General features: G+C 59.7%; 43 protein-coding genes, 5 tRNA genes and 1 pseudogene (2 of these 49 only partly in view). 34 read left to right on the forward strand and 15 right to left on the reverse strand.

Features of this window, described 5'->3' with window-relative positions; genetic code table 11:
• The 4 genes from copC to PSH65_RS10850 form a co-directional block, all read right to left on the reverse strand.
• Positions 1 to 228, reverse strand: the 5' portion of a protein-coding gene (gene copC / locus PSH65_RS10835; protein WP_305426200.1) for a copper homeostasis periplasmic binding protein CopC. Its footprint begins 156 nt before the window's first position; 228 of the gene's 384 nt are visible here — the first part of the coding sequence; it begins with the start codon at positions 226 to 228; its stop codon lies beyond the left edge, outside the window.
• 55 nt (positions 229 to 283) lie between these two features.
• Positions 284 to 1,171, reverse strand: coding sequence for a copper resistance protein B (locus tag PSH65_RS10840; protein ID WP_305426201.1), 888 nt, complete (start codon positions 1,169 to 1,171; stop codon positions 284 to 286).
• A gap of 10 nt (positions 1,172 to 1,181) precedes the next feature.
• Positions 1,182 to 2,975, reverse strand: a complete 1,794-nt coding sequence (locus PSH65_RS10845) for a copper resistance system multicopper oxidase (protein WP_305426202.1) — start codon at positions 2,973 to 2,975, stop codon at positions 1,182 to 1,184.
• Positions 2,976 to 3,120: 145 nt separating this feature from the next.
• Positions 3,121 to 3,825 (reverse strand): murein L,D-transpeptidase catalytic domain family protein, encoded by a 705-nt coding sequence (locus PSH65_RS10850; RefSeq protein ID WP_305426203.1) that lies wholly within the window; start codon positions 3,823 to 3,825, stop codon positions 3,121 to 3,123.
• An 81-nt stretch (positions 3,826 to 3,906) separates the two neighbouring features.
• Between PSH65_RS10850 and PSH65_RS10855 the strand changes: the two genes are divergently transcribed.
• A complete protein-coding gene (locus PSH65_RS10855; protein WP_305426204.1) occupies positions 3,907 to 5,658 on the forward strand; it encodes a murein L,D-transpeptidase in 1,752 nt (583 codons plus the stop codon).
• Positions 5,659 to 5,661: 3 nt separating this feature from the next.
• Here the strand turns inward: PSH65_RS10855 and PSH65_RS10860 are convergent, their stop codons facing one another.
• Positions 5,662 to 6,144: a hypothetical protein gene (locus PSH65_RS10860; RefSeq protein ID WP_305426205.1), complete on the reverse strand. Its 483-nt coding sequence runs from the start codon at positions 6,142 to 6,144 to the stop codon at positions 5,662 to 5,664.
• Positions 6,145 to 6,288: 144 nt separating this feature from the next.
• On the opposite strand from PSH65_RS10860, the gene PSH65_RS10865 reads away from it, so the two are divergent.
• A complete protein-coding gene (locus PSH65_RS10865) occupies positions 6,289 to 6,954 on the forward strand; it encodes a ribonuclease T2 (protein WP_305426206.1) in 666 nt (221 codons plus the stop codon).
• 157 nt (positions 6,955 to 7,111) lie between these two features.
• Here PSH65_RS10865 and PSH65_RS10870 read toward each other — a convergent pair whose 3' ends face one another.
• Entirely contained in the window at positions 7,112 to 7,756 is a 645-nt protein-coding gene (locus PSH65_RS10870) for an HAD family phosphatase (RefSeq protein ID WP_305426207.1), read from the reverse strand.
• 232 nt (positions 7,757 to 7,988) lie between these two features.
• On the opposite strand from PSH65_RS10870, the gene PSH65_RS10875 reads away from it, so the two are divergent.
• From PSH65_RS10875 to PSH65_RS10895, 4 genes are all read left to right on the forward strand, one after another.
• Positions 7,989 to 9,560, forward strand: coding sequence for a diguanylate cyclase (locus PSH65_RS10875; protein ID WP_305426208.1), 1,572 nt, complete (start codon positions 7,989 to 7,991; stop codon positions 9,558 to 9,560).
• Between the two features lie 304 nt (positions 9,561 to 9,864).
• On the forward strand, positions 9,865 to 12,435 hold the full coding sequence (locus tag PSH65_RS10885) for an EAL domain-containing protein (protein ID WP_305426209.1): 2,571 nt from the start codon (positions 9,865 to 9,867) through the stop codon (positions 12,433 to 12,435).
• Between the two features lie 100 nt (positions 12,436 to 12,535).
• Positions 12,536 to 13,330, forward strand: a complete 795-nt coding sequence (gene xth / locus PSH65_RS10890) for an exodeoxyribonuclease III (RefSeq protein ID WP_305426210.1) — start codon at positions 12,536 to 12,538, stop codon at positions 13,328 to 13,330.
• Between the two features lie 113 nt (positions 13,331 to 13,443).
• Positions 13,444 to 14,283, forward strand: coding sequence for an arylamine N-acetyltransferase (locus tag PSH65_RS10895; protein ID WP_305426211.1), 840 nt, complete (start codon positions 13,444 to 13,446; stop codon positions 14,281 to 14,283).
• Positions 14,284 to 14,364: 81 nt separating this feature from the next.
• Here PSH65_RS10895 and PSH65_RS10900 read toward each other — a convergent pair.
• Positions 14,365 to 14,634: pseudogene (locus PSH65_RS10900) on the reverse strand (hypothetical protein); the annotation flags it as partial.
• A gap of 231 nt (positions 14,635 to 14,865) precedes the next feature.
• Between PSH65_RS10900 and PSH65_RS10905 the strand changes: the two are divergent.
• The gene (locus PSH65_RS10905) at positions 14,866 to 16,383 is read left to right on the forward strand and encodes a nucleobase:cation symporter-2 family protein (protein WP_305426213.1); all 1,518 of its coding nucleotides are present in this window, start codon (positions 14,866 to 14,868) and stop codon (positions 16,381 to 16,383) included.
• A gap of 208 nt (positions 16,384 to 16,591) precedes the next feature.
• On the opposite strand, the gene PSH65_RS10910 is transcribed toward PSH65_RS10905, so the two are convergent.
• Positions 16,592 to 16,667: transfer RNA gene (locus PSH65_RS10910), tRNA-Asn, on the reverse strand.
• 225 nt (positions 16,668 to 16,892) lie between these two features.
• Between PSH65_RS10910 and PSH65_RS10915 the strand changes: the two genes are divergently transcribed.
• On the forward strand, positions 16,893 to 17,123 hold the full coding sequence (locus PSH65_RS10915) for a hypothetical protein (RefSeq protein WP_019649343.1): 231 nt from the start codon (positions 16,893 to 16,895) through the stop codon (positions 17,121 to 17,123).
• On the opposite strand, the gene PSH65_RS10920 is transcribed toward PSH65_RS10915, so the two are convergent.
• The gene (locus PSH65_RS10920; RefSeq protein ID WP_305426214.1) at positions 17,120 to 17,320 is read right to left on the reverse strand and encodes a hypothetical protein; all 201 of its coding nucleotides are present in this window, start codon (positions 17,318 to 17,320) and stop codon (positions 17,120 to 17,122) included. The genes PSH65_RS10915 and PSH65_RS10920 overlap by 4 nt on opposite strands.
• A 170-nt stretch (positions 17,321 to 17,490) precedes the next feature.
• Complete coding sequence (locus tag PSH65_RS10925; RefSeq protein WP_305426215.1) at positions 17,491 to 18,687, reverse strand: amino acid aminotransferase; 1,197 nt, start codon at positions 18,685 to 18,687, stop codon at positions 17,491 to 17,493.
• Positions 18,688 to 19,023: 336 nt separating this feature from the next.
• Between PSH65_RS10925 and uvrB the strand changes: the two genes are divergently transcribed.
• Entirely contained in the window at positions 19,024 to 21,039 is a 2,016-nt protein-coding gene (gene uvrB, locus PSH65_RS10930) for an excinuclease ABC subunit UvrB (RefSeq protein ID WP_008007189.1), read from the forward strand.
• A gap of 138 nt (positions 21,040 to 21,177) precedes the next feature.
• Here the strand turns inward: uvrB and PSH65_RS10935 are convergent, their stop codons facing one another.
• Complete coding sequence (locus PSH65_RS10935; RefSeq protein WP_305426216.1) at positions 21,178 to 21,330, reverse strand: hypothetical protein; 153 nt, start codon at positions 21,328 to 21,330, stop codon at positions 21,178 to 21,180.
• A 63-nt stretch (positions 21,331 to 21,393) separates the two neighbouring features.
• Entirely contained in the window at positions 21,394 to 22,476 is a 1,083-nt protein-coding gene (locus PSH65_RS10940) for a transposase (RefSeq protein WP_305426217.1), read from the reverse strand.
• Positions 22,477 to 22,728: 252 nt separating this feature from the next.
• Between PSH65_RS10940 and gltX the strand changes: the two genes are divergently transcribed.
• From gltX to PSH65_RS11000, 12 genes are all read left to right on the forward strand, one after another.
• Positions 22,729 to 24,210: a glutamate--tRNA ligase gene (gene gltX, locus PSH65_RS10945; RefSeq protein ID WP_305426218.1), complete on the forward strand. Its 1,482-nt coding sequence runs from the start codon at positions 22,729 to 22,731 to the stop codon at positions 24,208 to 24,210.
• Between the two features lie 189 nt (positions 24,211 to 24,399).
• Positions 24,400 to 24,475: transfer RNA gene (locus PSH65_RS10950), tRNA-Ala, on the forward strand.
• A gap of 79 nt (positions 24,476 to 24,554) precedes the next feature.
• Positions 24,555 to 24,630: transfer RNA gene (locus PSH65_RS10955), tRNA-Glu, on the forward strand.
• Positions 24,631 to 24,683: 53 nt separating this feature from the next.
• Positions 24,684 to 24,759 (forward strand) — tRNA-Ala (locus tag PSH65_RS10960).
• An 80-nt stretch (positions 24,760 to 24,839) separates the two neighbouring features.
• Positions 24,840 to 24,915 (forward strand) — tRNA-Glu (locus tag PSH65_RS10965).
• A 182-nt stretch (positions 24,916 to 25,097) separates the two neighbouring features.
• Positions 25,098 to 25,637 carry a TetR/AcrR family transcriptional regulator gene (locus PSH65_RS10970; RefSeq protein ID WP_038980068.1) on the forward strand — a complete coding sequence of 180 codons (540 nt, stop codon included), beginning with the start codon at positions 25,098 to 25,100 and terminating at the stop codon, positions 25,635 to 25,637.
• A gap of 30 nt (positions 25,638 to 25,667) precedes the next feature.
• Positions 25,668 to 26,501 carry an alpha/beta fold hydrolase gene (locus PSH65_RS10975; RefSeq protein WP_305426219.1) on the forward strand — a complete coding sequence of 278 codons (834 nt, stop codon included), beginning with the start codon at positions 25,668 to 25,670 and terminating at the stop codon, positions 26,499 to 26,501.
• Positions 26,502 to 26,549: 48 nt separating this feature from the next.
• Positions 26,550 to 26,999 (forward strand): thioesterase family protein, encoded by a 450-nt coding sequence (locus PSH65_RS10980; protein ID WP_030132386.1) that lies wholly within the window; start codon positions 26,550 to 26,552, stop codon positions 26,997 to 26,999.
• Positions 27,000 to 27,165: 166 nt separating this feature from the next.
• On the forward strand, positions 27,166 to 28,125 hold the full coding sequence (locus tag PSH65_RS10985) for a tRNA-dihydrouridine synthase (protein ID WP_305426220.1): 960 nt from the start codon (positions 27,166 to 27,168) through the stop codon (positions 28,123 to 28,125).
• A 120-nt stretch (positions 28,126 to 28,245) separates the two neighbouring features.
• Entirely contained in the window at positions 28,246 to 28,692 is a 447-nt protein-coding gene (locus tag PSH65_RS10990; RefSeq protein WP_095633298.1) for an Hsp20 family protein, read from the forward strand.
• 189 nt (positions 28,693 to 28,881) lie between these two features.
• On the forward strand, positions 28,882 to 29,580 hold the full coding sequence (locus PSH65_RS10995; RefSeq protein WP_305426221.1) for a DUF1266 domain-containing protein: 699 nt from the start codon (positions 28,882 to 28,884) through the stop codon (positions 29,578 to 29,580).
• Positions 29,577 to 32,258, forward strand: coding sequence for a DUF805 domain-containing protein (locus PSH65_RS11000; RefSeq protein WP_305426222.1), 2,682 nt, complete (start codon positions 29,577 to 29,579; stop codon positions 32,256 to 32,258). The genes PSH65_RS10995 and PSH65_RS11000 overlap by 4 nt, the downstream gene beginning before the upstream one ends.
• On the opposite strand, the gene PSH65_RS11005 is transcribed toward PSH65_RS11000, so the two are convergent.
• From PSH65_RS11005 to PSH65_RS11015, 3 genes are all read right to left on the reverse strand, one after another.
• Complete coding sequence (locus PSH65_RS11005; protein WP_305426223.1) at positions 32,255 to 33,946, reverse strand: molecular chaperone HscC; 1,692 nt, start codon at positions 33,944 to 33,946, stop codon at positions 32,255 to 32,257. The two genes, PSH65_RS11000 and PSH65_RS11005, sit on opposite strands and share 4 nt — an antisense overlap.
• 113 nt (positions 33,947 to 34,059) lie before the next feature.
• The gene (locus PSH65_RS11010) at positions 34,060 to 37,338 is read right to left on the reverse strand and encodes a PAS domain S-box protein (RefSeq protein ID WP_305426224.1); all 3,279 of its coding nucleotides are present in this window, start codon (positions 37,336 to 37,338) and stop codon (positions 34,060 to 34,062) included.
• 84 nt (positions 37,339 to 37,422) lie between these two features.
• Positions 37,423 to 38,313, reverse strand: coding sequence for a LysR family transcriptional regulator (locus PSH65_RS11015; protein ID WP_305426225.1), 891 nt, complete (start codon positions 38,311 to 38,313; stop codon positions 37,423 to 37,425).
• Positions 38,314 to 38,472: 159 nt separating this feature from the next.
• On the opposite strand from PSH65_RS11015, the gene leuC reads away from it, so the two are divergent.
• From leuC to PSH65_RS11080, 13 genes are all read left to right on the forward strand, one after another.
• Positions 38,473 to 39,891, forward strand: coding sequence for a 3-isopropylmalate dehydratase large subunit (leuC, locus tag PSH65_RS11020; protein ID WP_305426226.1), 1,419 nt, complete (start codon positions 38,473 to 38,475; stop codon positions 39,889 to 39,891).
• 11 nt (positions 39,892 to 39,902) lie between these two features.
• The gene (gene leuD, locus PSH65_RS11025; RefSeq protein WP_123356294.1) at positions 39,903 to 40,547 is read left to right on the forward strand and encodes a 3-isopropylmalate dehydratase small subunit; all 645 of its coding nucleotides are present in this window, start codon (positions 39,903 to 39,905) and stop codon (positions 40,545 to 40,547) included.
• Between the two features lie 146 nt (positions 40,548 to 40,693).
• Entirely contained in the window at positions 40,694 to 41,461 is a 768-nt protein-coding gene (locus tag PSH65_RS11030) for a class I SAM-dependent methyltransferase (protein WP_305426227.1), read from the forward strand.
• 51 nt (positions 41,462 to 41,512) lie between these two features.
• Entirely contained in the window at positions 41,513 to 42,595 is a 1,083-nt protein-coding gene (leuB, locus tag PSH65_RS11035) for a 3-isopropylmalate dehydrogenase (RefSeq protein WP_007935187.1), read from the forward strand.
• 67 nt (positions 42,596 to 42,662) lie between these two features.
• Complete coding sequence (gene asd / locus PSH65_RS11040) at positions 42,663 to 43,775, forward strand: aspartate-semialdehyde dehydrogenase (protein ID WP_038980075.1); 1,113 nt, start codon at positions 42,663 to 42,665, stop codon at positions 43,773 to 43,775.
• 159 nt (positions 43,776 to 43,934) lie between these two features.
• The gene (locus PSH65_RS11045; RefSeq protein WP_305424801.1) at positions 43,935 to 45,236 is read left to right on the forward strand and encodes a transposase; all 1,302 of its coding nucleotides are present in this window, start codon (positions 43,935 to 43,937) and stop codon (positions 45,234 to 45,236) included.
• Between the two features lie 182 nt (positions 45,237 to 45,418).
• Positions 45,419 to 46,429, forward strand: a complete 1,011-nt coding sequence (locus tag PSH65_RS11050; RefSeq protein WP_305426228.1) for an aspartate-semialdehyde dehydrogenase — start codon at positions 45,419 to 45,421, stop codon at positions 46,427 to 46,429.
• A 209-nt stretch (positions 46,430 to 46,638) separates the two neighbouring features.
• A complete protein-coding gene (locus tag PSH65_RS11055) occupies positions 46,639 to 49,284 on the forward strand; it encodes a FimV/HubP family polar landmark protein (protein WP_305426229.1) in 2,646 nt (881 codons plus the stop codon).
• Positions 49,285 to 49,570: 286 nt separating this feature from the next.
• Positions 49,571 to 50,221: an N-acetyltransferase gene (locus tag PSH65_RS11060; protein WP_123721999.1), complete on the forward strand. Its 651-nt coding sequence runs from the start codon at positions 49,571 to 49,573 to the stop codon at positions 50,219 to 50,221.
• A gap of 64 nt (positions 50,222 to 50,285) precedes the next feature.
• Positions 50,286 to 52,013 (forward strand): autotransporter assembly complex family protein, encoded by a 1,728-nt coding sequence (locus tag PSH65_RS11065; protein ID WP_305426230.1) that lies wholly within the window; start codon positions 50,286 to 50,288, stop codon positions 52,011 to 52,013.
• Complete coding sequence (locus tag PSH65_RS11070; protein ID WP_305426232.1) at positions 52,010 to 55,684, forward strand: translocation/assembly module TamB domain-containing protein; 3,675 nt, start codon at positions 52,010 to 52,012, stop codon at positions 55,682 to 55,684. Before PSH65_RS11065 ends, PSH65_RS11070 begins: the two co-directional genes overlap by 4 nt.
• Positions 55,685 to 55,913: 229 nt before the next feature.
• Entirely contained in the window at positions 55,914 to 56,393 is a 480-nt protein-coding gene (locus PSH65_RS11075) for a MarR family winged helix-turn-helix transcriptional regulator (protein WP_305426233.1), read from the forward strand.
• Positions 56,383 to 57,671, forward strand: partial view of an efflux transporter outer membrane subunit gene (locus PSH65_RS11080; RefSeq protein ID WP_305426234.1) — the 5' portion only. 181 nt of this gene lie beyond the right edge of the window; the window shows 1,289 of its 1,470 coding nt (coding positions 1–1,289); the start codon lies at positions 56,383 to 56,385; its stop codon lies off the right edge, out of view. Before PSH65_RS11075 ends, PSH65_RS11080 begins: the two co-directional genes overlap by 11 nt.

Here is a 57,671-nt window from a genome sequence, read left to right on the forward strand (position 1 = left end):
CATGGGGGAGTGGGCCATGCCGGGCATGGCAGTCATGACCAGTTTGGCGCCGGAGAATTGGGTCACGAGGTTTTCGGAGAAGTGCAGTTCGATGTTGCTCGGTGCTGCACCGTTCGCACCTTCGGCCGGGGTGGAGGAGAGCAGTTTCGGGTGGGCTTGAGCCAGTGCGCTCATGAGCAGCCCGGTGGAAAGTGCGATAGCGACAGCGGTGGTTTTGATGGTGCGCATGCAAGGCCTCTTACCGCTTTAAGCGGTTGATTTTTAGGTTTTTGAGTTGACGCGTTTAGAACCACAGCCGAACGCCGACGACCAGGCGGGCTTCGCTGCGGTCCTCGCCTTCGTCCCTGGCGTAATCGGCGGTTTTGCCGTAGGTGCGGTTCCAGGTCACGCCGATGTAGGGCGCGAATTCCCGGCGAATTTCATAGCGCAACCGCAGGCCGGCTTCGGTGTTCGACAACCCGGAGCCGATGCCCCGTTGCGGGTCGTTTTTGCCGTAGACGTTGAGCTCGGCAGTCGGTTGCAGAATCAGCCGGTTGGTGAGCAGGATGTCGTAGTCGCCCTCCAGCCGCGCAGCGGTCTGGCCACCTTCGCCGATGAAGGCGGTGGCCTCGGCTTCGAAGTTGTACAGCGCCATGCCTTGCACGCCGAACGCGGCCCAGGTTTGCGGATCGCCGGGTTTGAAATCCTGGCGCACGCCGGTCACTACGTCCCACCAGGGGGAGATGGCGTGGCCCCAGAGGGCCTGGACTTCGGCGTCTTCGGTTTTGCCATTGACGCGTTCGCCTTCGGAGCGCAGCCACAGGCGATCAATGTCGCCGCCGATCCAGCCGGACAGATCCCACGCCAATGCGCTGCCGTCGTCGGCGTCCTGCCACTCGAGTTTGTCGGCGAGGAAGTAATAGTTGAGCGCGGTGTCATGCACGTTGTGGCCGGCGGGGCTGACGAAAACGGCGGCGCGGTCGGCGTCGGTCAATGCCGGGATCGGCGTGCGGCTTTGGATCGGTGCGGCGGGCTGCATTTGCCCGTAATCCTCGCTTTGCATCTGGCTGTGATCCATGCCCGGCATCTGGCTATGGTCCATGCCCTGCATGTTATCGGTGGCGGCCATGGCCGAAGAAAGCGTCAGGCCCACGGTAACGAGGGCCAAAGAGATCGGAGTGAGTCTGGTCATGGGTAGCGCCTCATTCTTCCACGCGAACTTCACGGAACATGCCCATTTCCATGTGATACAGGAGATGGCAGTGGTAGGCCCAGCGGCCGAGCGCATCGGCGGTGACCCGATAGCTGCGCTTTGATCCCGGTGGCATGTCGATAGTGTGTTTGCGCACCATGAACTGGCCGTTCTCGTCTTCGAGGTCGCTCCACATACCGTGCAAATGAATGGGGTGAGTCATCATCGTGTCGTTGACCAGGACGACCCGGATTCGCTCACCGTACTTGAGTCGCAGCGGTTCGGCATCGGAGAATTTCACGCCGTTGAACGACCAGGCGAATTTCTCCATGTGGCCGGTGAGGTGCAACTCGATGGTGCGACCGGGCTCGCGGCCGTCCGGGTCTTCGAAGGTGCTGCGCAGGTCGGAGTAAGTCAGTACGCGACGGCCGTTGTCGCGCAAGCCAAGGCCCGGGTCGTCGAGTTTCGGCGAGGTGGTCATGGCTTGCATGTCCACCAGCGGGTTGTCTTTTTCCGTGTCGGGATGGGATTGCATACCGGCCATGGCGCCCATGGCCATGCTGCTGTGATCCATGCCGGCCATGGTGTCCATGCCCTGCATGTCACCGCCGTCCATGCCCGTCATGCCTTGCATTGCACTGTGATCCATCCCCGCCATGTCGCCACCCATGCTGCCGTGATCCATCCCGCCCATGCCCATGTCATCCATGGTCACCAGCGGTCGCGGATCCAGCGGAGGAACCGGTGCCGACAACCCGGCCTTCGCCGCCAGGGTGCCTCGCGCATAACCCGTTCGATCCATCGACTGGGCGAACAGGGTGTAGGCGTCCTGGGTCGGCTCGACGATTACATCGAACGTCTCCGCCACCGCGATGCGGAACTCGTCGACGCTCACCGGTTTGACGTGCAGGCCATCCGCCGCGACCACGGTCATTTTCAAACCCGGGATACGCACGTCGAAGTAGGTCATGGCGGAGCCGTTGATAAACCGCAGTCGCAGTTTTTCGCCGGGGCGGAATACGCCAGTCCAGTTCATGTTCGGCGCCTGGCCGTTCATCAAGTAGGTGTAAGTGGCACCGCTGACGTCGGCCAGATCGGTGGGGTTCATCTTCATCTCGGCCCACATCTTGCGATCTGCGACTGTCGAGCCCCAGCCTTTTTCGCTGACGTCGTGGATGAAGTCGCCCACGGTGCGCTTGTGGTAGTTGTAGTAATCGGACTGCTTTTTCAGCGTCTTCATCAGGCTGGCCGCGTTTTCGTCGGTCCAGTCGGTGAGCATCACCACGTAGTCGCGGTCGTACTGGAAAGGTTCCGGTTCCTTGGCGTCGATCACCAACGGGCCATACACCCCGGACTGTTCCTGAAGCCCCGAATGGCTGTGATACCAGTAAGTGCCGTTCTGCCGGACCTTGAACTGGTAAACGTACATCCCGTCCGGTTCGATGCCGTGAAAGCTCAGGCCCGGCACGCCGTCCATGTTGGCCGGCAGCAAAATGCCGTGCCAGTGAATGGAGGTGCTGTCCTTGAGTTTGTTCTTCACCCGCAGCGTGACGGTGTCGCCTTCACGCCAGCGCAGCAGAGGGCCGGGAATGCCGCCGTTGATGGTCATCGCCGTGCGAGGGTTGCCGGTGATGTTGACCGGAGTTTCGCCGATAAACAGATCGAAGTCGGTACCGGCCAGCACGTTCGGTTCACCGGGGCTGGTGACCGCCCAGACCGGCGTGCGCCACAGCCCGAGGCCAGCAAGAACCCCGCCAGCGGTGAGGCCCTTCACGAAAGTGCGTCTTGAGGTGTTGGAATGCATGCCGTTTTTCCCATCCGTCAGCCTGATGAAGCCCTCAAGTCCATCCTGAGCGGAAGGAGGAGAACTTAATGAGGTGGAGGCTAACGGTTTGCGCCTTTCAGCAGGCTGAGGCCAAGATTACAGTTTTGACAGTTTCACGCTGTATTTAGTGACTTCTATTCGGCTTGGACGAGTCCGCCACGGTCGCGTTACCGCAATTGATATACGAAGAAGACTTCAACCAACGCTGATCCGGATAGTAGGAAAACAACAACTGCCCATCCTTCATCGAGTCGATCAGCTGATGCGCAATCGCAGGCCTCACGGCCGGGCAACCCAGGCTTCTACCGATCCGGCCATTCGCTCGCGCCAGATCAGGACTGACATACGGCGCGCCATGAATAACGATCGCCCGCTCGAAAGCATTGTCGTTGAAACCCGGCTCCAGACCTTCCATGCGCAACGAATAACCGTTCTGCCCGACATAGCTGGACTGGGTTCGGTACAAACCCAGACTGGTGGCGAAGCTGGCATTGCGGTTGGAGAACTGGCGGGCCATGTTTTCGCCGCTGTTGCGACCGTGGGCGACCAGCTCATGGAACAACAATTTGCGTTGTTTAAGGTCGAATACCCAAAGACGTTGCGCGGTCGAGGGTAGGGAGTAATCGATGACTGCCAGTCTTTGCGCCGGGGCCGTGCCTTGGGTCCGGCTGCATTGAGAGGCGCGTACGGCCAGGGCAATCACCTTGGCATTGGCATTGGGGGCCGCTTTGATCAGCGCGGCTTCAAGCGAATCGGCGTAGGCTGCCGGTAAAGTACACGCGGTCAGCAACAGGGCCGTTATTAAAAAGCCGCAGCGGTCTAGGGCCATACGCAAGTCTCATCTGATTGTTTCGAGTCTAGCAGCGCGCACGACGCTAGCCGGTTGAAAACGGGAGATTAAGGATTATCCATGGGGCAATTAACAAGGTTATTCGTCATAAGCCGCATATTTTTTATGGGCTTTCTGATAAGCGGCATGGCAGTTGCGCAAACTTCGCCGATTGAGCCGCCATCTCCCGTTAGCGTGGTCGCGGATGCCGCGCCTGGCGATTACGTCGGTCAGGCGATTCAGGCGGCACTGGCGCCATTGAGTTCGGCATTTCCCCCGCTGCTCACCTCGCCGCGTCATCAACGGGTCGACGTTAACCGAGCAGTGCTGGATTTTTATAGCCATCGGGGCTATCGCGCTGCCTGGACGGACGATGACGATGTCGTCCAGTTATTGAAAAGCCTGAGTGACACCGGGGTTGATGGCCTGGACCCCGAGGATTTTCGAATTTCCGAACTGGTCACGGCCAGAAACTCGATGCAGACAACTGAGCCAACCCCCGGGCAACGAGCGGCTTTTGATATCTCGGCGACCCAGACGTTTATCACCGCGCTGCTGCAGTTGCGACGTGGCAAGGTCGATCCTTCGCGGCTGGACATCCATTGGAATTTCGACCCGGTCGGCATCGACCCCCGGGAGGACGTCAACCTTTTCTTCACCGCCCTCGACAGCCATGACGTCGCCCGCGCGTTCGCCCAGGCGCCGCCACAAGAAGCGATTTATGGCACGTTGCGGCAGGGCCTGGCGCAACTGCGCAGGGTTCGCGACAGTGGTGGCTGGCCAAAGATTCCAGCAGGGCAGACGCTCAGGCCCGGCATGGACGACGCCTCTGTTGCGCAGTTGCGAGCCCGTTTGGTGGCGGGGGGGTATCTCACCGCGAAAATGAACGCGCGCTCCGACTACGACGACACCGTCACGGCGGCGGTGAAGAAGTATCAGGCCGAGCAATACCTCGGGGCGGATGGTGTGGCGGGGCCGGCGACACTCGCGGCGCTGAATGTGCCGGTCGAGGCGCGAATCGACCAGGTCCGTGTGAACATGGAGCGGGCGCGGTGGCTGCTGTACAAACTTCAGGGCACCTTTGTCATCGTCGACATCGCCGGGTACAAGGTTTCGTTTTATCGCGATGGCAAGCTGATATGGCGCTCCCGGGTGCAGGTGGGTAAACCGTATCGCAGCACGCCGATTTTTCAATCGGAGATCACCTACGTCACGTTCAACCCGACCTGGACCGTGCCGCCGACCATTCTGGTCAAGGATATGCTGCCGAAGATTCGCAACAATCCTGGCTATCTCAATGCAAACCGGATTCGGGTGATCGATCGAGAAGGCAATGTGCTCGACCCGTTGACCGTCGATTGGGACAACCCGCGCGGCCTTACGCTGCGTCAGGATGCAGGGTCGGATAACTCGCTGGGACAGGTGGTCATTCGCTTTCCCAATGACTATGCGATTTATCTGCACGACACCCCCCATCGCGAGTTGTTTGCGCAATCCAATCGCGCGACCAGTTCCGGCTGTATTCGGGTCGAAAACCCGCTGCAATTGGTGGAGCTGTTGTTCAACGACCCGGTTCGCTGGAACAGCGAAGGGATTCAAAAGCAGTTAGCCAACGGCAAGACAGAGAACATCAGGCTCCCCGTGAAAGTGCCGGTGTTGTTGGCTTACTGGACGGTGGACCTGAGTCTTGATGGGCGAGTGACGTTCAAACCCGATGTGTATGGGTACGATAAGCCGGTGTTGCGGGCGCTGAACCTGCCTTCGGAACGGCCAACGCTGGACGGGAGGCGAGCAGCGCCTCCCTCAATGGCGGTGGGGCAGAACAAGCTCTAAAGCTTAAAGCCCCAGCCCTTCTTGCACCGCCAGGAGCAGGTTGTGTTCCGTCAGGGCGATCGCATCCGGTTGTTGTCCGGATTGCTCGATCGCCTGAAGCCACCACTGCGTCTGGCCGTGTTCGCTCACGGTGCGCAACAGGGCGAGCTCCTTGCCTGACGAGTGAATCTCGACTCGCCCGGCACCGTCGGCGGTGAAGCGAGCGACAGGGTCGAAGGTGATGCTGTGGTGGTTGCCTTCGATCAGCAGTTGGTCGATGGCGTAATCGTAACTCGCCCCGTCCGGTGCCCTCTCGAACACGTGAGTGGAATTGCGTCGCAGCTTCAGGCCCACTTCGATCAGTGGCTGCAGCCAGGCTTCGATCTGGTGATACAGCTCATAGACCTGGGCGGGCCAGCTGTCGATGGCCTGGTCGGCGATGGTCGCGTCGGCACTGGTTTGCCGGGATTGTTTCAGCTTCTCGGCGAGCTCGTCTGCTTTACTCATTTCGATTTCCTGTCGTGATGTCAGTTAATCGTAGCTCCTTCAAGATCATGCGGTTTTGCCTTGCGTCATGCGATTGAAACACCCGCGTGACAAAACCATTCTTCGGCCCTTTACGGCCAGATCAATCATCCCAAGGAGTGGGTAATGAAGAAATTTTACGCAATCGTCGCGTTGATCGCGCTGACCTTCGGCAACATCGGCCTGAGCGGCGCCCGCGAAACCCAGAGCAGCAAAGTCCAGGAGGAATCGGTCGCGGGGGTGTTCGATTACTACTTGCTGACGCTCTCCTGGTCGCCGACCTTCTGCCTGACCCACAAAGACGATGCGCAATGCTCCGGCAAAGGCTACGGCTTCGTGCTTCACGGTCTCTGGCCACAATACGCCAAGGGCGGCTGGCCGGAGTCCTGCCCGCCGAGGGTGACCTTGTCGCCGGCGGAAAACGCCAAGGGCCTGACCTTGTTCCCGACCCAGAAGCTGCTCGAACACGAATGGGCCAAGCACGGGACGTGCAGCGGCCTAGGCGCCATGGGTTACCTGAACGCGTCCGACACGGCGCTCGGTGCGGTCAAGATCCCGGAGAAGCTGCAACCGTTCAGCACTTCGTATTACTTCCAGGCCCAGGAAATCGCGCAGATGTTCCGCCAAAGCAACCCCGGGATTCCGGCCAATGGCATTGCCGTGATTTGCAATGGCCCGGAGTTGTCGGAAGTGCGGGTGTGCATGGGCAAGGACCTGGGGTTCGGCGCGTGCGGGAAGGGTGTGAAGACGCAATGCCGGGCCGGGGAAATTCGGGTTCCACCTTCGCGGTGATGGATTGGCTGTCGGAACGGCTTTGAAAAAAAACTGGCGCGAATCGGACAATGTAGGAGCCAGGCTTGCCGGCGAAGGCGTCCTTAAGAGCGCCTTCGCCGGCAAGCCTGGCTCCTACGAAAAGCCGATTTACGCAACGCAATGTAGCCGTTCAGTATCATCTCGCTGACTGTACGGGTAACCCAAGCGCCACCAGTTCTTCGCGCAATTGTTCCGGGCTGAAGAACTGAACCGCATGAAATCCCTCCCGGCGTGCACCTTCAATATTCGGCGCATGATCATCGATGAACACCGCGCGGCGGCTATCAACGTCGAACCGCGATAGCAGCAACTGAAAAATCTCCGGCGAAGGCTTGATTATGCCCTCGGCACCCGACACCAGGATGCCTTCGAATTTCTGTAAGAACTCAAAGCGCTCACGGGCAATCGGAAAGGTTTCGGCGGACCAGTTGGTCAGAGCCAACAACCGCATGCCTTTGGCGTGCAGTTCATCGAGGATGTGCACCGTCTCTTCGATGGCCCCATCGAGCATTTCTTCCCAGCGCTCGCGGTAGGCGCGAATCAATACCTCCTGGGAGGGATGTCGGGCGATGGCTTCCTCAATCGCCACCTGCCAGGTTCTGCCTTGGTCCTGTTGTTCGTTCCAGGCGGTGTGGCAGACCTCTGAGAGGAATGTTTCCATGGCCTCAAGGTCTTCACCGAACAACTTTCGGTAAAGGTTTCTGGGGTTCCAGCGGATAAGGACATTGCCAAGATCGAACACAACGGTGTCAATGGGGGCAGGGTGGTGCGCAGCGCTCATGTTTTTCCTCCTTGGGTAAACGGGCCGGGGCGGCGCGGCAGCCGATATCGAAGTGTTCGATAGGCTCCTGAGGTTTTTCATCCTAGCAGAGAGGGTTTTCGTATTTCACTCGCGGGGGTAAATCGGTCTCTGTAAACCTGGCGCAATTGCCCCACACAACCCCGTAGACTAAGCTCACAAAGAATAAGGGTTTTGGGCCTCTGCCCATGCCTTACCCTCTCAGGACTCGCTTTTGCCTATCCCCATTCCCGATCCGCACCCCGCGCCCGAGGGGGCCTTGAAGCGGCTGCCCCTGCTCAAAGCTGCGGCGCTGTTCATTGCTGCCGTGTGCCTGTGCCTTTGTGGTCTGCTTTATCTGCAACTGGAGCAGTCGCGTCGGCACGATCTGGCGTTGGCCGAGGTGTCTTCGTCGAACCTGACCCGGGCCATGGCGCAGCAGGCCGAAGACACGTTCATGAAGGCCGATCTGGTGCTGACCAGTCTGGTGGACTGGATTCAGGCTGAGGGTTTCGACGCTGTCCAGACGCCACGCTTGCAGAAAACCTTCGCGCGGCGGGTGCAGGCGCTGCATCAATTGCACGGGATATTTCTGTTTGACAAGCAGGGGCAATGGATCGTGACGTCGTCCGAAAATCTGCCCCGTGGCCCAGGTGTAGCGGACCGCGAATACTTCAGGTTTCACCAGCAGAACGTATCGTCCCTGGCACACATCGGACCGGCGATTCGCAGTCGGGAGAATGGCGAATGGATCATTCCGGTTTCCAGGCGAGTGAACGACCAGGACGGCAATTTCCAGGGTGTGTTGCTGGCCGGGATCAAGATGTCGTACTTCGATCAGTTCTTCAAAAGCTTCAGCATCGATGACAACGGCGCGATGTTTTTGGCATTGACCGATGGAACACTGCTGGCGCGACGGCCGTTTGTGGAATCGCAGATCGGCACATCATTGGCGCAGGGTGAGATCTTTAAAGCGCTCTTGCCCGGCGCGACATCGGGCAACGCCATGATCAGTTCGGTGGTGGATGGCATCGTCCGGTTGTATGGCTACCGTCAGCTCGATGCCTATCCTGTGTTGGTCGCGGCGGCATCTTCCGAAGACGCGATCTTCAAGGACTGGTACGACACGGCGATTCGATCCAGTGTGATCGTCGCCCTGGTTGTCCTCGGTGTGGGATTGTTCGGTTGGGTGTTCATTCATCAGGTGCGCGCGGGCGAGCGCATTGAGGCGGATTTACGCGAGGCGCAGAAAACCCTGGAATTGATCGCCACCCACGACAGCCTGACCGGGTTGGCCAACCGTCGATTGTTCGAGCGGGCGCTGGAGATCGAGTTCGGGCGCGGAGCCCGGCGGTCGAGTCCGCTGGGCCTGATCATGCTCGATATCGATTATTTCAAGCGCTATAACGACACCTACGGTCATGTGGCGGGGGACCATTGCCTGGCCGAAGTGGCGCGGGCACTGAAGAATTGCTGCCACCGCAGTGCCGATCTGGCGGTGCGCTACGGCGGTGAAGAGTTTGCGGTGTTGCTGCCCGACACCGACATCCAGGGTGCGCTGACGATCGCCGAGCAGATCCGCCGCAGCGTCATGGACAAGAACATCATCCACAGTGGCTCACCCACGGGCTACGTGACGGTCAGCCTTGGCTGTTATTCGTTTGTGCCGACAGGGCACGACAGTACCGAAATGTTGATCAAACGCGCGGATGCGGCGTTGTACCAGGCCAAGCATTCGGGGCGAAATCGTTCGGCGGTATTGTCCATGGAAGGAGGTGTCGAAGCGCTGATGCGCTCGGACCGCTAATGCTAGTCAGTTAAGTGCAATCCATGTGGGAGCGGGCTTGCTCGCGAAGCCGGCGGCACAGTCAACATCGATGTCGCCCGACACACCGCTTTCGCGAGCAAGCCCGCTCCCACAGGTTTTGCACGTTAACTGATCGATGGCATAGCCATGTGTTCGGTTTTTTAAGTGCGGCAATGACTTGCGTTATTCAGGGGCGGCGACCGAGCATGGCTGCTATGGTCAGTGGAGAGCCTGGCTGTCATGACGACAGACCAGACCCCGCCGGCCTCACCCGATAAGGCGATCGATTGACAGGAACAAGTGCATGGATTTGACTTCCATTACCACCGCTGCACCTGCGCGTCATACACCGATTACCCGCAACCTGATGTTCGTCATCGGCCTGCTGTTTGTCGTTGGGGTATTGATCGCGTTGGTGGCCCTGTTCAGCATTGCCGCACGGCTCGATGCTCAGGATCTGAACAAAACCACGTTCTACACGCAACGCGCACTTGAGAACCGCATCACCGCCTCGAAAAACTACATTGCCAGTTACGCCAACTGGACGACCGCCTACGACCATCTGAACGACAAGGTTGATGTGCAGTGGGCCTACGTCGAGCAGAACATGGGTAAAACCCTGTTCACCATCGATCACTACGACGGGGTTTTTGTGATTGATGGTCAGCGAACCAAATACGCCACGGTGCGCGGGCTGCTGGTTCAGGATCAAGCGACAACCTATCTGTCGACCTCGATGGCGACGCTGATAGACGAGGTTCAAAGCCAGGAGAGCCTCATCGAGGCGGTCAGCCGGTACACCTTGTTCGAAGGCAAACCGGCGCTGTTGACGGCAGCCGCGATCGTGCCCAATGACGAACGCCCGGCGGTCGATCCCAAGAGCACCTCAGTGCTGATATATGTCGATCAATTGAATTCTGAAAAGCTCAACGCCTTGAACACCGATTACGGTTTGCATGACTTGAGCCTGACGGCCGACGACGCCATTGTTCCCGGTCAGCCAGCCGTCGCTCTGACAGGCACGGGTTACAGCCTGGTCTCCCGGCTTGAGCAGCCGGGCCACCAATTGCTCTGGTCGCTGCTGCCGCCGCTGGGCGGAGCGCTGTTGATTCTGGCGTTGTTGACCGCTTACTTCTTTCGTTATGTCCTGCGCACGTCCGGGCATGTGGATGCCAGTTATACCAGCCTCGATTTGTCGAACCAGGCGCTGGAAGCCAGTGAAGAACGTTTTCGTGCGGTGGCCGAAGCCGCGTCCGACTGGATCTGGGAAATCGACGACCAGCACTGCATCACTTATCTGTCGGGGCGTTTCAGCACCGTCACCGGATTTTCCGATCAACAATGGCTGGGGCAGAACATCGAGCAACTGCTCAATTGCGATACCACGCCCTTGTCGCTGTGGCTGAATAAACTCGATGAAGAGCAAGCCGTCAGCCACTTGCGCTGCTCCTACCGCGATCAGTCGGGGCAGCAGCGGGTGTGCCGGGTGTCGGCGCGACCGATCCAGCGCAAGGGCGCGGTACTGGGGTTTCGCGGGACGGCCAGCGACATCACCGATGAAGTCGCCGCCCATGCGCAGATCCAGCATCTGTCGATGCACGACGCACTGACTGGCTTGCCAAACCGCAACAAACTGGCGCGCTACCTCGAAGACGCGTTGGCACTGAAAGAGCAATCGGTGGCGTTGACGTTGTTGATGATCGACCTGGATAACTTCAAGCCGATCAACGATTCCCTCGGCCATCCGGCCGGCGATGCGGTATTGCTGGAAGTGGCGATTCGTTTGCGCGAGTGCACGCGGGACATCGATCTGGTTGCCCGATTGGGTGGCGACGAGTTCGTGCTGGTACTCCACGGCATGGACAGCCATGCGGAAATCGACCGGTTTTGCGAGCGCTTGCTCGACAGCCTGCATCAACCGATCCATTACGATCACCACACGCTGCACATCGGTGCGAGCATCGGTATCGCCTTGAGTCGGCGCCAGGGGCATCTTCCGGATGAGCTGATTCGCTGTGCCGATATCGCGTTGTATCAGGCCAAGTCCAATGGCAAGAAGACGTGGTGCTACTTTGCGGCGCACATGAACGATCAGATCCAGCACCGCCGACAACTGGAAAGCGACCTGCGTCAGGCGATCAAGAACAACGAATTCGTGATGCATTACCAGCCGCGTTATCACGTCGATGGCAAGCAGATCGTCTCGGTCGAAGCGCTGCTGCGCTGGCAGCATCCGGTGCAAGGCTTGTTGAACCCCGACGCGTTTATTCCATTGGCCGAGCAGACCGATCTGATCGTGCCATTAGGGCGCTGGGTGTTGCGCGAGGCGTGCGCGACGGCCTTGACCTGGCCTGGTGCGATGATGGTGTCGGTCAACTTGTCGCCGGTGCAGTTTGCTCGTAGCGATGTGATCGAGGATGTCCGGGAGGCGTTGATCCAGAGCCGATTGCCCGCCAGTCGGCTGGAACTGGAGATCACTGAAAACGTGATGCTCATCGACGTCGACGGCGCCCTGGCGACCATGAATGCGCTCAAGGAGTTGGGCGTGCGGTTGAACATGGACGACTTCGGTACCGGTTATTCTTCGCTGGGTTACCTGCGCACGTATCCGTTCGACGGGATCAAGATCGACAAGCGCTTCATTGCGTCCATGAGCAACGGCAGCAACGACCGTGCCGTGGTGCAGGCGATCATCAACCTGGGCAAAGCCATGGGGCTGACCGTGACCGCGGAAGGTGTCGAGACGCTGGAGCAACTGGACTTCCTGATCTCGGACCAGTGCCATGAAGTGCAGGGGTTCTACCTCAGTCGCCCGGTGGACAGGTATGCACTGCTGCCGTTGCTCAAGGCATCATGGGACGATCATCCGCTGTAAGTCTCGCGCCTTTAGTCGCCTGTTTCGCTCGCCGCGGCAACTGCCGTGGCGCACCCCGGTCACAACTGGATACCACCCAATCCGTTGCGAGCGTCGGATCATGAAGAACCTGAAAATTGCCACCTTCAACGTCAACGGCATGCGCGCCCGCTTGCCGAATTTACTGGCTTGGCTTACGCGGGAGCAGCCAGACATCGCCTGCTTGCAAGAACTCAAGTCGGTCGACGGCGCATTCCCCGTCGCCGAACTGGAGGCGGCCGGGTATGGCGCCGTCTGGCACGGCCAGGTGTCGTGGAACGGGGTGGCGATTCTGGCGCGCGATGCGCAACCGCTGGAGAGCCGGCGCGGCTTGCCGGGTGATGACAGCGATACCCATAGCCGCTACGTGGAAGCTGCCGTGCACGGGGTTCTGGTGGGCTGTCTGTACCTGCCCAATGGCAATCCGCAGCCAGGGCCGAAGTTTGATTACAAACTGGCGTGGTTCGAGCGGCTGATCTCGCACGCCAAGGACCTGCAGAGCAGCGACCATCCGGTGGTGCTGGCCGGCGATTACAACGTGGTGCCCACCGATCTGGACATCTACAACCCGCGCTCCTGGCTCAAGGATGCGCTGCTGCAACCTGAGAGTCGCGCGTGTTATCAGCGGCTGCTGGACCAGGGATGGACCGATTCCCTGCGTTATCTGTATCCAGAGGAGCGGATCTACACCTTCTGGGATTATTTCCGGCAGCACTGGCAGAAAAACTCGGGGTTGCGCATCGATCATCTGCTGCTCAACCCGGCACTGAGTCCTTACCTGCAAGAGGCTGGCGTCGATGCCTGGGTTCGCAACGAACCTCATGCCAGCGATCATGCGCCGACATGGATTCGATTGGGTTCGCGCAAGCGGCGATAGTCTTGGCGCGTGCGGCGATTGGCTAAATCAATTGTCAGTCCGACCGTGTTATCCCTTATACATGGCGCCCATCGGCGGAGCGATCCGCGGACCTCTGCATAAAGGATTGAGCGATGAGCGAGACACGACTGACAAATCTTGCGCTGTACCTGCAACGCCTGGGCTTCGATGCGCCCCCGGCGCCGACCCTGGAAACCCTGCGCCAACTGCAACTGCGCCACACGGGTGTTTTCCCGTTCGAAAACCTCACCACGTTATTGGGCAAGCCGGTGCTCATCGATCTGCCGTCCATAGAACAGAAAGTCCTGCATGACGGTCGCGGTGGCTACTGCTACGAACTCAACAACCTGTTCCTGGCCTTGCTTCAGACATTGGGCTTCGACGCACGTGGCATCACCGGTCGCGTGGTCATGGGCCAGCCTGAAGGCGCATGGACCGCCCGAACGCACCGCTTGAGTCTGGTGACCCTCGACGGCGTGCGCTACATCACCGACGTCGGCTTCGGCGGCATGGTGCCCACCGCACCGCTGATGCTGGATACCGAAGCCGAGCAGTCCACCCCTCACGAACCCTATCGCATCGAACCGCACGCCGACGGCTATACCCTGCGTGCCAACGTCGGCGGTGAATGGCGGGCGATATACATCTTCGATCTGCAACGTCAGGAAGACATCGATTACACCCTCGGCAACTGGTACGTATCGACCCATCCCGAATCGTCCTTCGTGAAACAACTGATGGTGGCGCGGACGGGGGAGGGATGGCGACGCACATTGATGAACGGCAGCTTTGCCATTCATCGTATGGGCGGTGAGAGCGAACGGCGGGAGGTGACGGACGCTGAGGAATTGATCGGGTTACTGGAAAGTGAATTCGGGATTCGAGTGCCGGCGCAGGATGTGTTGAAGCGGGTGCTTGAGCGGTTGATTGAGCCTGTGTCGCAGGCAAATTGAGCACCACGCAAAGGGGCGGATTTGATCAGTTCGTCCCCTTTGCTTTTGGTCGATCCAGGCGTGGGTGTTTTGGTTTTGTGGCTAGGATCGAACTTCAAGCTCCATCACGTGATGGATTTCGCTGAGGGCCTCTGACAACTTTTTCTCCAGGCTTTTCAGCTCGGAGGCGGTGATGCCTTTTTTGAAATGCCCGACATTTGTAACAGCAGCGTTCTGATCGGGCTTCGCCACTTTGCCTTTATCGCTGAGCAATGCCTGGCGCAGGGTATTGTTGATCACCGTCTGGTAGCCATACCCCTCGCTTTCCGCCAGAGCGCGCGCGGTCTCTATGACGACATCATCAAGCATGAAGCGAGGGGCGTCCGTGCCGGCGGTCGCTTGGAAAGCAAAAGATTAGCGGTGGGGAGGGAAAGGGGAGGAAGGGTGTATTGCAAGCGTTTTAGGTTGGAGGTGCCGTGGGCAAAAGGGCGGCATGGACACATGTCCATAATTTGACTGTTTAGTTGTATACAACTCTATAGACATTTGTCCTGACTATTGCATACAGTGTGCGCACAACAAAAACCAGGGAACCCCCCAACCATGAAAACGCCCCATGTTTCACACCAACGGCCTGAGGATGAGAATCTCGGGATCGGCGCGAATATGGCTTACGGACTGCAACACGTTCTGACCATGTATGGCGGTATCGTCGCGGTGCCTTTGATCATCGGTCAGGCTGCCGGGCTTTCGCCGGCAGACATCGGTTTGTTGATTGCTGCTTCATTGTTTGCAGGGGGGCTGGCGACATTGCTGCAAACCCTGGGTTTACCGTTTTTCGGTTGTCAGTTGCCGCTGGTTCAGGGCGTGTCGTTCTCCGGCGTTGCGACCATGGTGGCGATTGTCAGCAGTGGTGGGGAGGGCGGCTTTCAGTCGATTCTCGGGGCGGTGATTGCCGCGTCGCTGATCGGTTTGCTGATCACGCCGGTGTTCTCGCGAATCACCAAGTTCTTTCCGCCGCTGGTGACCGGCATTGTGATCACCACTATCGGCCTGACGCTGATGCCGGTGGCCGCGCGCTGGGCCATGGGCGGCAACAGCCATGCCCCGGACTTCGGCAGCATGGCGAACATCGGTTTGGCGGCGGTGACGCTGGTGCTGGTACTGCTGCTGAGCAAGGTCGGCAGTGCGACCATCTCCCGTTTGTCGATCCTCTTGGCCATGGTCATCGGCACAGTCATTGCGGTGTTCCTCGGCATGGCGGACTTCTCATCCGTCACTCAAGGCCCGATGTTCGGCTTCCCGGCACCGTTCCATTTCGGCATGCCGACGTTCCACTTCGCCGCGATCCTGTCGATGTGCATCGTGGTCATGGTGACCTTGGTGGAAACCTCCGCCGATATTCTGGCCGTTGGTGAAATCATCGATACCAAAGTCGATTCCAAACGCCTGGGCAATGGCCTGCGCGCCGACATGCTGTCGAGCATGATCGCGCCGATCTTCGGCTCCTTCACCCAAAGCGCCTTCGCCCAGAACGTCGGGCTGGTGGCGGTAACCGGGATCAAGAGCCGTTTCGTGGTGGCCACCGGCGGTGTGTTCCTGGTGGTGCTCGGATTGCTGCCCTTCATGGGCCGGGTCATCGCGGCCGTGCCGACCTCCGTGCTCGGCGGTGCCGGCATCGTGCTGTTCGGCACCGTGGCGGCCAGTGGCATTCGGACGCTGTCCAAGGTCGACTACCGCAACAACGTCAACCTGATCATCGTTGCCACCTCCATTGGTTTTGGCATGATCCCCATCGCCGCACCGAACTTCTACGACCACTTCCCCAGCTGGTTCGCGACGATCTTCCACTCGGGCATCAGCTCCTCGGCGATCATGGCCATCGTGCTGAACCTGACCTTCAACCACCTCACCGCCGGCAACTCGGATCAACAATCGGTGTTTGCAGCCGGTACCGAACGCGTCTTGCGTTATCAGGACCTAGCGGCATTGCGGGAAGGGGATTACTTCAGCGAAGGTAAACTGCGTGACTGCGACGGGAATGAGATTCCGGTGGTGGAGGCGGAACATGGGCATGCCGAGCCGCGGGCGGTGCATGCGAAAAGCAGTGAACATGTCTGACGGCGGTACCCGATAAAAAGGCAGGTAGATCAAAAGATCGCAGCCTGCGGCAGCTCATGATCCGTTTCGTCGCGTATGAAACGGATCGCATACGGTCGAAATTAAACGCGACCGGCGAGCTGCCGCAGGCTGCGATCTTTTGACTTTAATGGCGAGCACAAAAAAGCCCCTGAACCTTTCGATTCAGGGGCTTTTCGATTTTGCTGTCTGGCTCCACGACCTGGACTCGAACCAGGGACCCAGTGATTAACAGTCACTTGCTCTACCAACTGAGCTATCGCGGAATGGCGTCTATGTTACTGATTCAAAAAGAGAAGTCAAGTCTCTGTTGGCAGTTTGATGTTTTCATCGGATCAGAGGGGGTTATCGGCCATTGGCGGTTACCAGAATCGCGGTAGAGGTCTACCATGGTCGCCCGGAAGTGGTGACACGCGCTGCCGGCCCTCAGCCGAAAAGGTATGCGCCATGAATCACCCAACCCTCACACCTCAAAACAGCGGGGTGTTCGCATGAGCATCGCTCAGATCAGCCTGCCCAAAGGCGTTGGCCCGCACGCCGAAAAACTGTTCGACGCCATCACTCAGGCCAGCACCGCTGACGAATTGAACCGCGCAGGCGGCAAGGCCGAAGGTTTTGTTCTGGGCCTGGAAAGCACCAAGGCAATCAAAAGCCAGGTGGCCGAGTCGCTGTATGTGGCCTATGACGATGCGGCCAGCCAGCGCGCGAGCGAACTGGCCTAACCGCCGAAGGTAATGGTGCCGAGCATCAGCTTGGCGTACAGCATCGTGGCGCTCAGTTGCACCAGCCACAACGCCAGGCCGCCAAGGAACACGCCCGCAGCCACTTGCAGCACCAGGTTATTACCGCGTTTGGTCGAGGAGCGGGGCACGAAGTGGTCCAGCTCGTCGCGGTCGGCGCGTAGGTCATCGTTTTTCATGTGGGTTCTCAAGAATTCTCGGGTGTACTCATAACCTGTGGGAGCAAGCCCGCTCCCACATTTTTGATCTGCGTGCAGTCTAGAGCGACCGGTCGCCGAACTGGGAATTATCAAAGACAAATAAAAAACGGGAAGCCCTATGGCTTCCCGTTTTCATCTCACGCAAAGACTCAGATCACCTGAACGATGGCCTTGGTCACCGCGTCGATGTTGCTCTGGTTCAGCGCGGCAACGCAGATGCGGCCGGTGTCCAGGGCGTAGATGCCGAACTCGTTGCGCAGACGGGTTACCTGCTCAACTGTCAGGCCGGAGTAAGAGAACATGCCGCGCTGGCGACCGACGAAGCTGAAATCGCGCTGTGGAGCGTTTTTCGCCAGCAGGTCGACCATCTGGGTGCGCATGCCGCGAATCCGCAGGCGCATTTCTGCCAGTTCCTCTTCCCACTGGGCGCGCAGTACCGGGCTGTTCAGCACGGCGGCGACGATGCTTGCACCGTGGGTCGGCGGGTTGGAGTAGTTGGTGCGGATCACGCGTTTGACTTGCGACAGCACGCGAGCGCCTTCTTCTTTCGATTCGCTGACGATCGACAGGGCGCCAACGCGCTCGCCGTACAACGAGAAGGATTTGGAGAACGAGCTGGAAACGAAGAAGGTCAGGTCCGATTCGGCGAACAGGCGCACGGCTGCGGCATCTTCATCGATACCGTCGCCAAAGCCCTGGTAGGCCATGTCGAGGAATGGCACGTGGCCTTTGGCCTTGACCACTTCCAGCACGTTTTTCCAGTCAGCAGGGCTCAGGTCCACGCCAGTCGGGTTGTGGCAGCAAGCGTGCAGCACAACGATGGAGCCGGACGGCAGAGCGTTCAGGTCTTCCAGCAGGCCGGCGCGGTTAACGTCGTGAGTCGCGGCGTCATAGTAGCGATAGTTCTGCACCGGGAAACCGGCGGTTTCGAACAGCGCGCGGTGGTTTTCCCAGCTTGGGTCGCTGATGGCAACGACAGCGTTCGGCAGCAGTTGCTTGAGGAAGTCGGCACCGATTTTCAGTGCGCCGGTACCGCCGACGGCTTGGGTGGTGATGACCCGGCCAGCGGCGATCAGCGGCGAATCGTTGCCGAACAGCAGTTTCTGCACCGCCTGGTCGTAAGCGGCGATGCCGTCGATCGGCAAGTAACCGCGGGAAACGTGTTGAGCGGCGCGAATCGTCTCGGCTTCGACAACGGCGCGCAGGAGTGGAATTCGCCCCTGCTCGTCGCAGTAAACACCGACCCCCAGGTTGACCTTGTTGGTACGGGTATCGGCATTAAATGCTTCGTTGAGGCCCAGGATTGGATCGCGTGGTGCCATTTCGACAGCGGAGAACAGGCTCATTATTGCGGCGGCTCTGAATGGAGTGTGGAGGGACGTGTCGCGCTCCAGCCGAATGCACTAGAGCGGTGCACAAACGGGGAGCTAGTATAGAGGCCATCAGCGATTGATGGCGACAGGCGATTCGGCTTTTACGGTAAGTTTTTCGAATTATTTTTCGATCGTTGGTCGAGTGATGTCGTCAAAGGTTCTACCCGATGTAGGACGTTTGCCTTGAAAGCGGTGGCAATCGGCTCCACATTGAGCACAATCCAGTTTTTTCCTCGGGCGACATCGGTCGTTTGCGGTCTTTCTCGTTCGTGCCCGGTCAGCCGTGCAGATGCGAACCCAGAGGTATTTATGTCTGAATTCCAGCTAGTCACTCGCTTCGAGCCCGCCGGCGATCAGCCGGAAGCCATCCGCCTGATGGTCGAGGGCATTGAGGCCGGGCTGGCGCACCAGACGTTGCTCGGTGTGACCGGCTCGGGCAAGACCTTCAGCATCGCCAACGTGATCGCCCAGATACAGCGCCCGACGCTGGTGCTGGCGCCCAACAAGACTCTGGCCGCGCAGCTGTATGGCGAATTCAAGGCGTTCTTCCCGAACAACGCCGTTGAATACTTCGTGTCCTATTACGACTATTACCAGCCCGAAGCCTATGTGCCGTCGTCCGACACCTTTATCGAGAAGGATGCCTCGATCAACGACCACATCGAGCAGATGCGGCTGTCTGCGACCAAGGCGCTGCTGGAGCGCAAGGACGCGATCATCGTCACCACGGTGTCGTGCATCTACGGTCTGGGCAGTCCGGAAACCTATTTGAAGATGGTGTTGCACGTCGATCGCGGCGACAAGCTCGACCAGCGCGCGCTGCTGCGTCGCCTGGCCGACCTGCAATACACCCGCAACGACATGGACTTCGCCCGGGCAACCTTCCGGGTGCGCGGCGATGTGATTGATATCCACCCGGCGGAATCCGATTTTGAAGCGATCCGCATCGAGCTGTTCGATGACGAAGTGGAGAGCCTGTCCGCCTTCGACCCGCTGACCGGTGAGGTCATCCGCAAACTGCCGCGTTTCACCTTCTATCCGAAGAGCCATTACGTGACGCCGCGCGAAACCCTGCTCGAAGCTACCGAAGGGATCAAGGTCGAATTGCAGGAGCGCCTGGAATACCTGCGCTCTAACAACAAACTGGTGGAAGCTCAGCGACTTGAGCAACGCACCCGTTTCGACCTGGAGATGATCCTCGAGCTGGGCTACTGCAACGGCATCGAAAACTACTCGCGCTACCTGTCGGGCCGTGAGTCCGGCCAGGCGCCGCCCACTTTGTTCGACTACCTGCCGGCGGACGCCTTGTTGGTGATCGACGAATCCCACGTCAGCGTGCCGCAAGTCGGCGCCATGTATAAGGGTGACCGTTCCCGGAAAGAAACGCTGGTGGAGTACGGTTTCCGTTTGCCCTCGGCCCTGGATAACCGGCCGATGCGTTTCGACGAGTTCGAAAGCATCAGTCCCCAAACGATTTTTGTCTCGGCCACGCCGGGCAATTACGAGGCGGAACACGCCGGCCGAGTGGTCGAGCAATTGGTGCGCCCAACCGGTCTGGTGGACCCGCAAATCGAAATCCGTCCGGCGTTGACTCAGGTCGATGACTTGCTTTCGGAAATCACCAAGCGCGTGGCCCTGGAAGAGCGAGTACTGGTCACCACGCTGACCAAGCGCATGTCCGAAGACTTGACCGATTACCTGGCCGACCATGGCGTGCGCGTGCGTTATTTGCATTCGGACATCGACACCGTGGAGCGGGTCGAAATTATCCGGGACTTGCGTCTCGGTGTCTTCGATGTGCTGGTGGGGATCAACCTGCTGCGTGAGGGCCTGGACATGCCGGAAGTCTCGCTGGTGGCGATTCTTGACGCGGACAAGGAAGGTTTCCTGCGTTCCGAGCGCTCGCTGATCCAGACCATCGGCCGGGCGGCGCGCAACCTCAATGGTCGGGCGATTTTGTATGCGGATCGCATCACCGGTTCCATGGAACGGGCGATTGGCGAAACCGAGCGTCGTCGCGACAAGCAGATCGCCTTCAACCTGGCCAATGGCATCACGCCGAAGGGGGTGTTCAAAGACGTCGCCGACATCATGGAAGGCGCGGTCGTACCGGGTTCGCGCAGCAAGAAGCGCAAAGGCATGGCCAAGGCCGCCGAGGAAAGTGCCAAGTACGAGGCGGAACTGCGCTCGCCGAGCGAGATCAGCAAACGCATTCGTCAGCTGGAAGAGAAAATGTACCAGCTTGCCCGCGATCTGGAGTTCGAAGCCGCGGCGCAGTTGCGCGACGAGATCGGCAAGTTGCGGGAGCGGTTGATCGCGGTTTGAGATATGCAATGAATGGGCGGGCCTCATCGCGGGCAAGCCCGCTCCCACAGGGTTTGTAGGTGGTCACCTATTGTGTGAATACCCTCAATTCTTGTGGGAGCGGGCTTGCCCGCGATGAGCATAGGTATTTACACATCTCTAAAGTCTTCGGCTGGCCACCCAGCCGATGGCCTCTTTAGCAAAACCCGCCAGTTCCTGGGGCGTGTATTGTTCCAATGTCTCGCACATGGCCAAAAGCATGTATAAACCGGCCAGCAGCGCGGAAGCCGTCACCGGCTGCGAGCGCTTCATCTGTCGACCAGACAGACGGACCAAAAAATCCCGTGTTTGCTCAGCGAACTCCCCCTTAGCCCATCAGACGCCAACTGACAGCACATGCCTGACTGCGATCAACAGCCGTTTGAACACCGCTTCACCGCTCTCTTGCTGCCAGTTTTCCAGCTGATGCCCACCCCCTTTAAGCAGTTTGAAGTAGGACTCGATACGCCAGCGCCAGTAATACCAGAGCGCCAATCGTTCATCTGCGACCTCTTGCTCAAGGTTGCTCAGCAAATACCATTCGGCCAGCAGGTGACCATCGGCTCCCAGTATTCGGCTCACGACGAGCCGGGCCGGCAACGGCTCACCAGACTTGCGCAGCGTCTTGCGGTCGGCCCTGTCTTTGGTGAAAGGCTGGGCTTGGCGAGTCAGCACGACGGCGGTTTCTCCCACCCATTGAATGGCCGGTTTTCCTTTGTAGTCCACCTTGCGAGTTTTGCGGTAGGTCATCTCGCGAGCAATTTGACTCAGGGCCCTCGATTGACCTGCATGACTGGCCGTGGAACCGGCCTTGACTCGCACCAGCCATTGCCGACCCTCGGCCTGCCATTGCCTCAGGTGAGCGACCGAATCAGCCTCTCGATCCACGATATGGACAAGCGGCTTGGCAAAATTCTGCTGTTCCAGCCAAGTGATACGTTGTGTCAGTTCATGCAGATGCTTCTCAGGGACCAGCACTTCTTCGGCTCGCGTGCTGAGCACGCCGTCCTTGGTCGCCAGATTTTGAGCGGGAGTACAGATCGGTGCACCGTCACGGTCGGTGACTAGCAGGCTGCTTTGCAGCTCGTAACCGATGTCGCCCCGGTGGGTCATTTGCAGGCGATCAGCCTTGCTGTGGTGGTGCATGTAATTGAGCCGAGACCAATCGTGCATGACCAGCGCGTAATCATCACAGTCATCCCGACAACCCTCGTGGGCCAGCGCCAGCAGCGGTTTAACCAGGTCAACGGGCCGAACCCGGTCATTGCTCAAAAATCGCCAAAGGGCTTGCGTCTGTGCAAAAGCCTTGTCGCTTCGCGGCAAGGCTTTCATCCCGGCGGCCAGCGCCGGTAGTCCATTACTGTGTCCCATGACTAACTCGTCGTATCGTTTTGTCAGTCGGGCATCTAGCCCGGTCATTTGATATCCATGCCGTCCCTTTATAGACCAGGATCGGGAGATGTGTAGATACCTATGCCGCGATGAGGCCCGCCGGAACACTACAAATATCCATTGCGCGCTTCCCAAGCCTTCAGCCCTGCCTGCAACCTCCTGGTAGATCCCCCAAGGCAATATTGGCTTATATGCCCTGCTGACTAGAGCCGGGCCGCTATCGCCTGTTACCATTCGCCTCTTGTTTGATCTTCGCTTTTATTCTTTTCGAGACATGCCATGACCACCGTCCGCACTCGCATCGCGCCATCGCCTACCGGGGACCCCCACGTAGGTACCGCTTACATCGCTTTGTTCAACTACTGCTTTGCCAAGCAGCATGGCGGTGAGTTCATCCTGCGGATCGAAGATACCGACCAACTGCGTTCGACCCGCGAGTCCGAACAGCAGATTTACGACGCCCTGCGCTGGTTGGGTATCGACTGGAGCGAAGGCCCGGACGTCGGCGGCCCGCACGGTCCTTATCGTCAGAGCGAGCGCGGCGACATCTATCAGAAGTACTGCCAGCAACTGGTCGACATGGGTCATGCCTTCCCGTGCTTCTGCACAGCCGAAGAATTGGACCAGATGCGCGCCGAGCAAATGGCGCGTGGAGAAACCCCGCGTTACGACGGCCGTGCGCTGTTGCTCTCTGCGGATGAAGTCGCGCGCCGCCTGGCCGCTGGCGAGCCACACGTCATCCGCATGAAAGTGCCGACCGAAGGCGTGTGCGTGGTGCCTGACATGCTGCGTGGCGACGTCGAGATCCCGTGGGACCGCATGGACATGCAAGTGCTGATGAAGACCGACGGCCTGCCGACGTACTTCCTGGCCAACGTGGTCGATGACCACTTGATGGGCATCACCCATGTCTTGCGCGGTGAAGAGTGGCTGCCATCGGCACCGAAGCTGATCCTCTTGTACGAATACTTCGGCTGGGAACAACCGCAGCTGTGCTACATGCCGCTGCTGCGTAACCCGGACAAGAGCAAGCTGTCCAAGCGCAAGAACCCGACCTCGGTAACGTTCTACGAGCGCATGGGCTTCATGCCGGAAGCGATGCTCAACTACCTGGGTCGCATGGGCTGGTCGATGCCGGACGAGCGTGAGAAGTTCTCGCTGCAGGAAATGGTCGACAACTTCGACCTGAGCCGTGTCTCACTGGGTGGTCCGATTTTCGACATCGAGAAGCTGTCGTGGCTCAACGGCCAGTGGCTGCGTGACTTGCCGGTGGAAGAGTTCGCCGCTCGTCTGCAAAAGTGGGCGCTGAACCCTGAATACATGATGAAGATCGCACCGCACGTGCAGGGCCGGGTTGAAACCTTCAGCCAGGTTGCACCGCTGGCCGGCTTCTTCTTCGCCGGTGGCGTGAACCCGGACGCCAAGTTGTTCGAATCCAAGAAACTCTCGGGTGATCAGGTTCGTCAGTTGATGCAGTTGATTTTGTGGAAGCTGGAGAGCCTGCGTCAGTGGGAGAAAGACAGCATTACTGCAACCATCCAGGCGGTGGTCGAGTCCCTCGAGTTGAAGCTGCGTGATGCCATGCCGCTGATGTTTGCCGCCATCACTGGGCAGGCCAGCTCGGTGTCGGTACTCGATGCGATGGAAATCCTCGGTCCGGACCTGACCCGTTTCCGTCTGCGCCAGGCTATCGACCTGCTGGGCGGCGTGTCGAAGAAAGAAAACAAGGAGTGGGAAAAGCTTCTGGGCGCGATTGCCTGACAGCGTTTGACTCTGTAGTAGCTGCCGAAGCCTGCGATCTTTTGATCCTGATCTTCGGCACTTCCCCCGAATTTACGGGGGGAGGGCGGTAAGTGATTGTTATGTGGGCAAAAAATTTTGGAAATTGTTAAAAATAAGTTTGACAGCCTTCCGATGCGCCATTAAGATTCGCCCCGTCCTCAGCGATGAGGGGCTATAGCTCAGCTGGGAGAGCGCTTGCATGGCATGCAAGAGGTCGACGGTTCGATCCCGTCTAGCTCCACCAATTTACACTTCAAGGTCTGGCCACACCGGCCTTGAAGCGATCAACACTCAGCGTTGATCAGTTGTATAGAAGGGTTTGCGTCCCCTTCGTCTAGTGGCCTAGGACACCGCCCTTTCACGGCGGTAACAGGGGTTCGAGTCCCCTAGGGGACGCCAGTTTTACAGAAGCGATGTTGCAAGATGTCGCTCCGCCGCGAGGCGAAAAATCCGGGGCTATAGCTCAGCTGGGAGAGCGCTTGCATGGCATGCAAGAGGTCGACGGTTCGATCCCGTCTAGCTCCACCAATTTTACAGTTCAAGGTCTGGCCACACCGGCCTTGAATCGATCAGCTCTCAGCACTGATCAGTTGTATAGAAGGGTTTGTGTCCCCTTCGTCTAGTGGCCTAGGACACCGCCCTTTCACGGCGGTAACAGGGGTTCGAGTCCCCTAGGGGACGCCACGATTACCCGCTCTGCGGGATTTTTAAGGGTCATTCAATTATTGAATGGCCCTTTTGTTTGTCTGGCGTTTGGCCAACTCTCCTTTTCCCTCTCACCTGTTCTTCAGACCAGCGGTCACATCCACGACTTGCGAAAAATTATTATGAGAATAATATTCTAGTCGTAATATTCGGAGGCAACGATGAACGATAAAAAAGCTCAAACCCGCGAACGCATCCTCAAGGCTGCCAGTGCAGCGCTGATCCAGCGCGGCCCGGCCGAGCCGAGCGTGGGCGAAGTGATGGGCGCGGCTGGCCTGACGGTCGGTGGCTTCTACGCGCACTTCGAAAGCAAGGACGCATTGATGCTGGAAGCGTTCAAGCAGCTGCTCAGCCATCGTCGTGGCTTGATCGCCGACATGGACGCCGAGTTGACCGGCGAAGAGCGTCGCGCGCTGGTCGCGGCGTTCTACCTGTCGCGTAAACACCGTGATTCCACCGAGCATGCGTGTCCGATTCCGGCGTCGGTCGGCGAGCTGGGCCGTCTGCCCGACGAATTTCGTGTGGCGTTGAATGAGCATGTTGAGTTGATGGTCGCGCAGTTGGCGGCCAGCCCGGAAGACACCGACAAGGTCTTGGCCGACATCGCCTTGATGGTCGGTGGTTTGGCTCTGGCGCGGGCGCTGGGGCCAGGAGAGTTGTCTGATCGTTTGCTGCGCGCCGCCAAATCGGCGGTGCTATGACCTAAAGGCGTCAGCCTGAGGAGATGGGCGATGAACACGTTGAGCTGGGTTCGTGGCGTTAATGGCACCTTGGGCTGGTTCGCGCCGAAGCTGATGGCGAGCAAGATGCGCCTGGCATTCATGACCCCGCGCGAATTACCGCCGCGTGACTGGGAATTGCCGCTGCTGGCGAAATCCGAACGAATCACCTTGCGCTTCGGTCTCTCGGCGCTGCGTTGGGGGCAAGGGCCGGCGGTGTTGTTGATGCACGGCTGGGAGGGCCGGCCGACACAGTTTGCCGCGCTGATCACGGCGCTGGTCGATGCCGGTTACACCGTGGTTGCCCTGGATGGCCCGGCTCACGGTCGTTCGCCTGGTCGCGAGGCGAATGTGGTGCTGTTCGCTCGGGCCATGCTCGAAGCGGCCGCTGAATTGCCGCCGCTGCAAGCGGTGATCGGTCACTCCATGGGCGGCGCCAGTGCCATGCTCGCCGTTCAGTTGGGCTTGCGCACCGAAACCCTGGTCTCGATCGCCGCCCCGGCGCGAATTCTCGGGGTGCTGCGCGGTTTTGCCCGCTATGTGCGCCTGCCGCCCAAAGCGCGTTCGGCGTTTATTCGCCAGGTGGAGAAAGACGTCGGCATGCGCGCCGCTGCGCTGGATGTTGCGCGCTATCAGCTCGACATGCCGGGGCTGATCGTCCATGCCGAGGACGACAACTTTGTTCCAGTCAAGGAATCCCAGTTGATCCACGAAGCCTGGTTCGACAGCCGTCTTTTGCGCCTGGAAGAGGGCGGTCATCAGCGGGTGCTCGCCGATCCGCGGGTGATCGATGGCGTTCTTTCTCTGCTGGCCGGTCGCAGCCTGCAATCGCGCCAATCGGCCTGAGCTTCCGTTACACTGCCCCGGTCGAAATAATCTGACCGGGAGTGGGGCATGGGCTGGGATCGGGCAACGCCGTTTATCATTGATCTGGAAGTGGGCGCCGAGGACATCGACGGGCTGGGCCACGCGAACAACGCGGTGTACGTGACCTGGCTCGAGCGCTGTGCCTGGCGCCACTCGCAACGGCTGGGCCTGGACCTGGTCGAGTACCGTCGGCTGGATCGGGCGATGGCGGTGGTACGGCACGAGATCGATTACCTGGCAGCAGCCTATGAGGGCGATGAGTTGCAGTTGGCGACCTGGATCGTCGATTGGGATCAGCGCCTGAAAATGACCCGACACTTCCAGTTGAAGCGTCCCAGCGACAACACGACGTTGCTACGGGCGCAGACCACTTTCGTGTGCATCGAACTGTCGACCGGCAAGCCCAAGCGCATGCCGGCGGAATTCATCGAGGGCTACGGCCCGGCGTTGCAGGAGTTGGATTCAGCGAAAATCTAATGTGGGAACGGGCTTGCTCGCGAAGACGGCTTAACATTCAACAGAGATGCTGAATGTCAGACCGCTTTCGCGAGCAAGCCCGCTCCCACAAGGAATCAGCGATGTTCTGCAGATTCCTCGCACAATCCAGTAAACTGCCGCACGTTTTTCGTTGAGTGTGTTTTTCATGCAAATTGCTTTGGCGCCCATGGAGGGGTTGGTCGACAACATCCTGCGGGACGTGCTGACCCGTGTGGGCGGTATTGATTGGTGCGTGACCGAATTCATTCGGATCAACGATCAGCTGCTCACGCCTGCCTATTACCACAAGTTCGGCCCGGAACTGCTGACCGGCGCCCGGACCGCCTCCGGCGTGCCGCTGCGGGTGCAACTGCTCGGCTCCGATCCGGTGTGCCTGGCGGAAAACGCCGCACTGGCCTGCGAGTTGGGTTCCGAGGTTATTGACCTGAACTTTGGCTGCCCGGCCAAGACCGTCAACAAATCCCGTGGTGGCGCGGTGCTGCTCAAAGAGCCTGAACTGCTCAACCAAATCGTCGAACACGTCCGTCGTGCCGTACCCGCGCACATTCCAGTGACCGCCAAGATGCGCCTCGGTTTCGACAGCCCGGACGGTGCGTTGGTTTGTGCTACCGCCCTGGCTGAAGGCGGCGCGGCGCACATCGTGGTCCATGCGCGGACCAAAACCGATGGCTACAAGCCGCCAGCTCACTGGGAATGGATCCCTCGGGTGCAGGACGTGGTGAAGGTGCCGGTGTTTGCCAACGGCGACATCTGGAGCGTCGAAGACTGGCGTCGTTGCCGCGAGATCAGCGGCGTCGAAGACATCATGCTCGGTCGTGGTCTGGTATCGCGCCCGGATCTGGCCCGGCAAATCGCCGCCGCCCGCGCCGGTGAAGACGTTGTCGAGATGACCTGGGTCGAGCTGCTGCCGCTGATTCAAGACTTCTGGCTGCAAGCCAAGGCACAGATGACACCACGTCAATCGCCGGGCCGCTTGAAGCAATGGCTGGCGATGCTGACCCGCAATTATCCTGAAGCGGTAGAGCTGTTCACCGTCCTGCGTCGTGAGACCGAACTGGATAATGTCTCGCGTTTACTGGGTCTGCGGGTGTCTGAAGCGGCCTGAAAAAATCTTAAAATAATCTCTTGAAAAGTAATCAGCGATCCTTATCTAAGGATTACGCGATGCCGAATTCGGGTCGCGGAGACAAAAAAACTTGCTGATTATGTTCAGGAGATTTGAATCATGAGTACTGCATTTTCCCTGGCTCCACTGTTCCGTTCCTCGGTAGGTTTCGACCGTTTCAACGACCTGTTCGAAACCGCCCTGCGCAATGAGCCAGGCAGCACCTATCCACCCTACAACGTTGAAAAATACGGTGATGACCAATACCGCATTGTCGTAGCGGCCGCCGGTTTCCAGGAAGAAGACCTGGACCTGCAAGTGGAGAAAGGTGTGCTGACCATCAGTGGCGGCAAACGTGACACGGACGAAAACGTCACTTATCTGTACCAAGGCATCGCTCAGCGCGCCTTCAAACTGTCGTTCCGTCTGGCGGACCATATTGAAATCAAGGCCGCCGAACTGCGCAACGGTTTGTTGAGTATCGACCTGCTGCGCGTGATTCCGGAAGAAGCGAAAGCCAAACGCATCCCGATCAACGGGACGGAAAAACCGGCTCTGCAGCATTGAGTCATTCGAAGACATACATTCGTTTGAACAGGCTGTAACCCGCTGAATGAAGGCCCCGACTTGTCGGGGCCTTTTTGTTTCCAGGCGAAAAACAGCACTGCAAACTTTGCCGCCTTGCGACGGTTTCTCTACAATCCGCGCCAGTTTTGCCGACTCCCATCCTGTCTGGTCGGCCCGGAGTTTTTTTTCATGGAAGAGATACAACAGCGTTGGCTGTGCGGTCTTTCTGCGCCGATGGTGGCCCTCAATCCTCGCGCCCATTATGACGAGCCTGCTTTCTACTCCGATCCGCAATTCATCGACCTGCAATGCAGCTGGGGCATCAGCGACCGGCCGCAGTTATTAAGCATGCTCGAAGGGATGGCGGACGACGGTCATGCCTCTCATCTCGATGGGGCATATCGGTCGTGGCAGCGTTGCTTGCCGAGCGAATGGCAGGCACTGCTTGAAACGCTGTCACCCCGCGAGCGCGACTTGCACGAGTTCGCCGGGCGTACCTTCGGTGGATGTGGGCCGGGTGGTATCAGGGCTTGGGATCTCGGGCGCATGGGGTTTCTCTTGCGCTGTGGCTTGCGCAATGAGTGGATCGATTTAACTGAAAGTCTTTGGCTGCATGGCCGACTCGCCGTGAGAGCGCAATACCATTACGGCAGTTGGTTCTCCTATTTCAATGGTTTCCTGGCCGGTCATGCGTTCTGGAGCTGTCTGGGCAACAGTGACGAACAGATGGCTCACGAGCTTGATCGGCAAGGGGAGTTTTCGCGGAGCGCTTTCATAGTGCGTGGTCTTGCGCGCGACATCCCTTCTTTCCTGATAGACCTGCCCTGGCACATGGACCTCAACCCACCGCCACGCCCGGCGTCCCTTGAGGAGTTCGACTGGTCATGAGTTGCTGGATACGCCTGGGTATAGAACCTACCAAAGATCAGACAGTTATTCGAAATGCCTATCGCGCGCGTCTACCGGAACATCATCCGGAGAGTGATCCTGAGGGCTTTCAGGCACTGCGTGAGGCCTATGAAAGTGCCACCCGCTTCGCTCGTCATGAAGAGGACGAAATCGAAGATGAAGGTACTGGTGCCCCTGAGGTTCCGCAGACCTTGGTGGATTTTTACGCGTTGCTCGAAGATCCGGCTCGGCGCTTCAATCCAGATGCCTGGCAAGCGTTCGTTAAAGCGTTGGATCAGTTGCCTCTGGACGCTCTTGATGACCTCGGTTGGGGGTTGTTCCATGCATTGGCCAATGCCGGGTCGCTGTCTTACCGCTGCGCGAATCTGCTGGCGCAACGGATGGGTTGGGAGCACCAGCTGCTGGATCTGGGGTTCGAGCAGGCGAATAAAGTCGAACAGTTCCTGCAACGCATCAAGACGCCAGACCCGTTCGACACGACACTGATGAGCGGGTGGTCCGAGCCTGTGCAGATGGAAACCCTGTGGTATGCCCGCAGCCTCGACTACCTCTTCGAGCATCGTCCGCTCCATGAATTCGAAGACTTCGCCAGCCATCACACCTGCTTGCCGCTGCCGGCGGACGAAGTATTCATCAAGCGTTTGCTGGTGCGGTTTACTCAGGCGGGTATCGGTGGTGCAGGTCTGCTGCAGCTGTGTGTCGAACAACAGAGCCAGGCGCCAGACGATATCGATTGGCTTTATTTGTTGGCTTGTCAAAACAGTTTGTTGGGGCTTGAGGATCAGGCGCTGCCCTGCTGGATTCGGCTCTGGCTGGAGTATCGTCAACCGAAGGCTGAAAGTTGCTTGCTGGAGCTTTGCGCCAAACGTCAACCAGACTTTCTCGCGCTGCTGATTCAGGCATTTGACCGTCTGGAAAATTTCCGTGACTGGTCCCATGACCTCGACGATGTCACTCAAGAATATGGCAGCCCTTCGCAGCGCCCCGAAACGCTGGCTCGCTGGCTTGGGGTCGGGCAACTCAATCTGCAAGGTTTGGCAGCCGCATTTGTCGACTGGCGGATGACGGGGGATGAACTGCCTCTGCTGGCGTTGCTGCTAGGGGAGCATGCGGATTCCCGCTTGCAGCGTCTGTACCGGCATGCATGGGCCTTGCATCGTGGTGATGTGTGGTTGTTGCAACAGATACTGGACGAGCCGCACCCGTTCGATGCCCTTGAGGGGCTGGTGCTGAGCGGGTTCAAGTATCAGGCAGAGCAGCAACTCTGTTGGTTGAATCAGGCGCCGATTCCATTGGCAATGAAGGCCTTTCTCAACAGTCGTTCAGTTGAGCCGCAACTGGCCGAGGAACTGACAAAAGGAGAGCCGCACAAGATTTGCCGCCTGTGGCTGCGCAGGCTGCGGGTTTACGACCAGTCTGCCCTGGTGCGGATCGATCAGGCATTTGACTTGCTGGACGCAGAAGCGGACACGAACTTGCGGAGCTTGAGCCTGCTGGTTCAACTGGGGCAGCGAGGCGCAGTCCTGCCGGACATTGCGCAAGGCGAGGCAGCGTGGCAATGGCACGCTCAAACGGTATTCCTGCTGGCATTGCTCGAACAGCCTGAGCGTTGGCTGACGTTGATCGATACGCAATGCCTGGAGCGACTGGAGGTCAACCCGGCTCATCCCCTGAGTCGGCTCCAGCCGTTATTGCGGCGTTTGCAGCATGAGCAAGGTAACTGCACCGGTTTGCTGGGGTGGCTGCAAGGTACCGATCCGGTCCATGGTTTGCTCGTGCAGCAGCTGTTCAATGTGCAACAGGCCCTCGACAGCGCAGCGCTGCCCGGTAATGCGCAGCTCTATACCTGCATTGAAAGTGATCCTGATGCGTGCGGCGAGGATTTGCTGGGGCTGATGCTGCTCTGGGGGGTGCTGTATCACGATCCGAGCCTTGACGCCGAGCAGCATCGCGCACTGTTGCAATCCATCGCTGCTATCAGTTGTGAAGATGACTGGTTCGAAGCGTTTCGTGATGGTTTGCTCAAAGGGGATCCTGTTTGGCCGCCGCGCAAAGTGCTGACGGATTTCGACGTCGACAAGCTGCTGGTCTATGAAGTCCTCGATACGCTGAGAAGTCTGATTCGTTATGGTGCGGCAGGAGTGCCGAGGACCAAGGTGCTGCAACAGTTGCAGCGTGGCAAGGATGAAGCCGCGAACAGTGTGGGTCTGCGTCTGGCATTGACTGCCTTGCTGTCCTGGAGCGAACGCCTGCTCCTGGCCAAAAGCGACACTCGCCCGGTGCCGTCGGTTGCGGTCTGGCGCTTGGGCACGCGATTGGGGCGCAAGGCGTTTATCGGGCAAGTGCTGGGGTGTGTGCTGATCACCCCGATCGTGGCGCTGCTAAGCGGCACCGCCGTCTCGGGGATTGTCATGCTGCTGCTGAGCATCGCGTTGTTGCTCAGTGCGATTCTGCGTCGGCTGCATGACATTGGCCGCGGGATTCCCACACTGCTTATTATTGCCTGTCTGACGCCGGTATTGCCGTTTCTGCCTCTGGTGTTGTTCGGTTTTCCTGGCGACAGGCTGCCTAACCGCTATGGTGTGCCGCCGGACAGCGCCGGTGAGGACACGCTGTCCGGGGGGTTGCAGGTGACCCTGCCGCGGCTTAACGGCTAAAGACGCAGTTGATCCAGCGCTTTATTGAGTTGTGACCGATGGCTGGCAATCTCCACCGATTGCTGGCCACCGAGCACGGCGGTAAAGGCATCCAGCCAACCGGCAATTTGTTCGCGCTCATCACCCAGGCTCTGCGTCCACGCTCGCTCCAGTCGTGCCAGCAGGGTGCGATTGGGCAGCGCGTCCCGTGGATGGATTTTCAGGGCGCTGAGCCGTTCATGGCTGTTTTGCCGTGATTGCGGGTCGAGCCCGGTGGGGCTGCGATCAATGCTGTGGCTGTGGCGTTCGCCGCTGGCCAGCAGGGTCACGTCAACTTCAAGCAAGCCGTTGATGTCGTAGCTGAAGCGCACATCCAGGGCCTGTGTCTGGTCGCTGGGTGTCATCGCGACATCGAAGGCATCGATGAAAATATTGTCCCGCACCCACGGCCGTTCACCCTGATAGACCGCGATACGGATTTGGTTTTGCTGCGGATGGGTGGTGTAAAAGCGTTGCACCCGAGAGGTGGGGATCACGGTATTGCGTTCGATGATCGGTGAGAAGGCGCCGCTGACGTCTGCACCGCGATTGGTCGAGATGCCCAGAGTGTATGGGCAGACGTCGGTCAGGATCAGCTCCTCGATTGCACTGTCGCGGGCTTTGCACGCCGCCTGGGTGGCGGCGCCCAGTGCGACAATCGTGTCCGGGTCGAGGTGGCGATAGGGCAGGCGCCCGAACAGTGTGGCGACCATCTGCTGCACGGCTGGCATCCGCGTAGCACCTCCGACCAGCACCAGGCTGTCGAGGTCCCGGGGTTTGAGCCGTGCATCGCGCAGGGCTTGTTCAATGGGAGCGCGCAACCGGGTCAGCAGCGGCTCCCAGATTTTCAGCGCTGCAGCCTCATCCAGCGACCACTCGCGCAAGACGCCGGCGCCATTCCAGTTCAGATGCTGGGTGCCTTCACTGAGTTTGCATTTGAGTTGCTCCAGAGTATCGCCCAGGCTGGCCAACCCCTGGCCGTCGATCAGATGCGGGGTGAGTTGCCAGTCTTTCAGGCAGGCCTGTAGCAACGCTGCAGTGAAGTCTTCACCGCCGAGGAAGTTGTCGCCGGTGGAGGCGTGCACTTCAATCAGCGGCAGTGCGTATTCAAGTACCGTGACGTCGAAGGTGCCGCCGCCCAGATCGAAAATCAGCGTGCGCTCGAACTTCTGTTCGTGCAGCCCGTATGCCATGGCGGCGGCGGTCGGCTCGTTGATCAACCGCGACACCGTCAAGCCTGCCAGCTCGGCGGCAAACAGCGTGCGTTTGCGTTGCTCGTCACTGAAGTAGGCCGGCACCGAAATCACCGCCTCATGCACCGGATGGCCCAGCCAGGCTTCGGCATCCTGTTTGAGAGAGCCGATTACCAGTGCTGACAGTTCTTCCGGGCTGAATTGCCGCCCGCCCAGATCGAACTGTTTGTCGCTGCCCATAAAACGCTTGAACGCCGCCACTGTGCGTTCCGGATGGGTGGTTAGACGGGCGCGAGCCACATTGCCAACCAGAATGCTGTCGTCCTCATCGAGGCTGACCACTGAAGGGGTGAGGAAATCGCCAAGGGCGTTGGGAATCAACTGTGCTCGACCTTCCTGCCAAACGGCGATCAGGCTATTGGTGGTGCCAAGGTCGATACCCAGCAAGGCCGGGCGGGGGAGGGTTGCATCCTGCATGGTTGATCTCTTTGAGGCGGTGCAAAAAACGCGACCCTACAGGTTGAGAGAAAAACTGGCAATTGGAGCGCCTGTTACGGAACGTCTCCTGTGCGATGCAACAGTGACCCCGATTATTTGAGCAGTTTCTGAAACTCCTCCACCGGCAGCGGCCGACTGTGCAGATACCCCTGATACAAATGGCAGCCCAGCCCCTGCAAAAACGCCAGTTGCTCCAGGTTTTCCACCCCTTCGGCGATGACTTCCAGCTCCAGGCTGCGGGCCATGGCGACGATGGCGCGAATGATTTCGGCATCGTTGGGGTCGGTGGTGGCGTCGCGGATGAACGACTGGTCGATTTTCAGGGTGTCTACCGGCAGGCGCTTGAGGTAGGTCAGGGAGGAATAACCGGTACCGAAATCGTCCATGGCAAAGCTCACGCCGAGTTTTTTCAGGCGCCGCATTTTGCTGATGGTGTCGTCCAGGTTCTGGATGACGATGCCTTCGGTGATTTCCAGTTTCAGCAGCGAGCAGGGCAGGCCATGGCTGCCGAGGCTGTGTTCGATGCGTTCGACGAAATCGTTCTGACGGAATTGCCGGGGGCTGATATTCACGCACAGGCTGAAATCGAGCGGGTCGATCAGGCCCTTGGCGATCAGGTGTTTGAAGGCCGCGCAGGCTTCGTCGAGGATCCATGTGCCGACTTCCAGAATCAGCCCGCTGTCTTCCAGCACCTTGATGAACTCGGTGGGCGATTGCGCACCCAGTTGCGGATGGTGCCAGCGCACCAAGGCTTCGGCGCCGGTAATGCGATTGTTGCGGGCGTCCACTTGAGGTTGGTATTGCACGCTGAATTCACCCCGAGACAGGGCCAGGCGCAGGTCGGTTTCCATGCGCAGGCGCTCGCTGGCGGCCTTTTGCATGGTGTTGTGATACATCTGCGTGGTGTTGCGGCCTGAGTCCTTGGCGCGGTAAAGGGCGATATCGGCGCGTTTGAGCAGATCGGTCGGGGTCGAGCCGTGGTCGGGGATCAACGCGATGCCGATGCTCGGCGTCACTTGCAGGCGCTGTCCGTCGAGGAACATCGGTTCGGACAGCAGTTCGCGCAAGGTGTCCGCCAACTCCCGGACCTGAGCGCTGACATCGCTGCGCGAGCCTTCCAGACCGCTGAGCAGCACCACAAACTCATCACCGCCCAGGCGCGCGACGGTGTCCTCCATGCGCACGCTGGCTTCAAGGCGCGCGGTGATGATTTTCAGCACCGTATCGCCCACCGGATGACCGAGGGAGTCGTTGATGTGCTTGAAGTGGTCGAGATCCAGGAACATCAGCGCGCCGCGCAGGTTATGGCGTTTGAGCAGGGCGATCTGCTGGCTCAGGCGATCCATCAACAGGGCGCGGTTGGGCAGATTGGTCAGCGGGTCGTGGTAGGCCAGGTGACGGATCTGCGCTTCAGCGTTTTTCAGCAAACTGACGTCCCGAGCGGTCAGCAGCAGGCACGCCGTTTCGTTGAGGGTGATCGGCTCCACCGAGACTTCAACGGTCAGCAACTCGCCGCGTTTGTTGCGCCCGAGCATTTCCTGATGGTGAACACGGCCCTTGATCTGCAGCTCCGCCAGCAGCGCCGAGCGTTGTTTCTCTTCGGCCCAGATACCGACTTGATACACCGTGCGGCCGATCACTTCATCGGCGCGGTAGCCAGTCAGGCGACAGAAGCCGTCGTTAACTTCCAGGTAGCGTCCGGTGTCGCGCTCGGTAATGGTGATGGCGTCGGGGCTTGAGTGGAAGGCCTTGGCGAACTTCTCCTCGCTGGCCTTGAGCGCCGCTTCCGAACGTTGCTGCTGGGTGATGTCGCGCAGGGTGGTGACGATGCACGGTTGGTCGCCGACGCTGATCTGCCGGCTCGATATCACGCAGGTCAGGGATTGCCCGTCCTTGTGTTGAACGATGATCGCCACATTGTTCAGGCCCTGTTCGCGGATGACCCGCTCGATCCTTTGCAGGCTTTTTGCCGAGGCGTCCCACAGGCCGATTTCGTCGGCGCTGCGGCCAATCACGTCGGCGGTGCTCCAGCCGAACGTCTGGGTGAAGCTGGAGTTGATCTCGATGAAATGGCCGGTGTCCTGGCGCGTGACGCAGATCGGGTCCGGGCTGACTTGGAACAACGTGGCGAATTTCTCTTCCGACGCTATCAGTTGCTGTTCGCGCTCCACTTGATCGGTGATGTCCAGCAATGTGCCGGCCATGCGCAGCGGGTTACCGCTGTCATCGCGGTAGAGTCTGGCGCGGCTTTCCAGATAGCGCGAAGTGCCATCCGGCAGCTGCACACGGTATGTCACCTGATAATTGCCGGCCGGGCCTTCGCGCAAGCTGCGGTAGGCGTCACGCATGGTGTCGCGTTCTTCGCCGGGCACGCCTTCGAAAAACGCGTCGAAGGATTCATGGAAGGGTTTGGGGTCCAGCCCATGCAGCTGGGCGGCCCGCGCCGAGCCGTAAAGCATGCCGCTGGGAATGTGCCAGTCCCAAGTGCCGAGTTGCGCCGAATCCAGGGCCAGGTCGAGGCGTTCCTGGCTGTCTTTGAGGGCGTGCTCGGCAATTTTGCGTTCGGTGGTGTCGAGGAACGTGCTCAGCAGATAAGGCTGGCCTTCGAGTTCGACCTTTTGCGCACTGAGGATGCCGTCGTGAACCTGCCCATTGCTGGCGCGAAATTGCACCTCCATGTTGATCAGCTCGCCTTTGGCCTTGGTGGCCTTGACCAGTTGCACCCGTTGCTCCGGGTTGACCCACAGGCCCAGTTCCAGCGTGGTTCGGCCGATGGCGTCTTGCACCGGCCAGCCGAACAGGCTTTCGAAATACTGATTGGCTTCGCTGATCAGGCCGTCTTCCTGACGGGTCAGCAGGACCATGTTAGGGCACAGGTGAAACAGCGTGGCGAAGCGTTTTTCCGAGCTGCTCAGCGCCTGTTCGCGCTGGCGCTGATGGGTGATTTCACGAATGACCCCAATCATTCGCGGCCGGCCGTTTTTGTCCGGCAGCAGGCTGCCGTTGATTTCCAGCCAGTGCAGGCTGCCGTCGGGCCAGCGGATGCGGTGGTGCATGGCCTGTTCCAGCGGGGCGCCGGCGATCACCGCATTGAAGGCGCGGATGGCTTTCGCCCGATCCTCCTGAGGCAGCAGGTCGAGGTACTCCAGGTCTTCTGGCAACGGCTGGCGGGGATCGAAGCCGAATAGCGCTTGAGTGCCCCGGGACCAACTGATTTGCCCCCGCTCGATGTCCCAATACCAGGCGCCCAACCGTGCGCCGTTGAGGGCCGCCAGCAACTGCGGGGCACTTTCCCAGCTCTGCTCGGACCGTTTGGGGTCAAGTGCCTGAATTCGCGGCATCGGCGGCATACGTTCAACAGATTTGGGCATGGATAACAGGCCTTGGGCTGAATTGGGCGTTAGGCACAGGGTTTTGGGGCTCTATAGGCGTAGCACAAAAAGAAGAAGCACAGCTTAGCCGCGAGTCCCTGGCTGATCGATTTGTGCATCCAGCAGAGCCATGAAGGCCCGTGCCGCGTTCGACAGCGTCCGTTCGGTGTGCAGGATATAGCCTAGCTGGCGAGTGAGTTGTATGCCCGGCAAAGGTATGCGCGCCACTTGATCGTCCAGCATGGTGCGCGGCAAAACGCTCCAGGCCAGGCCGATCGAGACCATCATCTTTATGGTTTCCAGATAATTCGTGCTCATGGCGATGTTCGGCGTCAGGCCTTGGGCCTCGAACAGGCGTTGCACGATGTGATGGGTAAAGGTGTTGCCGCCGGGGAAAACCGCGGGGTGCAAGGCAATATCCGCCAGGGTGACCGCGCCGTTGCTGATCAGCGGATGCTCCGGGGCGGCCACGAAATCCAGCGGGTCGTCCCACACGGGCGTGGCCTTGACCAATGTGTGAGGTTCCGGTGCAAGGGTGATGACTGCCAGTTCGGCGCGGCCATGGAGGATTTCTTCGTAGGCCACTTCCGAATCGAGGAACTGAATATCCAGCGCCACTTGTGGGTAGCGTCGGGTGAACTCCCTTAATAAGGGCGGCAAGCGATGCAGGCCGATGTGATGGCTGGTGGCCAATGTCAGACGGCCGGTCACTTCGCCAGTCAGGTTGGTCAGGGCGCGGCGGGTGTCATCCAGCACATTGAGGATCTGATAGGCCCGCGGCAGCAGGGCGCGTCCGGCTTCGGTCAAGCTGACTTCCCGACCCAGTCGATCGAACAGCCGCACCTTCAATTGCTGCTCTAGCCCGGCGATGCGTTTGCTGATGGCGGGTTGCGTCAGGTGCAGCCGTTCGCCGGCACCGGAGAAGCTTCCAGTCTCGGCAATCGCGATAAAAGCATTGAGGTTGGCGAGGTCCATGATGATGTCTCAGTTGTATTCCAGGTGGTTATGCAAAGCATGAAAAATATGAATTTGAGTTATTTAATGTAACCCCCTAGGATCGACCTCACAAGCCAAAGGGTTATTGGAATTTTCAAGATCCGGGGCATAGAAACAAGCTGATGAGGAAACCGTCTGATGGCCGGCAAAACGCTCTACGACAAGCTCTGGGATTCGCATTTGGTCAAGCAGCGCGACGATGGCTCTGCGCTGATCTACATCGATCGTCACATCATCCACGAAGTGACCTCGCCGCAAGCTTTCGAAGGCCTGCGTCTGGCCGGGCGCAAGCCTTGGCGCATCGATGCCAACATCGCGACCCCGGACCACAACGTACCGACCACCCCAGAGCGCAAGGGCGGCATCGAAGCGATTGTCGATCAGGTCTCGCGTTTGCAGGTTCAGACCCTCGACGATAACTGTGACGAATACGGCATCGTCGAATTCAAGATGAATGATGTCCGCCAAGGCATCGTCCACGTCATCGGCCCGGAGCAGGGCGCCACCTTGCCGGGCATGACCGTGGTCTGCGGCGACTCCCATACCTCGACCCACGGCGCATTCGGTGCCTTGGCTCACGGTATCGGCACTTCCGAGGTCGAGCACGTGCTCGCTACTCAGTGCCTGGTCGCCAAGAAAATGAAGAACATGTTGGTGGCGGTCGAGGGCCAATTGCCGTTTGGCGTGACCGCCAAGGACATCGTTCTCGCAGTAATTGGCAAAATCGGCACCGCCGGCGGTAACGGCCACGCCATCGAATTCGCCGGTAGCGCGATTCGTGACTTGTCCGTTGAAGGCCGCATGACCATTTGCAACATGGCGATCGAGGCTGGCGCTCGCGTAGGGCTGGTGGCCGCCGACGAAAAAACCGTGGCTTACGTGAAAGGCCGTCCATTTGCTCCGAAAGGCGCGGAATGGGACTTGGCTGTCGAGGCCTGGAAAGACCTGGTTTCCGATGCGGATGCCAAATTCGACACCATCGTCGAACTCGATGCCACTCAGATCAAGCCGCAAGTCAGCTGGGGCACCTCGCCCGAGATGGTCTTGGCCGTCGATCAGAACGTTCCCGATCCTGCGAAGGAAATGGACCTGGTCAAGCGTGGCTCCATCGAGCGCGCGTTGAAATACATGGGTTTGACCGCCAATCAGGCGATCACCGACATTCAGCTGGACCGCGTATTCATTGGCTCCTGCACCAACTCGCGGATCGAAGACCTGCGCGCCGCCGCCGTGATCGCCAAGGGTCGCAAAGTGGCTTCGACCATCAAGCAGGCCATCGTGGTGCCGGGTTCGGGGCTGGTGAAGGCCCAGGCCGAATCCGAAGGTCTGGACAAGATTTTCCTCGAGGCCGGTTTCGAATGGCGTGAGCCGGGTTGCTCGATGTGCCTGGCGATGAACCCGGACCGATTGGAGTCGGGTGAGCATTGCGCGTCGACCTCCAACCGTAACTTCGAAGGCCGTCAGGGCGCCGGTGGCCGTACCCACCTCGTCAGCCCGGCCATGGCCGCCGCCGCCGCTGTGAACGGTCGTTTCGTCGACGTCCGTGAATTGATCTAAAGGAGCGCAGCATGAAAGCTTTTACCCAGCACACTGGTCTTGTCGCGCCTTTGGATCGAGCCAACGTCGACACCGATCAGATCATTCCGAAGCAGTTCTTGAAGTCGATCAAGCGCACCGGTTTCGGTCCGAACCTGTTCGATGAATGGCGTTACCTGGATGTCGGGCAGCCGTATCAGGACAACTCCAAGCGCCCGTTGAACAAGGACTTCGTCCTCAACGCCGAGCGTTATCAGGGCGCCAGCGTACTGCTGGCCCGTGAGAACTTCGGTTGCGGCTCCAGCCGCGAACACGCGCCGTGGGCGCTGGAAGAGTACGGTTTCCGCAGCATCATCGCGCCGAGCTACGCCGACATCTTCTTCAACAACAGCTTCAAGAACGGCTTGCTGCCGATCATCCTGAGCGACGCTGAAGTCGATGAGCTGTTCCAGCAGGTTGAGGCGACTCCGGGTTATCAGTTGCAGGTTGATCTGCAAGCCCAGACCGTGACCCGTCCGGATGGCAAGGTGTTGAATTTTGAAATCGATGCCTTTCGCAAACACTGCCTGCTCAATGGCCTGGACGATATCGGCCTGACCCTGCAGGACCACGAAGCGATTGCCGCGTTTGAAGCCAAGCACCGCGCGAGCCAGCCGTGGTTGTTTCGCGACGCGTGATTGATCCGAAATTTATGTAGGCAGGGCTGGCCTATCGCGGGCAAGCCCGGCTCCCACAGGTTTTGTGAACACCAAAAATCCCTGTGGGAGCGGGCTTGCCCGCGATGAGGCCGGTACAGGCACCACAAGATCAAAAGGATGTCCCCATGACCAGCACCGCCCAGCACAGTCAGGTAGTACAAAAGCAATTCGGTGAACAGGCCTCGGCCTATCTGAGCAGCGCCGTACACGCTCAAGGCACTGAATTCGCGCTGCTACAGGCTGAACTGGCGGGGCAGGGCGATGCCCGCGTGCTCGACCTCGGTTGCGGCGCCGGTCACGTGAGTTTTCACGTGGCTTCGCTGGTCAAGGAAGTGGTCGCTTACGATCTGTCTCAACAGATGCTCGACGTGGTGGCCGCTGCTGCCGTCGATCGGGGCTTGGGCAACGTGTCCACGGTACTGGGTGCCGCCGAGCGCCTGCCATTCGCCGATGGCGAGTTCGATTTCGTCTTCAGCCGTTACTCGGCGCACCATTGGAGCGACCTCGGACTGGCCCTGCGCGAAGTTCGCCGGGTGCTGAAGCCGGGCGGGGTGGCGGCGTTCATCGATGTGTTGTCGCCGGGCAGCCCGTTGTTCGACACTTACTTGCAAAGCGTCGAAGTGCTGCGCGACACCAGCCACGTGCGCGATTATTCTGCGGGCGAGTGGTTGCGTCAGGTCAGCGAAGCGGGGTTGCATACCCGCAGTACCACGCGCCAACGGCTGCGTCTGGAGTACACGTCGTGGGTCGAGCGCATGCGCACGCCGCAGGTGATGCGCGCGGCGATCCTCGAGTTGCAGCAATCGATGGGCAATGAAGTTCGCGAATATTTTGAGATTGAGGCCGATGGTTCGTTCAGTACCGATGTGCTGGTGCTGATGGCTGAACGATAGGAATTTTCCGGGCGCGCCCCAGGGCGCGCCGACTGATGACATGAGGAAAGCATGAGCAAGCAGATTCTGATTCTCCCAGGCGACGGTATTGGCCCGGAAATCATGGCCGAAGCGGTCAAGGTGCTGGAGCTGGCGAACGACAAGTACAGCCTGGGCTTCGAACTGAGCCATGACGTGATCGGTGGCGCCGCCATCGACAAGCACGGCGTGCCGCTGGCCGACGAAACCCTGGCCCGTGCCCGTGCCGCCGACGCGGTGTTGCTGGGTGCCGTGGGCGGTCCGAAATGGGACACCATCGAACGTGACATCCGCCCTGAGCGCGGTCTGCTGAAAATCCGTGCGCAACTGGGCCTGTTCGGTAACCTGCGTCCGGCAATCCTGTACCCGCAACTGGCCGAGGCTTCCAGCCTGAAGGCAGAAATCGTGGCGGGTCTGGACATCCTGATCGTCCGTGAACTGACCGGCGGCATCTACTTCGGCGCGCCACGTGGCGTGCGTGAACTGGAAAATGGCGAGCGTCAGGCCTATGACACGCTGCCATACAGCGAAACCGAAATCCGCCGTATCGCCCGTGTCGGTTTCGACATGGCCCGCGTGCGTGGCAAGAAGCTGTGCTCGGTGGACAAGGCCAACGTGCTGGCCTCCAGCCAACTGTGGCGTGAAATCGTCGAGCAAGTGGCCAAGGACTACCCGGACGTCGAACTGAGCCACATGTACGTCGACAACGCCGCCATGCAACTGGTGCGCGCACCGAAGCAATTCGATGTGATCGTCACCGACAACCTGTTCGGCGACATTCTTTCCGACGAAGCGTCGATGCTCACCGGCTCCATCGGCATGCTGCCGTCGGCATCGCTGGATGCGAACAACAAAGGCATGTACGAGCCGTGCCACGGTTCGGCACCGGACATCGCTGGCAAGGGCATTGCCAACCCGTTGGCGACCATTCTGTCGGTGTCGATGATGCTGCGTTACAGCTTCAATCTGCAGGATGCGGCCGATGCTATCGAGAAGGCCGTGAGCCTGGTATTGGATCAGGGTCTGCGCACAGGCGACATCTGGTCGGCCGGTTGTACCAAGGTCGGTACGCAGGAAATGGGCGATGCAGTAGTCGCCGCGCTGCGGAATCTGTAATCTCTTTGGCCCGCTGCAACTTTCAACCATGAAAGCAGCGGCCCACTTTTAAGAAGGTGTAGTTGCGATGAAACGTGTAGGTCTGATCGGTTGGCGCGGTATGGTCGGTTCCGTGCTCATGCAGCGGATGCTGGAAGAGCAGGATTTCGATCTTATTGAGCCGGTGTTTTTCACCACTTCCAATGTCGGTGGCCAAGGCCCGTCCGTGGGCAAGGACATTGCTCCGCTCAAGGACGCTTACAGCATTGAAGAGCTGAAAACCCTCGACGTGATTCTGACCTGCCAGGGTGGCGACTACACCAGCGAAGTCTTCCCGAAGCTGCGCGAAGCCGGCTGGCAGGGTTACTGGATCGACGCCGCTTCCAGCCTGCGGATGCAGGATGACGCGGTGATCGTGCTGGACCCGGTGAACCGCAAGGTCATCGACCAGCAGCTCGATGCGGGCACCAAGAACTACATCGGCGGCAACTGCACCGTCAGCCTGATGCTGATGGGCCTGGGCGGCCTGTTCGAAGCCGGTCTGGTCGAGTGGATGAGCGCCATGACCTATCAGGCGGCCTCCGGTGGCGGCGCGCAGCACATGCGTGAACTGATCAAGCAAATGGGTGTGACCCATGGCGCTGTCGCCGATCAACTGGCCGACCCGGCCAGCGCCATCCTCGACATCGACCGTCGTGTCGCCGAAGCCATGCGCAGCGACGCGTACCCGACCGAAAACTTCGGCGTACCGCTGGCTGGCAGCCTGATCCCGTGGATCGACAAGGAACTGCCGAACGGTCAGAGCCGCGAAGAGTGGAAGGCCCAGGCCGAGACCAACAAGATCCTCGGTCGCTTCAAGAGCCCGATCCCGGTGGATGGCATCTGCGTGCGCGTCGGCGCCATGCGCTGCCACAGCCAGGCGCTGACCATCAAACTGAACAAAGACGTGCCGATCGCCGACATCGAAGGGCTGATCAGCCAGCACAACCCTTGGGTCAAGCTGGTGCCGAACAATCGTGAGATCAGCATGCAGGAGCTGAGCCCTACAAAGGTTACCGGTACCCTGAACGTGCCGGTTGGCCGTCTGCGCAAGCTGAACATGGGTTCGCAGTTCGTCGGTGCCTTCACCGTCGGCGACCAACTGCTGTGGGGCGCTGCCGAACCGCTGCGTCGCATGCTGCGGATCCTGCTCGAGCGTTGATCTGTTGAAGTAACGAAAGAGCCCGTGCCTTGAAAGAGGTGCGGGTTTTTTTATGCGCGGCAGTCTGAAGGTGCTCGGTTGTCTGCTCTTCCGTCATCGCGGCATAGGTATCTACACATCTCCCGATCCTGGTCTATAAAGGGACGGCATGGATATCAAATGACCGGGCTAGATGCCCGACTGACAAAACGATACGACGAGTTAGTCATGGGACACAGTAATGGACTACCGGCGCTGGCCGCCGGGATGAAAGCCTTGCCGCGAAGCGACAAGGCTTTTGCACAGACGCAAGCCCTTTGGCGATTTTTGAGCAATGACCGGGTTCGGCCCGTTGACCTGGTTAAACCGCTGCTGGCGCTGGCCCACGAGGGTTGTCGGGATGACTGTGATGATTACGCGCTGGTCATGCACGATTGGTCTCGGCTCAATTACATGCACCACCACAGCAAGGCTGATCGCCTGCAAATGACCCACCGGGGCGACATCGGTTACGAGCTGCAAAGCAGCCTGCTAGTCACCGACCGTGACGGTGCACCGATCTGTACTCCCGCTCAAAATCTGGCGACCAAGGACGGCGTGCTCAGCACGCGAGCCGAAGAAGTGCTGGCCCCTGAGAAGCATCTGCATGAACTGACACAACGTATCACTTGGCTGGAACAGCAGAATTTTGCCAAGCCGCTTGTCCATATCGTGGATCGAGAGGCTGATTCGGTCGCTCACCTGAGGCAATGGCAGGCCGAGGGTCGGCAATGGCTGGTGCGAGTCAAGGCCGGTTCCACGGCCAGTCATGCAGGTCAATCGAGGGCCCTGAGTCAAATTGCTCGCGAGATGACCTACCGCAAAACTCGCAAGGTGGACTACAAAGGAAAACCGGCCATTCAATGGGTGGGAGAAACCGCCGTCGTGCTGACTCGCCAAGCCCAGCCTTTCACCAAAGACAGGGCCGACCGCAAGACGCTGCGCAAGTCTGGTGAGCCGTTGCCGGCCCGGCTCGTCGTGAGCCGAATACTGGGAGCCGATGGTCACCTGCTGGCCGAATGGTATTTGCTGAGCAACCTTGAGCAAGAGGTCGCAGATGAACGATTGGCGCTCTGGTATTACTGGCGCTGGCGTATCGAGTCCTACTTCAAACTGCTTAAAGGGGGTGGGCATCAGCTGGAAAACTGGCAGCAAGAGAGCGGTGAAGCGGTGTTCAAACGGCTGTTGATCGCCAGTCAGGCATGTGCTGTCAGTTGGCGTCTGATGCGGGCTAAGGGGGAGTTCGCTGAGCAAACACGGGATTTTTTGGTCCGTCTGTCTGGTCGACAGATGAAGCGCTCGCAGCCGGTGACGGCTTCCGCGCTGCTGGCCGGTTTATACATGCTTTTGGCCATGTGCGAGACATTGGAACAATACACGCCCCAGGAACTGGCGGGTTTTGCTAAAGAGGCCATCGGCTGGGTGGCCAGCCGAAGACTTTAGAGATGTGTAGATACCTATGCCCATCGCGGGCAAGCCCGCTCCCACAAGGATTGCGCTGAACCCTGTGGGAGCGGGCTTGCCCGCGATGAGGTCGGAACTGGCGCCGCAGGTCTCCGCCGAATTGCCTCACTGCCAACCACCCGGTAAAGTGCCGCTCCCCCCGTTTCGCCAGAGGTAGAACCATGAGCCAGTCCTTTGATATTGCCGTGATCGGCGCCACCGGTACTGTCGGCGAAACACTCGTCCAGATTCTCGAAGAGCGGGATTTTCCGGTCGCTAACCTGCACCTGCTGGCGAGCAGTGAATCGGCCGGGCATTCGGTACCGTTTCGCGGCAAGAACGTGCGGGTGCGCGAAGTCGATGAGTTCGACTTCAGCAAAGTCCAGTTGGTGTTCTTCGCCGCCGGGCCGGCGGTAACCCTCAGTTTCGCCCCGCGCGCCACCGCCGCCGGTTGCTCGCTGATCGACCTGTCCGGCGCCTTGCCGGCCGATCAGGCGCCGCAAGTGGTGCCTGAGGCCAACGCTGAAATTCTGGTCGGCCTGAAAAAGCCCTTCCAGGTCAGCAGCCCAAGCCCTTCGGCCGCGACACTGGCGGTGGTGCTGGCGCCGTTGCTCGGTTTGCTCGACCTGCAACGCATCAGCCTGACGGCGTGTCTGGCGGTCTCCGCCCAAGGCCGCGAAGCCGTTACTGAGCTGGCCCGTCAAACCGCCGAGCTGCTCAATGTGCGCCCGCTGGAACCAGCATTCTTCGATCGGCAGATGGCCTTCAACCTGCTGGCCCAAGTCGGCACGCCTGATGCTCAAGGTCATACGCTGCTGGAAAAGCGCCTGGTGCGCGAGCTGCGTCAGGTCATGGCGCTGCCTTCATTGAAGATTTCCGTCACTTGCATTCAAGCTCCGGTGTTTTTTGGCGATAGCTTTAGCATGACCTTGCAGTCATCGAGCGCTGTCGATCTGGCGAAAATCAACGCAGCTCTGGAAGCGGCGCCCGGTATCGAACTGGTCGAGGCGGGCGATTACCCGACCCCGGTAGGCGATGCGGTAGGGCAGGACGTGGTTTACGTTGGTCGGGTTCGCAGCGGGATCGACGATCCGGCGGAACTTAATGTGTGGCTGACGTCAGATAACGTACGCAAAGGCGCCGCGCTCAATGCTGTGCAGGTGGCTGAATTGTTGATAAAAGACCTGCTGTAAAAGATACTTGGCAACAATTTTATCGAATGATTCCCGTCGAGCGTCGTGCTTGGCCGGAATGCTTAAGGTGAGCCACCCCGCAGGGCTTCCCATTGCATGAATGAAATGATCGCGCGCGACGACCCTTCGTCGCCGCGCGCAATGCCTTACGGCAGCGGCAATCAACACCTTCTCGCTGGCCGAGGAATGTTCAAACAAAGGAAGAGGTTATGGTTCAAGTTCGCAAACTGGTGTTAGCAATAGCGGCCGCCTCGGCGCTGTCCTCCGGTATGGCGCATGCCCTCGGGCTCGGGGAATTGACCCTGAAGTCGACGCTGAACCAGCCTCTGGTGGCAGAAATCGAGTTGCTCGACGTCAAGGACCTCTCGGCTGCCGAAGTGGTGCCGAGCCTGGCCTCGCCCGAAGATTTCGCCAAGGCCGGTGTCGATCGCCAGGCGTTTCTCAATGACCTGACCTTCACCCCAGTGCTTAACGCCAGCGGCAAAAGCATCCTGCGCGTCACGTCCAGCAAACCGCTGTCCGAACCGATGGTGAAATTCCTGGTTCAGGTGATGTGGCCCAACGGTCGCCTGCTACGCGATTACAGCGTGCTGCTCGATCCGTCCAAATTCTCGCCGCAGACCGCCGATGCCGCCGCGCAACCGGCGCCAGCCCAAACGGTGACCGCGCCGGTCACCGGCGCGACCAAATCGTCGCCATACACCACCACAGCGCGCGATACCCTGTGGGAAATCGCCGCGAAGGCGCGTAATGGCGGTTCGATCCAGCAGACCATGCTGGCCATCCAGGCGCTGAACCCGGATGCGTTCATCGACGGCAACATCAACCGACTGAAAACCGGTCAGGTGCTGCGCCTGCCTGATCAGGTGCAGAGCACCAACCTGCCGCAACCCAAGGCCATCGCCGAGGTCGCCGCGCAGAACACCGCGTGGCGTCAGGGTCGTCGCTACGTGGCGAAACCGGGAACCGGTCAGCAGCAACTTGACGCCACCAAGCGCGCTCGCGGTGAAGGTGCTTCGTCGCAAGCCGCCACAGACAAACTGAGCCTGGTCTCTGCCGACACCGGCAAGGGCGGCAAAGGTGCCGCCGGTGATGCGAAAGCGTTGAGCAACAAGCTGGCCGTGACTCAGGAAAGCCTCGACACGACCCGTCGTGACAACGCTGAACTGAAAAGCCGCATGAGCGATCTGCAAAGTCAGCTGGACAAGCTGCAACGCCTGATCGAACTGAAGAACAACCAATTGGCCAAGTTGCAGGCCGAAGGTGGCGCGGACACACCGGCGGCTACGACCGCTCCGGCGATGTCAGCCGAACTGGCGGCCAACCCTGCGGCAACGCCTGCGGACGCAGCCCCGGCACCTGCGCCAGAGACAGCTGCACCAGAAGCTGTTCCGGCACCAGCCGTCGAGCCAGCGCCTGCGACATCCGATGATCAGAAATTCAACGAGCTGCTGACCAACCCGATCCTGCTGGGGCTGGTGGGTGGCGGTGCGGTGGTTCTGCTGCTCTTGCTGCTGTTGCTGGCCCGTCGCCGCAAAGCCCAGCAAGAGGCCGAGAAGCATCTGCGCATGGCCCGTGCCTTGGAAGAGGAACAAGCGTTCTCCGTCGACCAAGACCTGCCGGAAAGCAGCTTCGAAGGCCTGGAAGTTCCGCCGCCGAGCGTGAAACTTGCGACCGCACCAACGCTAGCGCCGGCCCCGGCCCCGGTGATTTCTCCAGTTGTGGTGACGCCGCCGATCGCTGCGCCACTGGTATCGCCTGCCGCCGAGCGTTCCGAGCGTTCCGACGACGTACTGGCTCAGGCGCAGTCGCACATTGCAGGCGGTCGTCTGAATCAGGCCGCTGCATTGCTGGAAGATGCGATCAAGCAAGCGCCGCAACGCAGTGACCTGCGCCTGAAGCTGATGGAAGTCTACGGTCAGCAGGGCGACCGCGATGCGTTCGTCGCTCAGGAGCGTCAGCTGGTAGCCAATGGCGATAACTTCGCCCGGGTTGAAGAATTGAAAAGCCGCTTTCCGGCGATGGCAGTCGCAGTTGCGGGTGGTCTGGCTGCCGCGGCAATCGCCGCCGAGCTGGATGCGCAATACGTCAAGGACCTGCTGCTGGACGAACCGCAAGCCCCGGAACCGGCATTGTCCGACTTCGACAGCGCCTTCGATCTGAGCCTGGACGATCTGGACGCGGCTACTCCAATCGCGCCTGCCGTTGCGGCGGAACCAGAGCCAGCACCAGAGCCGGAGCCGGAGCCAACACCAGAAGCTCTGGCTGAGCTGGACGAATTCCCGCTGGATGACGACCTGAGCTTTGAGTCGGTGTTGCAGCAACAGACTGAAATCAAGGAAAACCTCGACGATCTGTCGGACTTTGACCTGGACATGGATCTGGGCGGCGATGCTTCGCCAGCCATCCTGGCCGAAGACGACTTCTTGATGAGTCTGGATGAAAATCTCAAGGATGCGCCAGCCGCCGAAGCACCGACCGTGGCTGAGACACCGCTCGATGACCTGGAGTTGCCGTTGGACTTCGATCTGTCGCTGGCCGATGAAATGGACGCCAGCCCGGATCAGCCTGACGCCTTCGAAAATGAACTCAACGACGTCAACGCTGAGCTGGAACGTCTGTCCCAGAGCCTTGGTGAGCCGAGTTTTACCGAGGAAGACGCTTTGGCCTCCGCGGACGATGAGCTCGATTTCCTCTCCGGTGCTGACGAAGTCGCCACCAAACTCGACCTGGCCCAGGCTTACATCGACATGGGCGACAACGACGGCGCTCGGGACATCCTCAATGAAGTGGTGACCGAGGGCGATGCGGGTCAGAAGAGCGAAGCCAAGGAAATGCTCTCGCGTCTGGCGTGAATCATCGGTAAGGCATAAACAAAACGGCAGCCCATCGAGGCTGCCGTTTTTGTTTGGGGGGGCGATGCGATGGCGCCTGTCGGGTCGCCTTCGGGGGCAAGGTTGTCCGCATCATTTGCGCCAGACATCAATCTCCTGTGGGGGCGGGCTTGCTCGCGAAGGGGTCAGCTCAGTCGATGAAGATCCTGGCTTGGTCTATACCTGTCTGGGGAACTGTGAAGCCACCCAAAGGCTCGTACCAATAAGAACGCGGCCTTCTGAGCCGCGCCCAGGGAGATCGACCGTTATGCCCGAAACCTCGACCGTCATCGCCGATATTCACATGCTCGACAGCGGCTATTCCCGCGAAGCACGTTCCCTGCTGTACCAGGCGTACCGGCACGAGCCGACGTTCGGCTATCTGTTCGAAGCCGAACGCCCCGGTTATGAACAACGAGTAAGGGCAACGGTGCGCGAACTGGTCAAACAACACTTTCTTCAGGATTTACCAGCCATCGGCCTGCTGGTGAATGACCGCTTGATCGGCATCGCCCTGATCGCACCGCCGCAACGTCGCCTGGGCATTACCGAAAGCTGGGCCTGGCGCCTGCGGATGGTGCTCAGCACCGGGTTTCGCTGTACCCGACGCTACCTCGATTACCACGCCGCCGTGATGGCGTGCGTGCCCTCCGACTCGGTGCATGTCTTGCCATTACTGGGGGTTCATCCGCAATTCCAGGGCAAGCATTTCGGTGAACAATTGCTGCAAGCGGTCCATAACTGGTGCGCGGTCGATGAGCACTCACAGGGTGTGATCCTCGACACCGGGAATCCTCGTTATCTGGAGTTCTATAAGCGTCAGGGCTACGAGGAAATCGGTGAAGTGGCGGTAGGACCGATTCTTGAACACGTGTTTTTCCACGCCAACCCGCAGGTGTTACAAACGGCAACGGCATAACAGTAGAACTTTCGCGGCAGGTCAGGCTCTATCAGGCCCCCAGGCTCGTGATAGCATCCGCGCTATGAAGTTTTCCGGAAGATTTACCAGTGGCGTGCTGATGCTGATCTCCAGCTGCGCGGCACTGGCGCAAAGTGAATTGGATGTGCGGATCAAACCGTCCAACGATGAACTAAAAGCCAATATAGAAGGCTATATCGGTAGCCTCGGCGATCGCGACGAAGAAGCCCTGCTGCGCTTCAGTCGTGGCGCCGAAGAACAGGCACGCAAAGCCGCCCAGGCCTTGGGCTACTACCAGCCGCAAATTGAAAGCGACGTGAAGGGCGGCAAGAAGCCGCGTCTGGTTCTGACCATCGATCCTGGCGAGCCGATCCATTTGCGCAACGTCACGGTGCGTGTCGACGGTCCTGCGGCCTCGCTAAAATCCTTTCGCGTGCCCAAAAGTGACCTGCTCAAACCCGGCGCGGTGCTCAATCATGGTCATTATGAAGACGCCAAGCGAGTGATCCAGAACCAGGCTTCGCGCTACGGCTTTTTCAGTGGGCGCTTCACCCGCCAAAAACTGTTGGTGGACCCGCGGGCAGGCGTCGCCGATATCGAATTGATCTACGACAGCGGCCCGCGCTATGCGCTGGGCAAGGTCAGTTTTGAAGGCGACACGCCGTTCGACGAAGACCTGCTGCAACGCATGGTGCCGTTCAAGGCCGGTACGCCCTATGACTCCGAACTGATCGCCGAACTCAATCAGGCGCTGCAATCGAGCGGCTATTTCGAGGGCGTGCGCGTGGACGCAGCGCCGGCCGCGTCCAAGGACGAGGTGATCCCGGTGGCGGTCAAACTGGAAACCCGCAAGCCTCGGACCATGGGCCTCGGTCTGGGCTTTTCCACCGACGTCGGTCCACGGGCCAAAGCCAACTGGACCCGCCATTGGGTCAATCCCCAGGGGCACAGTTACGGCTGGGAAGCCGAGATTTCAGCACCAAGGCAGAACGTCGGTCTGTTTTACGACGTTCCGCTGGATCCACCATTGACCGACAAACTGCGCTTTGCCGGTGGTTATCAGAGCGAAGAAATCGCCGATAAGGACAGCCTGAGCAAGTTGCTCACCCTCGGCCCCGAGTGGCACAGCAAGTTGCCTAGCGGCTGGCAGCGGGTGGTTTCGCTCAAGTGGCAGCGCGAGGAATATAGACTCGGCGATGATTCGGGCCTGAGTACTTTGCTGATGCCCGGCGTGAGTTATTCGTACCTGAAAAGCGACAACCGCATCGATCCGCACAACGGTTATCGCCTGCAATTCGAAACCAAAGTCGCCAAGGAAGGATTGGGTTCGGACACCAACCTGGTCTATGGCACGGCGCTGGTCAAAGGCCTGACTACGGTCTTCGACAAACACCGCTTGCTCGGTCGGGTGCAGGTCGGCGGCAGCGCTACAAACGGCTACAAATCGATGCCGCCGTCCTTGCGCTTCTTCGCCGGTGGCGATCAGAGCGTGCGCGGTTACGACTACCAGAGCCTGTCCCCGGAAAACTCCGATGGCGACCGTATCGGTGGCCGCTACATGGTGGCCGGCAGCGTCGAGTATCAATACTCCGTCGCCGAAAAATGGCGGGTCGCAACCTTCATCGACCAGGGCAACTCCTTCAACACACTCGAATTGCCGAACCTGAAGACCGGTGTCGGTATCGGCGTACGCTGGGTTTCTCCGGTGGGGCCGATTCGTCTCGATCTGGCCCATGCGATGGATGACGACGGCGGCATTCGACTGCACTTTTCCATGGGGCCTGAGCTGTGAAGCGTGGTTTGAAAATAACGCTACTGGCGATTCCGGCGCTGCTGATGCTGCTCGTGCTGACACTGTTCACCGTGCTGGGCACTGCGCCGGGCAGTCGTTGGGCGCTCGGGTTTGTGCCGGGTTTGACCGTGGAGAACTTCCAGGGTCGTTTGGGGGGGCAGTGGAGCGCCGATCATCTGGTTTGGCAGCAGGACAGCAGCCGGGTCGAGCTGAACAAAGCGATTTTCGCCTGGTCGCCGCTGTGCCTGACGCGCATGACGCTGTGCGTCGAGCAACTGCAGGCCGAGCAGGTCAGCCTGCAATTTCCGCCCAGTGAAGAAACAACCGACAGCGGCCCCATCACGCTGCCGGACTTGCAGTTGCCCTTGGCCATCGAATTGGGCGACGTCAAAATCGGCCGTCTGCTGTTCAACGGCAGTGAAGAACTCAAGGGGCTGCAACTGGCAGCGCACTGGACCGAGACAGGTTTGCAGATCGACTCGGTGCATTTGCAGCGTGATGAACTGAGCCTGAACCTGTCCGGCCTGCTGCAACCGAGCGGCCATTGGCCGCTGACCGCCGAAGGCAAACTGACCTTGCCTGCGCCGGGTACCGAACCATGGGCACTGGCCCTGAAGGTCGACGGCGATCTGCTGAAAACCCTGAACCTGAAAGCCGACAGCAGCGGCTACCTGAACGGGCAACTCACCGGGGAGCTGCAACCGCTGGTGGAAAACCTGCCGGCCAAAGTGCGCATCATCGCTGACGGCTTCAAGGCCAGCGCCGATCTACCGGACACTCTGCAACTCAATCAACTGGAGCTCACCGGCGACGGCGACTTGAAAAGCGGCTACCAGTTGCTCGGCAAAGCCACGTTGCCCGCCGAGCAAGGCCCGGTGGCTTTGCTGCTGCAAGGCAGGGTCGACGCTAAGGGTGCGCAGATCGCTGGTCTTGATCTGACGGCCAACGACAAACAAAGCCTCAAGCTCACCGGGCAAATGGACTGGACCAAAGGCCTGAGCGCTGATGCAAAAATCGACTGGCTGGATTTCCCATGGCATCGTCTCTATCCGCTGATCGACGAGCCGCAAGTGGCGCTGCGCAGCTTCAACGGTGAAGTCTCCTACACCGACGGCAACTACATCGGTAACTTCAAGGCTGCACTGGATGGCCCGGCCGGGGCGTTCAGCCTGAACAGTCCGTTCAGCGGCGACTTGACCAAGATCCACCTGCCGCAATTCAAGCTCGAAGCGGGGCAGGGCAAGGCCGAAGGGCACTTGAACCTGCAATTTGCCGACGGCATCGCCTGGGATACGGCGCTGGACCTCTCGGCGATCAACCCGGCGTACTGGCTCGCGGAGTTGCCAGGCACCTTGGCTGGGCCATTGCGCAGTAAAGGCGAGATGAAGAACGAAACACTCAGCCTGACCGCCGACCTGGACCTGAAAGGCAAGCTGCGGGGGCAACCGGCGGTGTTGCAAGCCAAGGCCGATGGCGGCGGCGAGCAATGGAACCTCAGCGCGTTGCAGATTCGCCTCGGTGACAACAGCATCAACGGCCAAGGCAGTCTGCAACAGACACTCGCCGGCCAGCTCGATATCAAGATGCCGCGTCTGGCCCAGCTCTGGCCGCAACTGCGCGGTCAGCTCAATGGCCGTGTCGATGTCGCCGGCACGCTCAAGGCGCCACAAGGCAAGCTCGGCCTGCAAGGCACGCAACTGGCGTTCGAAGATAATCGCCTGCAAAGCCTCAATCTGGACGCCACCCTAGACAGCGCCCAAAGGGCGAAGATCGATCTCAAGGGCAGCGGCATTCAGACCGGCGACACCTCACTGGGCACGTTGACCGCCAGCGGTCAGGGCGATATCAAAAACCAGAAACTTGCTCTCGACCTGCAAGGACCGAAGCTGAAACTGGCGCTCGGTCTTGATGGCACGCTGGACAAGGGCAATTGGCGCGGGCGGCTGGCCAGTGGTGATATCCAGGCCGGCGGCCAGGACTGGAAACTGCAAAATCCGGCGAAGCTTGAGCGATTGGCGGACGGCAAAATCAACTTCGGCGCCCATTGCTGGATGTCCGGCCCGGCCAGCCTGTGTGGCGAAGACCAACGCTTGATGCCCGAGCCGAAACTGCGTTACCACCTCAAGCAATTCCCCATCGACAGTTTGGCGCAATGGCTGCCAAAGGATTTCGCCTGGAAGGGCAAGCTCAACGCCGACCTGCAACTGGACTTGCCGGCCAGCGGCCCGAATGGCCAGATCAGCATTGACGCCAGTGGCGGCACCTTGCGTATGCGCGAGAAGGAGCAATGGCTGGACTTCCCGTACCAGACCCTGAAACTCACCAGCAAACTCACGCCAAAACGCATCGACACCGACCTCAACTTTGTCGGCGGCAAGCTCGGTGAGCTGAGGGTTCAGGCGCAGATCAATCCGATACCGAAGAACAAGCCGCTGACCGGTTCATTCCGCCTCAGTGGCCTGGACTTGTCGGTGGCGCGGCCGTTTGTGCCGATGGTCGAGAAGCTCGCCGGTCATTTGAGCGGCAGCGGCACATTGTCCGGCGGGCTGCTGACGCCGCTGGTCAACGGCAACCTTGAGCTGCGCGACGGTGAAATCTCCGGGCCTGAACTGCCGATTGCACTCGAAGCCTTGCAACTTCAAGCCGTGATTGCCGGCGAAACCGTGCAATTGAACGGCGGCTGGAAAAGCGGCAAGAGCGGGCAGGGCCGCCTCAATGGCAACATCGCCTGGGGTCAGGCACTGGTGGTGGATCTGGCGCTCAAGGGCTCGCAATTGCCGGTCACCGTCGAGCCCTACGCGGCGCTGGAAGTCGCGCCGGACCTGAAGATTTCCATGAAGGACGACACACTGGCAATCGTCGGCAAGGTGCTGGTGCCCAAGGGCGAGATCATCGTGCGCGAGCTGCCGCCGTCCACGGTCAAGGTCTCCGATGACACGGTGATCGTCGGTCAGCAGACCGAAGAGGGCAAACCGCCGATGGCCATGGCGATGGACATCGATGTGGTGGTCGGGCAGGACAAACTCAGCTTTGCCGGCTTCGGCCTGACCGCCAACCTGCAAGGCCAGGTGCATATCGGCGACAACATGGACACCCGTGGCGAGCTGTGGCTCAACGACGGGCGTTATCGCGCCTACGGCCAGCGGCTGACGGTGCGCCGGGCGCGCCTGTTGTTTGCCGGTCCCATCGATCAGCCGTATCTGGACATCGAAGCGATTCGCCAGACCGACGACGTCATCGCCGGCATTCGCCTGAGTGGCAGCGCCGAGCAGCCGACCACGCAGATCTTTTCGGAACCGGCGATGAGTCAGGAGCAGGCGTTGTCTTATCTGGTGCTGGGGCGTCCGCTAAGCACCACCGGTGAAGACAACAACATGCTCGCCCAGGCCGCTCTCGGGTTGGGTTTGATGGGCAGTTCGGGGGTGACCAGCGGGTTGGCCAAGGACTTGGGCATTCAGGACTTCCAGCTCGATACCCAAGGCAGTGGCGCCAACACCGCCGTGGTGGCCAGCGGCAACATCTCCGAGAAGCTCAGCCTGCGTTATGGCGTCGGGGTGTTCGAGCCGGCCAACACCATCGCCTTGCGCTACAAACTGAGCAAAAAGGTCTACCTCGAAGCCGCCAGCGGCGTGGCCAGTTCGCTGGACATCTTCTACAAGCGGGATTTCTAGGTCCGCGTTTCCTTCCAGATACCGTGTCACCCCCAATCGCGGGCAAGCCCGCTCCCACAAGGATCTCGTCGAACCTGTGGGAGCGGGCTTGCCCGCGATGGCGTCAGAACATTCACCACAGAATCCATCGCCGCAATACAAAGCAACCTAATTATTGCGTTGACATTCGCTGCCTAAGCAGTAACATCTCGACATACATTCTCTGCCTAGGCAGCTAATTGGTGGTCAGATGAAACATTTCTCCTCATACGATTTCCATAATTGCCATCTCGGCCTCCTGCTCGGGCGCGCCGCGCTGCTCAAGGACCGAATCATCGACACGCACATGGAACCCCACGGCATCACGGCCGCGCAGTTCAAAGTGCTGATCATCATGGCCCAGTTCGGCGTCGATACCCCGGCCGAGCTGTGCCGTCACCTGTCGCTGGACAGCGGTTCGATGACTCGCATGCTCGATCGTCTGGAACAGAAAGGATTCCTCGCCCGCCAACGTTCCGAAGCTGATCGGCCTCAGGTTCAACTGGTGCTGACCGAACAGGGCCAGCAGCTGACCGACCAGCTGCCGCAGATCGGCGCCGAGGCCATGAATGAACTGGCCGGCGCCATCACCCCGGAAGAATTGAAAACCCTGGAACAGATCCTGAAGAAAATTCTGGTAGCCGCGGGTGACTCGATCACCCTGCAACGGGTAGGTAGAAATGAGCAGTAAAAGCCTGCGTGGCGGATTGAGCCTGGTGCTGTTGGCCATGAGCCTCGCCGGTTGCGCCAGTTACAGCGGCCTGACCACCGAAGGCGTCAGCCTCGATGCGAAAAATCTCAAGGCCGGGCAGTCCCTCAGCGGCGTGACCCTGTCGCCCGCGGCGTGGCCAAAAAGCGACTGGTGGAAAAGCCTCGGCGACCCGCAACTCGACGGCCTGATCCGCGAAGCCCTGCACGACAGCCCGGACATGCAAATCGCCGACGCCCGCGCCCATCAGGCCAGCGCTGCGGCCTATGCCGCCGACGCTGCGCGGATGCCGACCCTGGATGCCAGCGCCGGTGTCAGCCGTTCGCGTCTGGCTCGCGATCAGGAGCCGAGCGGGCAGGGCGGTACGTACTCCACCGTGCGCAATCTCGGCGCCAGTTTCAATTACAACTTCGACCTTTGGGGCGGTCAGCGCGACGCCTGGGAAGCTGCGTTGGGCGAGGCCCGTGCCGCCGAAGTCGATCAGCAAGCCGCGCAGCTGACCTTGTCCGCCGACGTCGCCCGCGCCTACAGCGATCTGGGGCAGGTGCACATCATCCATGACCTGGCCAGCGAAGACCTCAAGCGCACCCAACAAATGCTCGACCTCAGCCAGCGTCGCCTGAGTTCGGGGATCGACAGTCAGTACCAGTTCCAGCAGACCGAAAGCCTGGAAGCCAGCGCCGAAGCCAGCCTGATCGACGCCGAGAAACGCCTGCAAAGCGCGAAAATCGCCTTGGCAGTGCTGCTGGGTAAAGGCCCGGATCGTGGCAATGAAATCGCCCGACCGAAAGTCCTCCAGGCCAGCGCCGTGGCGTTGCCATCGGTGCTGCCGGCGGAATTGCTTGGTCGTCGTCCGGACTTGGTGGCGGCGCGCTGGCGGGTTGAAGCCGCGAGCAAAAACATCGCGGCGGGCAAGACCCGGTTCTACCCCAACCTCAACCTGAGCGCGGCGGCCGGTGTCGAATCGTTGCTGGGCGATGCGATGTTCGGTTCGGCGAGTCGCTTCTTCAACGTCGCGCCGACGATCTCGGTGCCGATTTTCGACGGCGGCCGTTTGCGGGCCGACCTTGATTCCCGCAACGCCGATTACGACCTCGCGGTGGCGCAGTACAACAAAAGCCTGGTGAAAGCCCTGGGCGATGTCAGCGACACCATCAACCAGCTGCGCGATATCGGCCGGCAAATCGGCGCCCAGCAGCATGCCACCGACATTGCTCGGGATTCTTACAACACCGTGGTCCAGCGCTACGGTTCCGGCAT

The organism is Pseudomonas sp. FP603, from assembly GCF_030687415.1.
Taxonomy (GTDB): Bacteria; Pseudomonadota; Gammaproteobacteria; order Pseudomonadales; family Pseudomonadaceae; genus Aquipseudomonas; species Aquipseudomonas wuhanensis.

What these genes read in the sequence shown, in the direction of transcription:
- PSH65_RS10920 (WP_305426214.1), bottom strand. Translation starts at nt 17,320, where the DNA reads ATGAAAAACGATGACCTACGCGCCGACCGCGACGAGCTGGACCACTTC.
- PSH65_RS10885 (WP_305426209.1), top strand. Translation starts at nt 9,865, where the DNA reads ATGGATTTGACTTCCATTACCACCGCTGCACCTGCGCGTCATACACCG.
- PSH65_RS10860 (WP_305426205.1), bottom strand. Translation starts at nt 6,144, where the DNA reads ATGAGTAAAGCAGACGAGCTCGCCGAGAAGCTGAAACAATCCCGGCAA.
- gltX (WP_305426218.1), top strand. Translation starts at nt 22,729, where the DNA reads ATGACCACCGTCCGCACTCGCATCGCGCCATCGCCTACCGGGGACCCC.
- PSH65_RS11050 (WP_305426228.1), top strand. Translation starts at nt 45,419, where the DNA reads ATGAGCCAGTCCTTTGATATTGCCGTGATCGGCGCCACCGGTACTGTC.
- PSH65_RS10935 (WP_305426216.1), bottom strand. Translation starts at nt 21,330, where the DNA reads ATGAAGCGCTCGCAGCCGGTGACGGCTTCCGCGCTGCTGGCCGGTTTA.
- PSH65_RS11045 (WP_305424801.1), top strand. Translation starts at nt 43,935, where the DNA reads ATGACCGGGCTAGATGCCCGACTGACAAAACGATACGACGAGTTAGTC.
- PSH65_RS11010 (WP_305426224.1), bottom strand. Translation starts at nt 37,338, where the DNA reads ATGCCCAAATCTGTTGAACGTATGCCGCCGATGCCGCGAATTCAGGCA.
- PSH65_RS10940 (WP_305426217.1), bottom strand. Translation starts at nt 22,476, where the DNA reads ATGACCGGGCTAGATGCCCGACTGACAAAACGATACGACGAGTTAGTC.
- PSH65_RS10975 (WP_305426219.1), top strand. Translation starts at nt 25,668, where the DNA reads ATGAACACGTTGAGCTGGGTTCGTGGCGTTAATGGCACCTTGGGCTGG.
- PSH65_RS11030 (WP_305426227.1), top strand. Translation starts at nt 40,694, where the DNA reads ATGACCAGCACCGCCCAGCACAGTCAGGTAGTACAAAAGCAATTCGGT.
- xth (WP_305426210.1), top strand. Translation starts at nt 12,536, where the DNA reads ATGAAGAACCTGAAAATTGCCACCTTCAACGTCAACGGCATGCGCGCC.
- PSH65_RS11015 (WP_305426225.1), bottom strand. Translation starts at nt 38,313, where the DNA reads ATGGACCTCGCCAACCTCAATGCTTTTATCGCGATTGCCGAGACTGGA.
- PSH65_RS10865 (WP_305426206.1), top strand. Translation starts at nt 6,289, where the DNA reads ATGAAGAAATTTTACGCAATCGTCGCGTTGATCGCGCTGACCTTCGGC.
- PSH65_RS10850 (WP_305426203.1), bottom strand. Translation starts at nt 3,825, where the DNA reads ATGGCCCTAGACCGCTGCGGCTTTTTAATAACGGCCCTGTTGCTGACC.
- PSH65_RS11000 (WP_305426222.1), top strand. Translation starts at nt 29,577, where the DNA reads ATGAGTTGCTGGATACGCCTGGGTATAGAACCTACCAAAGATCAGACA.
- PSH65_RS10995 (WP_305426221.1), top strand. Translation starts at nt 28,882, where the DNA reads ATGGAAGAGATACAACAGCGTTGGCTGTGCGGTCTTTCTGCGCCGATG.
- PSH65_RS11005 (WP_305426223.1), bottom strand. Translation starts at nt 33,946, where the DNA reads ATGCAGGATGCAACCCTCCCCCGCCCGGCCTTGCTGGGTATCGACCTT.
- PSH65_RS11075 (WP_305426233.1), top strand. Translation starts at nt 55,914, where the DNA reads ATGAAACATTTCTCCTCATACGATTTCCATAATTGCCATCTCGGCCTC.
- PSH65_RS10985 (WP_305426220.1), top strand. Translation starts at nt 27,166, where the DNA reads ATGCAAATTGCTTTGGCGCCCATGGAGGGGTTGGTCGACAACATCCTG.
- PSH65_RS10840 (WP_305426201.1), bottom strand. Translation starts at nt 1,171, where the DNA reads ATGACCAGACTCACTCCGATCTCTTTGGCCCTCGTTACCGTGGGCCTG.
- PSH65_RS11055 (WP_305426229.1), top strand. Translation starts at nt 46,639, where the DNA reads ATGGTTCAAGTTCGCAAACTGGTGTTAGCAATAGCGGCCGCCTCGGCG.
- PSH65_RS10870 (WP_305426207.1), bottom strand. Translation starts at nt 7,756, where the DNA reads ATGAGCGCTGCGCACCACCCTGCCCCCATTGACACCGTTGTGTTCGAT.
- asd (WP_038980075.1), top strand. Translation starts at nt 42,663, where the DNA reads ATGAAACGTGTAGGTCTGATCGGTTGGCGCGGTATGGTCGGTTCCGTG.
- leuD (WP_123356294.1), top strand. Translation starts at nt 39,903, where the DNA reads ATGAAAGCTTTTACCCAGCACACTGGTCTTGTCGCGCCTTTGGATCGA.
- PSH65_RS10970 (WP_038980068.1), top strand. Translation starts at nt 25,098, where the DNA reads ATGAACGATAAAAAAGCTCAAACCCGCGAACGCATCCTCAAGGCTGCC.
- PSH65_RS10990 (WP_095633298.1), top strand. Translation starts at nt 28,246, where the DNA reads ATGAGTACTGCATTTTCCCTGGCTCCACTGTTCCGTTCCTCGGTAGGT.
- uvrB (WP_008007189.1), top strand. Translation starts at nt 19,024, where the DNA reads ATGTCTGAATTCCAGCTAGTCACTCGCTTCGAGCCCGCCGGCGATCAG.
- PSH65_RS10925 (WP_305426215.1), bottom strand. Translation starts at nt 18,687, where the DNA reads ATGAGCCTGTTCTCCGCTGTCGAAATGGCACCACGCGATCCAATCCTG.
- PSH65_RS10915 (WP_019649343.1), top strand. Translation starts at nt 16,893, where the DNA reads ATGAGCATCGCTCAGATCAGCCTGCCCAAAGGCGTTGGCCCGCACGCC.
- PSH65_RS10980 (WP_030132386.1), top strand. Translation starts at nt 26,550, where the DNA reads ATGGGCTGGGATCGGGCAACGCCGTTTATCATTGATCTGGAAGTGGGC.
- PSH65_RS10905 (WP_305426213.1), top strand. Translation starts at nt 14,866, where the DNA reads ATGAAAACGCCCCATGTTTCACACCAACGGCCTGAGGATGAGAATCTC.
- PSH65_RS11060 (WP_123721999.1), top strand. Translation starts at nt 49,571, where the DNA reads ATGCCCGAAACCTCGACCGTCATCGCCGATATTCACATGCTCGACAGC.
- PSH65_RS10855 (WP_305426204.1), top strand. Translation starts at nt 3,907, where the DNA reads ATGGGGCAATTAACAAGGTTATTCGTCATAAGCCGCATATTTTTTATG.
- PSH65_RS10845 (WP_305426202.1), bottom strand. Translation starts at nt 2,975, where the DNA reads ATGCATTCCAACACCTCAAGACGCACTTTCGTGAAGGGCCTCACCGCT.
- leuB (WP_007935187.1), top strand. Translation starts at nt 41,513, where the DNA reads ATGAGCAAGCAGATTCTGATTCTCCCAGGCGACGGTATTGGCCCGGAA.
- PSH65_RS11065 (WP_305426230.1), top strand. Translation starts at nt 50,286, where the DNA reads ATGAAGTTTTCCGGAAGATTTACCAGTGGCGTGCTGATGCTGATCTCC.
- leuC (WP_305426226.1), top strand. Translation starts at nt 38,473, where the DNA reads ATGGCCGGCAAAACGCTCTACGACAAGCTCTGGGATTCGCATTTGGTC.
- PSH65_RS10895 (WP_305426211.1), top strand. Translation starts at nt 13,444, where the DNA reads ATGAGCGAGACACGACTGACAAATCTTGCGCTGTACCTGCAACGCCTG.